This is a genomic window from Neorhizobium sp. LjRoot104, from assembly GCF_964253725.1.
Lineage (GTDB): Bacteria > Pseudomonadota > Alphaproteobacteria > Rhizobiales > Rhizobiaceae > Neorhizobium.
In genome coordinates this window covers 57,672-112,261 of the sequence record NZ_CAXURS020000002.1, presented here as the reverse complement: position 1 = coordinate 112,261, position 54,590 = coordinate 57,672, and the positions used below count along the sequence as shown (strand labels likewise).

60 protein-coding genes and 5 pseudogenes (2 of these 65 cut by a window edge) are annotated in these 54,590 nt (G+C 59.7%); 23 read left to right on the top strand and 42 right to left on the bottom strand.

What is annotated here, in order from left to right; genetic code table 11:
- From ACSQ8R_RS22600 to ACSQ8R_RS22585, 4 genes are all read left to right on the top strand, one after another.
- Nucleotides 1-1,267: the 3' portion of a chloride channel protein gene (locus ACSQ8R_RS22600; protein WP_436255638.1), read on the top strand. It extends 524 nt beyond the left edge of the window; the window shows 1,267 of its 1,791 coding nt (coding positions 525-1,791); the start codon falls outside the window, past its left edge; the stop codon is at nt 1,265-1,267.
- A 159-nt stretch (nt 1,268-1,426) separates the two neighbouring features.
- Nucleotides 1,427-2,299 carry an alpha/beta hydrolase family protein gene (locus ACSQ8R_RS22595; RefSeq protein ID WP_436257247.1) on the top strand — a complete coding sequence of 291 codons (873 nt, stop codon included), beginning with the start codon at nt 1,427-1,429 and terminating at the stop codon, nt 2,297-2,299.
- 85 nt (nt 2,300-2,384) lie between these two features.
- Complete coding sequence (locus ACSQ8R_RS22590) at nt 2,385-2,822, top strand: universal stress protein (RefSeq protein WP_436255637.1); 438 nt, start codon at nt 2,385-2,387, stop codon at nt 2,820-2,822.
- 115 nt (nt 2,823-2,937) lie between these two features.
- Nucleotides 2,938-3,189, top strand: a complete 252-nt coding sequence (locus ACSQ8R_RS22585) for a hypothetical protein (RefSeq protein WP_436255636.1) — start codon at nt 2,938-2,940, stop codon at nt 3,187-3,189.
- Nucleotides 3,190-3,239: 50 nt separating this feature from the next.
- Here the strand turns inward: ACSQ8R_RS22585 and pdeM are convergent, their stop codons facing one another.
- Nucleotides 3,240-3,968: a ligase-associated DNA damage response endonuclease PdeM gene (gene pdeM / locus ACSQ8R_RS22580; protein WP_436257246.1), complete on the bottom strand. Its 729-nt coding sequence runs from the start codon at nt 3,966-3,968 to the stop codon at nt 3,240-3,242.
- A 32-nt stretch (nt 3,969-4,000) separates the two neighbouring features.
- Nucleotides 4,001-6,535: a ligase-associated DNA damage response DEXH box helicase gene (locus ACSQ8R_RS22575; RefSeq protein ID WP_436255635.1), complete on the bottom strand. Its 2,535-nt coding sequence runs from the start codon at nt 6,533-6,535 to the stop codon at nt 4,001-4,003.
- Nucleotides 6,536-6,629: 94 nt separating this feature from the next.
- On the opposite strand from ACSQ8R_RS22575, the gene ACSQ8R_RS22570 reads away from it, so the two are divergent.
- Nucleotides 6,630-7,130, top strand: a complete 501-nt coding sequence (locus ACSQ8R_RS22570; protein WP_436255634.1) for an Rrf2 family transcriptional regulator — start codon at nt 6,630-6,632, stop codon at nt 7,128-7,130.
- Nucleotides 7,131-7,178: 48 nt separating this feature from the next.
- Nucleotides 7,179-7,643, top strand: coding sequence for a carboxymuconolactone decarboxylase family protein (locus ACSQ8R_RS22565; protein ID WP_436255633.1), 465 nt, complete (start codon nt 7,179-7,181; stop codon nt 7,641-7,643).
- 18 nt (nt 7,644-7,661) lie between these two features.
- Here the strand turns inward: ACSQ8R_RS22565 and ACSQ8R_RS22560 are convergent, their stop codons facing one another.
- From ACSQ8R_RS22560 to ACSQ8R_RS22535, 6 genes and pseudogenes are all read right to left on the bottom strand, one after another.
- On the bottom strand, nt 7,662-8,306 hold the full coding sequence (locus ACSQ8R_RS22560) for a YitT family protein (protein WP_436255632.1): 645 nt from the start codon (nt 8,304-8,306) through the stop codon (nt 7,662-7,664).
- Nucleotides 8,307-8,719: 413 nt separating this feature from the next.
- Nucleotides 8,720-9,295: pseudogene (locus tag ACSQ8R_RS22555) on the bottom strand (alpha-ketoglutarate-dependent dioxygenase AlkB).
- Between the two features lie 13 nt (nt 9,296-9,308).
- The gene (locus ACSQ8R_RS22550; protein ID WP_436255631.1) at nt 9,309-9,503 is read right to left on the bottom strand and encodes a hypothetical protein; all 195 of its coding nucleotides are present in this window, start codon (nt 9,501-9,503) and stop codon (nt 9,309-9,311) included.
- Between the two features lie 107 nt (nt 9,504-9,610).
- Entirely contained in the window at nt 9,611-9,754 is a 144-nt protein-coding gene (locus ACSQ8R_RS22545; RefSeq protein WP_436255630.1) for a hypothetical protein, read from the bottom strand.
- Nucleotides 9,755-10,043: 289 nt separating this feature from the next.
- A pseudogene (locus ACSQ8R_RS22540) lies at nt 10,044-10,337 on the bottom strand (type II toxin-antitoxin system RelE/ParE family toxin).
- Nucleotides 10,334-10,642, bottom strand: coding sequence for a type II toxin-antitoxin system RelB/DinJ family antitoxin (locus ACSQ8R_RS22535; RefSeq protein WP_436255629.1), 309 nt, complete (start codon nt 10,640-10,642; stop codon nt 10,334-10,336). Before ACSQ8R_RS22535 ends, ACSQ8R_RS22540 begins: the two are co-directional and overlap by 4 nt.
- A 408-nt stretch (nt 10,643-11,050) precedes the next feature.
- Here ACSQ8R_RS22535 and ACSQ8R_RS22530 point away from each other — a divergent pair, with 408 nt between their 5' ends.
- Complete coding sequence (locus ACSQ8R_RS22530) at nt 11,051-12,106, top strand: Fic family protein (RefSeq protein ID WP_436255628.1); 1,056 nt, start codon at nt 11,051-11,053, stop codon at nt 12,104-12,106.
- Nucleotides 12,107-12,236: 130 nt separating this feature from the next.
- Here the strand turns inward: ACSQ8R_RS22530 and ACSQ8R_RS22525 are convergent, their stop codons facing one another.
- From ACSQ8R_RS22525 to ACSQ8R_RS22515, 3 genes are all read right to left on the bottom strand, one after another.
- Nucleotides 12,237-12,548: a type II toxin-antitoxin system RelE/ParE family toxin gene (locus tag ACSQ8R_RS22525; protein WP_436255627.1), complete on the bottom strand. Its 312-nt coding sequence runs from the start codon at nt 12,546-12,548 to the stop codon at nt 12,237-12,239.
- A complete protein-coding gene (locus ACSQ8R_RS22520) occupies nt 12,545-12,796 on the bottom strand; it encodes an antitoxin (RefSeq protein WP_145167085.1) in 252 nt (83 codons plus the stop codon). The genes ACSQ8R_RS22525 and ACSQ8R_RS22520 overlap by 4 nt, the downstream gene beginning before the upstream one ends.
- A gap of 379 nt (nt 12,797-13,175) precedes the next feature.
- Nucleotides 13,176-15,356: a prolyl oligopeptidase family serine peptidase gene (locus ACSQ8R_RS22515; protein WP_436255626.1), complete on the bottom strand. Its 2,181-nt coding sequence runs from the start codon at nt 15,354-15,356 to the stop codon at nt 13,176-13,178.
- Nucleotides 15,357-15,373: 17 nt separating this feature from the next.
- Here ACSQ8R_RS22515 and ACSQ8R_RS22510 point away from each other — a divergent pair, with 17 nt between their 5' ends.
- Nucleotides 15,374-16,033 carry a hypothetical protein gene (locus ACSQ8R_RS22510; protein ID WP_436255625.1) on the top strand — a complete coding sequence of 220 codons (660 nt, stop codon included), beginning with the start codon at nt 15,374-15,376 and terminating at the stop codon, nt 16,031-16,033.
- On the opposite strand, the gene ACSQ8R_RS22505 is transcribed toward ACSQ8R_RS22510, so the two are convergent.
- The 5 genes from ACSQ8R_RS22505 to ACSQ8R_RS22485 form a co-directional block, all read right to left on the bottom strand.
- A complete protein-coding gene (locus tag ACSQ8R_RS22505) occupies nt 15,999-16,328 on the bottom strand; it encodes a hypothetical protein (RefSeq protein WP_436255624.1) in 330 nt (109 codons plus the stop codon). The two genes, ACSQ8R_RS22510 and ACSQ8R_RS22505, sit on opposite strands and share 35 nt — an antisense overlap.
- Before the next feature lie 39 nt (nt 16,329-16,367).
- Nucleotides 16,368-17,687 (bottom strand): sensor histidine kinase, encoded by a 1,320-nt coding sequence (locus tag ACSQ8R_RS22500; RefSeq protein ID WP_436255623.1) that lies wholly within the window; start codon nt 17,685-17,687, stop codon nt 16,368-16,370.
- Nucleotides 17,684-18,358 (bottom strand): response regulator, encoded by a 675-nt coding sequence (locus tag ACSQ8R_RS22495; protein ID WP_436255622.1) that lies wholly within the window; start codon nt 18,356-18,358, stop codon nt 17,684-17,686. The genes ACSQ8R_RS22500 and ACSQ8R_RS22495 overlap by 4 nt, the downstream gene beginning before the upstream one ends.
- A 233-nt stretch (nt 18,359-18,591) precedes the next feature.
- Nucleotides 18,592-19,554, bottom strand: a complete 963-nt coding sequence (locus tag ACSQ8R_RS22490; RefSeq protein WP_436255621.1) for a DMT family transporter — start codon at nt 19,552-19,554, stop codon at nt 18,592-18,594.
- 10 nt (nt 19,555-19,564) lie between these two features.
- Nucleotides 19,565-19,834, bottom strand: a complete 270-nt coding sequence (locus tag ACSQ8R_RS22485; protein WP_436255620.1) for an alpha/beta fold hydrolase — start codon at nt 19,832-19,834, stop codon at nt 19,565-19,567.
- A 231-nt stretch (nt 19,835-20,065) separates the two neighbouring features.
- Here ACSQ8R_RS22485 and istA point away from each other — a divergent pair, with 231 nt between their 5' ends.
- Both istA and istB read left to right on the top strand, forming a co-directional pair.
- Complete coding sequence (gene istA / locus ACSQ8R_RS22480; protein ID WP_436253892.1) at nt 20,066-21,571, top strand: IS21 family transposase; 1,506 nt, start codon at nt 20,066-20,068, stop codon at nt 21,569-21,571.
- On the top strand, nt 21,568-22,461 hold the full coding sequence (gene istB / locus ACSQ8R_RS22475; protein ID WP_436253891.1) for an IS21-like element ISRel5 family helper ATPase IstB: 894 nt from the start codon (nt 21,568-21,570) through the stop codon (nt 22,459-22,461). Before istA ends, istB begins: the two co-directional genes overlap by 4 nt.
- Before the next feature lie 28 nt (nt 22,462-22,489).
- Here istB and ACSQ8R_RS22470 read toward each other — a convergent pair whose 3' ends face one another.
- The gene (locus tag ACSQ8R_RS22470; protein WP_436255619.1) at nt 22,490-23,188 is read right to left on the bottom strand and encodes an alpha/beta hydrolase family protein; all 699 of its coding nucleotides are present in this window, start codon (nt 23,186-23,188) and stop codon (nt 22,490-22,492) included.
- Between ACSQ8R_RS22470 and ACSQ8R_RS22465 the strand changes: the two are divergent.
- Nucleotides 23,110-23,760: pseudogene (locus tag ACSQ8R_RS22465) on the top strand (LysR family transcriptional regulator); the annotation flags it as partial. The gene ACSQ8R_RS22470 and the pseudogene ACSQ8R_RS22465 sit on opposite strands and share 79 nt — an antisense overlap.
- Before the next feature lie 89 nt (nt 23,761-23,849).
- On the opposite strand, the gene ACSQ8R_RS22460 reads toward ACSQ8R_RS22465, so the two are convergent.
- The gene (locus ACSQ8R_RS22460) at nt 23,850-24,143 is read right to left on the bottom strand and encodes a chorismate mutase (RefSeq protein ID WP_436255618.1); all 294 of its coding nucleotides are present in this window, start codon (nt 24,141-24,143) and stop codon (nt 23,850-23,852) included.
- A gap of 44 nt (nt 24,144-24,187) precedes the next feature.
- Nucleotides 24,188-24,552 (bottom strand): annotated as a pseudogene (locus ACSQ8R_RS22455) (DUF308 domain-containing protein); the annotation flags it as partial.
- On the opposite strand from ACSQ8R_RS22455, the pseudogene ACSQ8R_RS22450 reads away from it, so the two are divergent.
- Nucleotides 24,553-24,920, top strand: a pseudogene (locus ACSQ8R_RS22450) (SDR family oxidoreductase); the annotation flags it as partial.
- Between the two features lie 147 nt (nt 24,921-25,067).
- On the opposite strand, the gene ACSQ8R_RS22445 reads toward ACSQ8R_RS22450, so the two are convergent.
- On the bottom strand, nt 25,068-25,805 hold the full coding sequence (locus ACSQ8R_RS22445; protein ID WP_436255617.1) for an SDR family oxidoreductase: 738 nt from the start codon (nt 25,803-25,805) through the stop codon (nt 25,068-25,070).
- A gap of 52 nt (nt 25,806-25,857) precedes the next feature.
- On the opposite strand from ACSQ8R_RS22445, the gene ACSQ8R_RS22440 reads away from it, so the two are divergent.
- Nucleotides 25,858-26,787, top strand: a complete 930-nt coding sequence (locus tag ACSQ8R_RS22440) for a cupin domain-containing protein (protein WP_436255616.1) — start codon at nt 25,858-25,860, stop codon at nt 26,785-26,787.
- Nucleotides 26,788-26,838: 51 nt separating this feature from the next.
- On the opposite strand, the gene ACSQ8R_RS22435 is transcribed toward ACSQ8R_RS22440, so the two are convergent.
- Nucleotides 26,839-27,657, bottom strand: coding sequence for a DUF429 domain-containing protein (locus ACSQ8R_RS22435; protein ID WP_436255615.1), 819 nt, complete (start codon nt 27,655-27,657; stop codon nt 26,839-26,841).
- An 11-nt stretch (nt 27,658-27,668) separates the two neighbouring features.
- The gene (locus ACSQ8R_RS22430; protein ID WP_436255614.1) at nt 27,669-28,532 is read right to left on the bottom strand and encodes a 3'-5' exonuclease; all 864 of its coding nucleotides are present in this window, start codon (nt 28,530-28,532) and stop codon (nt 27,669-27,671) included.
- Between the two features lie 448 nt (nt 28,533-28,980).
- Between ACSQ8R_RS22430 and ACSQ8R_RS22425 the strand changes: the two genes are divergently transcribed.
- The 4 genes from ACSQ8R_RS22425 (at nt 28,981) to ACSQ8R_RS22410 (ending at nt 31,251) form a co-directional block, all read left to right on the top strand.
- The gene (locus ACSQ8R_RS22425) at nt 28,981-29,493 is read left to right on the top strand and encodes an RrF2 family transcriptional regulator (protein WP_436255613.1); all 513 of its coding nucleotides are present in this window, start codon (nt 28,981-28,983) and stop codon (nt 29,491-29,493) included.
- 11 nt (nt 29,494-29,504) lie between these two features.
- Nucleotides 29,505-30,257, top strand: a complete 753-nt coding sequence (locus ACSQ8R_RS22420) for an SDR family oxidoreductase (protein ID WP_436255612.1) — start codon at nt 29,505-29,507, stop codon at nt 30,255-30,257.
- A 12-nt stretch (nt 30,258-30,269) separates the two neighbouring features.
- On the top strand, nt 30,270-30,710 hold the full coding sequence (locus ACSQ8R_RS22415; protein WP_436257245.1) for a cupin domain-containing protein: 441 nt from the start codon (nt 30,270-30,272) through the stop codon (nt 30,708-30,710).
- 94 nt (nt 30,711-30,804) lie between these two features.
- Entirely contained in the window at nt 30,805-31,251 is a 447-nt protein-coding gene (locus ACSQ8R_RS22410) for a carboxymuconolactone decarboxylase family protein (protein ID WP_436255611.1), read from the top strand.
- Between the two features lie 67 nt (nt 31,252-31,318).
- Here ACSQ8R_RS22410 and ACSQ8R_RS22405 read toward each other — a convergent pair whose 3' ends face one another.
- Nucleotides 31,319-32,242: an SDR family NAD(P)-dependent oxidoreductase gene (locus ACSQ8R_RS22405; RefSeq protein ID WP_436255610.1), complete on the bottom strand. Its 924-nt coding sequence runs from the start codon at nt 32,240-32,242 to the stop codon at nt 31,319-31,321.
- Between the two features lie 62 nt (nt 32,243-32,304).
- Between ACSQ8R_RS22405 and ACSQ8R_RS22400 the strand changes: the two genes are divergently transcribed.
- The gene (locus ACSQ8R_RS22400) at nt 32,305-33,249 is read left to right on the top strand and encodes a LysR family transcriptional regulator (protein ID WP_436255609.1); all 945 of its coding nucleotides are present in this window, start codon (nt 32,305-32,307) and stop codon (nt 33,247-33,249) included.
- Between the two features lie 58 nt (nt 33,250-33,307).
- Here the strand turns inward: ACSQ8R_RS22400 and ACSQ8R_RS22395 are convergent, their stop codons facing one another.
- Entirely contained in the window at nt 33,308-34,195 is an 888-nt protein-coding gene (locus ACSQ8R_RS22395) for a LysR substrate-binding domain-containing protein (protein ID WP_436255608.1), read from the bottom strand.
- A 107-nt stretch (nt 34,196-34,302) separates the two neighbouring features.
- Between ACSQ8R_RS22395 and ACSQ8R_RS22390 the strand changes: the two genes are divergently transcribed.
- The 4 genes from ACSQ8R_RS22390 (at nt 34,303) to ACSQ8R_RS22375 (ending at nt 37,281) form a co-directional block, all read left to right on the top strand.
- A complete protein-coding gene (locus tag ACSQ8R_RS22390; protein WP_436255607.1) occupies nt 34,303-34,935 on the top strand; it encodes a glutathione S-transferase family protein in 633 nt (210 codons plus the stop codon).
- 42 nt (nt 34,936-34,977) lie between these two features.
- Nucleotides 34,978-35,748 carry an enoyl-CoA hydratase/isomerase family protein gene (locus ACSQ8R_RS22385; protein ID WP_436255606.1) on the top strand — a complete coding sequence of 257 codons (771 nt, stop codon included), beginning with the start codon at nt 34,978-34,980 and terminating at the stop codon, nt 35,746-35,748.
- 87 nt (nt 35,749-35,835) lie between these two features.
- Nucleotides 35,836-36,513, top strand: coding sequence for a peroxiredoxin-like family protein (locus ACSQ8R_RS22380; RefSeq protein ID WP_436255605.1), 678 nt, complete (start codon nt 35,836-35,838; stop codon nt 36,511-36,513).
- 54 nt (nt 36,514-36,567) lie between these two features.
- The gene (locus ACSQ8R_RS22375; protein WP_436255604.1) at nt 36,568-37,281 is read left to right on the top strand and encodes an SDR family oxidoreductase; all 714 of its coding nucleotides are present in this window, start codon (nt 36,568-36,570) and stop codon (nt 37,279-37,281) included.
- Between the two features lie 218 nt (nt 37,282-37,499).
- On the opposite strand, the gene ACSQ8R_RS22370 is transcribed toward ACSQ8R_RS22375, so the two are convergent.
- The 9 genes from ACSQ8R_RS22370 to ACSQ8R_RS22330 form a co-directional block, all read right to left on the bottom strand.
- Nucleotides 37,500-37,823, bottom strand: a complete 324-nt coding sequence (locus tag ACSQ8R_RS22370) for a hypothetical protein (protein ID WP_436255603.1) — start codon at nt 37,821-37,823, stop codon at nt 37,500-37,502.
- 34 nt (nt 37,824-37,857) lie between these two features.
- Nucleotides 37,858-38,634, bottom strand: coding sequence for a molybdopterin-binding protein (locus tag ACSQ8R_RS22365; RefSeq protein ID WP_436255602.1), 777 nt, complete (start codon nt 38,632-38,634; stop codon nt 37,858-37,860).
- The gene (locus ACSQ8R_RS22360) at nt 38,631-39,482 is read right to left on the bottom strand and encodes a cytochrome b/b6 domain-containing protein (RefSeq protein ID WP_436255601.1); all 852 of its coding nucleotides are present in this window, start codon (nt 39,480-39,482) and stop codon (nt 38,631-38,633) included. The genes ACSQ8R_RS22365 and ACSQ8R_RS22360 overlap by 4 nt, the downstream gene beginning before the upstream one ends.
- Before the next feature lie 109 nt (nt 39,483-39,591).
- Complete coding sequence (locus ACSQ8R_RS22355; RefSeq protein WP_436255600.1) at nt 39,592-40,218, bottom strand: hypothetical protein; 627 nt, start codon at nt 40,216-40,218, stop codon at nt 39,592-39,594.
- A 67-nt stretch (nt 40,219-40,285) separates the two neighbouring features.
- On the bottom strand, nt 40,286-40,876 hold the full coding sequence (locus tag ACSQ8R_RS22350; protein ID WP_436255599.1) for a TetR/AcrR family transcriptional regulator: 591 nt from the start codon (nt 40,874-40,876) through the stop codon (nt 40,286-40,288).
- 169 nt (nt 40,877-41,045) lie between these two features.
- Nucleotides 41,046-42,029: an aldo/keto reductase gene (locus tag ACSQ8R_RS22345; protein WP_436255598.1), complete on the bottom strand. Its 984-nt coding sequence runs from the start codon at nt 42,027-42,029 to the stop codon at nt 41,046-41,048.
- A 64-nt stretch (nt 42,030-42,093) separates the two neighbouring features.
- The gene (locus ACSQ8R_RS22340) at nt 42,094-42,849 is read right to left on the bottom strand and encodes an SDR family oxidoreductase (protein ID WP_436255597.1); all 756 of its coding nucleotides are present in this window, start codon (nt 42,847-42,849) and stop codon (nt 42,094-42,096) included.
- A 132-nt stretch (nt 42,850-42,981) separates the two neighbouring features.
- On the bottom strand, nt 42,982-44,400 hold the full coding sequence (locus ACSQ8R_RS22335) for an MFS transporter (RefSeq protein WP_436255596.1): 1,419 nt from the start codon (nt 44,398-44,400) through the stop codon (nt 42,982-42,984).
- A gap of 84 nt (nt 44,401-44,484) precedes the next feature.
- Entirely contained in the window at nt 44,485-45,030 is a 546-nt protein-coding gene (locus ACSQ8R_RS22330; RefSeq protein WP_436255595.1) for a TetR/AcrR family transcriptional regulator, read from the bottom strand.
- Between the two features lie 197 nt (nt 45,031-45,227).
- Between ACSQ8R_RS22330 and ACSQ8R_RS22325 the strand changes: the two genes are divergently transcribed.
- On the top strand, nt 45,228-45,635 hold the full coding sequence (locus tag ACSQ8R_RS22325) for a RidA family protein (protein ID WP_310221644.1): 408 nt from the start codon (nt 45,228-45,230) through the stop codon (nt 45,633-45,635).
- A gap of 364 nt (nt 45,636-45,999) precedes the next feature.
- On the opposite strand, the gene tnpC (ACSQ8R_RS22320) is transcribed toward ACSQ8R_RS22325, so the two are convergent.
- The 9 genes from tnpC (ACSQ8R_RS22320) to tnpA (ACSQ8R_RS22280) form a co-directional block, all read right to left on the bottom strand.
- Entirely contained in the window at nt 46,000-47,532 is a 1,533-nt protein-coding gene (gene tnpC / locus ACSQ8R_RS22320; protein WP_436255594.1) for an IS66 family transposase, read from the bottom strand.
- 71 nt (nt 47,533-47,603) lie between these two features.
- Nucleotides 47,604-47,960 (bottom strand): IS66 family insertion sequence element accessory protein TnpB, encoded by a 357-nt coding sequence (tnpB, locus tag ACSQ8R_RS22315; protein ID WP_436255593.1) that lies wholly within the window; start codon nt 47,958-47,960, stop codon nt 47,604-47,606.
- The gene (gene tnpA, locus ACSQ8R_RS22310) at nt 47,957-48,403 is read right to left on the bottom strand and encodes an IS66-like element accessory protein TnpA (RefSeq protein ID WP_436255592.1); all 447 of its coding nucleotides are present in this window, start codon (nt 48,401-48,403) and stop codon (nt 47,957-47,959) included. The genes tnpB (ACSQ8R_RS22315) and tnpA (ACSQ8R_RS22310) overlap by 4 nt, the downstream gene beginning before the upstream one ends.
- Before the next feature lie 387 nt (nt 48,404-48,790).
- Nucleotides 48,791-49,954 (bottom strand): RNA-guided endonuclease InsQ/TnpB family protein, encoded by a 1,164-nt coding sequence (locus ACSQ8R_RS22305; RefSeq protein WP_436255591.1) that lies wholly within the window; start codon nt 49,952-49,954, stop codon nt 48,791-48,793.
- 533 nt (nt 49,955-50,487) lie between these two features.
- Nucleotides 50,488-51,927 carry a TolC family outer membrane protein gene (locus tag ACSQ8R_RS22300; protein ID WP_436255590.1) on the bottom strand — a complete coding sequence of 480 codons (1,440 nt, stop codon included), beginning with the start codon at nt 51,925-51,927 and terminating at the stop codon, nt 50,488-50,490.
- A gap of 65 nt (nt 51,928-51,992) precedes the next feature.
- Nucleotides 51,993-52,298, bottom strand: coding sequence for a hypothetical protein (locus ACSQ8R_RS22295; RefSeq protein ID WP_436252703.1), 306 nt, complete (start codon nt 52,296-52,298; stop codon nt 51,993-51,995).
- The gene (gene tnpC / locus ACSQ8R_RS22290) at nt 52,298-53,863 is read right to left on the bottom strand and encodes an IS66 family transposase (protein WP_436252704.1); all 1,566 of its coding nucleotides are present in this window, start codon (nt 53,861-53,863) and stop codon (nt 52,298-52,300) included. The genes ACSQ8R_RS22295 and tnpC (ACSQ8R_RS22290) overlap by 1 nt, the downstream gene beginning before the upstream one ends.
- A gap of 72 nt (nt 53,864-53,935) precedes the next feature.
- Nucleotides 53,936-54,283, bottom strand: a complete 348-nt coding sequence (gene tnpB, locus ACSQ8R_RS22285) for an IS66 family insertion sequence element accessory protein TnpB (protein WP_132442462.1) — start codon at nt 54,281-54,283, stop codon at nt 53,936-53,938.
- Nucleotides 54,280-54,590: the 3' portion of an IS66-like element accessory protein TnpA gene (gene tnpA / locus ACSQ8R_RS22280; protein ID WP_436252705.1), read on the bottom strand. It continues 76 nt past the right edge of the window; the window shows 311 of its 387 coding nt (coding positions 77-387); its start codon lies off the right edge, out of view; it ends in the stop codon at nt 54,280-54,282. The genes tnpB (ACSQ8R_RS22285) and tnpA (ACSQ8R_RS22280) overlap by 4 nt, the downstream gene beginning before the upstream one ends.

The following is a 54,590-nucleotide window of genomic DNA, read 5'->3' as shown; positions in this document are numbered from 1 at the left end:
CGGCTGCGGTGCGTCGGGCGCAATCGCGGCCGCGTTCAATGCGCCGTTGACCGGTGCTTTTTATGCGTTCGAGCTGATCATCGGCAGCTATACGATCATGAGCCTCACACCGGTCGTCGTCTCGGCGCTTGTCGCGACGATCGTCACCCGCCTGTTCTTCGGCGACGAGTTCCTGATCAATATCGGCGATTTCGGTGCCGTCGTGCCGGCCGACTACCTGCCGGCGATCCTACTCGGCGCCTTCTGTGCCGGCGGCGGCATCCTGCTGATGCAGGGGGTCACCTTCGTCGAGGAAACGGCGCGCAAAAGTTCGATCTCACCCGCACTACGACCGGCGATCGGCGGCGTCGCGATCGGCCTCCTGGCGCTGGTCGATCAACAGGTGATGGCGGCCGGCCATGGAGCACTGCACCTCAATCTCAACCAGGACCTGACGATCCCGGGGCTGCTTGCCATTCTGGCGTTGAAATCCCTGGCATCGGCCGTATCGATCGGTTCCGGTTTTCGTGGCGGCCTGTTCTTCGCATCGCTGTTCATGGGGGCGCTGCTCGGCAAGATCTTCGCCTATTCGGCGCCCTATATCTTCGTCCACGCGACCCTGACGCCGGTCATCTATGCGGTGGTCGGCATGAGCGCGATGGCCGTGGCGGTGATCGGCGGGCCGCTGACCATGACGTTCCTGGCGCTCGAAATCACCGGCGATTTTCCGATCACCGTACTGGCGCTTGCGGCGGTGATCACCTCGTCCGTTACAGTGCGAAACACGTTCGGTTACTCGTTCGCGACCTGGCGTTTCCACCTTCGCGGCGAAAGCATTCGCAGCGCCCATGACATCGGCTGGATCCGCAACCTGACCGTCGAGCGGATGATGCGCACCGACGTGCGCACCGCGCCGGTTTCCATGAGCATCGACGATTTCCGCCGAGATTTCCCGCTCGGTTCGACGCAGCGTGTGATCGTGGTCGACAAGGCGGAGAAATATGCGGGCATGGTGCTCCTGCCGGACGTCTATGCGGCTCCGACCGAGGATGCGGCGGAAAAACCGACACTCGCTTCCTTCGTGAAATACAAGAACGACGTGCTGTTGCGGTCGATGAACGCCAAGCAGGCTGCGGCGACCTTCGACAAGCTGGAGGCGGAAGCGCTGGCGGTCGTCAACAACCAGATCGAGCGGAAGGTCGTTGGCCAGCTCAGCGAGAGCCATACGTTGCGACGCTACAGCGAAGAACTCGACCGGCGGCGGCGCGAGGTTTCCGGCGAAATCTGAACCGTCTTCTCCCTTCGGCTAATTGCGCCGCACCGGGCGCGATATAAGGTCACCGCTCCAGGGAGAAGGACGATGGCCGATACGGAATGCGAAACGCCCGAGGGCCGGGAAAGCGAGGGCGGCGGCATATCTTCGCGCCCCGCCGGGGAGCCGGTCGGCATGGCCTGCCGGGACGGCGTGATTGTCCGCGGCCACCTCTGGCCGGCCCGGTCTGCAGCGATCGGGAGCGTCATCATCAATCCCGCGACCGGGGTTCTCGCACGCTATTATCACTACTACGCCGACTTCATGGCCGGCGAAGGTTTCGACGTCCTGACCTATGACTATCGCGGCATCGGCCTCTCGCGCCCCGCGAGCCTCAAGGGATGCGGCTATCGCTGGCGGGAATGGGGCGAGCAGGATTTCGACGCGGCGCTAAGGTTCATGGACGCGGCCCGACCGGGGCAACCGGCTTACGTTGTCGGCCACAGTATCGGCGGCTACCTGCCAGGCCTCTCGCCAATGGCCAGCCGCATCGACCGGATGCTGACCATGGGGGCGCAATATGCCTATTGGCCGGATTATGCGAGCGGCCATCGCTTGCGGCTATTCCTCAAGTGGCATGTGGTGATGCCGGCGCTGACGGCGATGTTCGGCTATTTCCCCGGAAAGCGTCTCGGATGGCTGGAGGACCTGCCGGCAGGAGTGGCGAACGAATGGAGCTTTCGTGGAGCAAGGATGGAGCATACCCACCCGCCCGCCGAACGTGGCGATGTGCTGCGGCGGTTCGAGGCGGTGACCGCCCCGATCCTGGCGGTGACGATGTCGGACGACGATATCGGCACGGTTGCGGCAATCCGGCGCACACTGTGTTATTATCGCAATGCCCAGGTGACGCAGGTTCTGCTGAAGCCGCAGGACTATGCCCTGGCCGCCATCGGACATTTCAGCCTGTTCCACGCCCGGCATCGGGAAGGCTTCTGGCAGGATACCGTTTGCTGGCTGCGGGACGGCATTAATCCCTGGCCCGGGCATGTGATCGCGTCGCCCTGAACCCACCGGGCCTGCGGCTTGCGCTGGATCAATGAGCGACCCTGCGCACCTGCGATGATGTCACCAAGCCAACAAGGAGGCACAGATGTTCAAACATGTTCTCATTCCAACGGACGGCTCTCCCCTCTCGACCAGCGCGCTCGAAAAAGCGCTCGATTTCGCGCGCGAAATCGGCGCGGAAGCCACCGTTCTGGTGGTGATGGAACCGCTGCAGGTCTTGACGCTCAATCCGACCGGGATGGAAGTCGCCTATGCGGAATATGACCGGCAGAACAACGAGGCGGCCGACGGTATTCTCGCCGACGCCATGGAAGCGGCGAAACAACGCCTGGTCGCCTGCGACGCGGTGAAGCTTGGCAGCCTGGATCCCGCGGGCACCATCATTCAAACCGCCGGCACCTATCACTGCGACGTCATCGCCATGGCCTCGCACGGCCGCTCCGGCTTCAAGGCGTTCATGCTCGGCAGCGTGACGATGAAGGTGCTGGCGCATTCCAAGACGCCGGTGCTGGTCTATCGGTAAGACCAGTCTTCGCCGGCGCCGGCTGCGGATGCTCATTCAATGCCGGCCGGTCATACGGTGCTTTACAGCTTCGATATTGCGGCGCACAATGCTCCCTTGGCCCGGGAGACAGTGAATGATGACCGTATTTGAAGGCCTAAAAGGAGAACTCGCCGTCGGCACGACAGTCCTGGCGCTGGTCGATTACAATATCACCGAATTTCGCGACGGCGACAGTTGCCGTTATGTCGGACATGTTCGAACGAAGCCGTCCGTTCTACAAACCGCACTGAACGCTCCTACCCTCCGGCTGGGCGGTCACCGCATAACCCTCAATGCGGTCGAGCATGAGGATTGGGTATCGTTTCATCTGGACAGTTTCCCCTAAGCGGAACGCCGGTCATCAGATCTGCTGAGATCGTAATCCTTGTCGGTCGGTCAACCGATCAGGTTGCCGTAGCGGACCGAATAGATGCGGTCGCGGCCGAGCAGGTGCGCGACCAGGGCCTCGCGGTCGAACAGTCCGTGCATGGCCCGGTGGCGCAGGTCGAGGCCGCCGGCGAGCACGCCGAAGGCCGGCATCAGAAGCCGGGCGCCATCGCTTGCAAAACATGGGCGGCGGACTGACTTTTCGCGGCGACGGACGGTGGCCGACGGATGCAGGTGGCCGGCGATCTCGCCTTTACCCGAGATCAGGCTGGGCTCGTGACGGAACACGAGATCGCCATAGAAGAGTTCGTCGGTGCAGGTGCCCGGAAGATCCACCGTGCCGTCGGGATCGTGGTTGCCGTTGATCCAGATCCAGTCGCGGCCGCGCGCCATCGCCGTGATCAGCGAGCGCAGTTCCGCCGGCAGATGTTCGGAGCCCTTGCGGTCATGGAAATTGTCACCGAGCGAGACGACGACCTTGGGATCGTAGCGGGTGATGACGGCCGACAGGATGTTGAGGGTGGCGATCGTGTCATAGGGCGGCAGCATCATGCCGCGGCGGGCAAAGGCGGCGCCCTTTTCCAGATGCAGGTCGGAGACGACGAGCATGCCGGTTTCCGGCAGGTAGAGGCCGCCCAGGGGATCACAGACGGCGAGGACGCCGTTCACGACGATCTCTTCCGTGCCGGTTGCGGCCGTTCCCCCTGAAATCGTTCGCGCCAAAGCGAGGCGGTGCATCAATTCAATGTCTTCCAGTCCAGCGTATCGCATCAGCCAAGCGCCTCCGCGATCAGTTCGTCGGCGGCTTCCTGCAGCACCGCGTCATGCGCCTCGCCCGGAACGCTCTCCTTGCCGATTTCCAGCATGATCGGAACGGCAAGCGGCGAGACGCGGTCGAGATCGCGGTGGGTGATGTGCCCCCTGATTCGCGCCAGCATATCGCCTAATCGGGCAAGATCCAAAAGACCGGATGCCGCATCCCGCCGGGTCGCCTCCAGCAGGATGTGATCCGGCTCGTGGCTGCGCAGCACGTCGTAGATGAGATCGGTCGAGACGGTGACCTGTCTTCCCGTCTTTTCCTTGCCCGGATGGCGGCGCTCGATCAGGCCGGAGATCACGGCACAATTGCGGAAGGTGCGCTTCAGCATATACGATTCATCGAGCCAGGCCTCGAGATCGTCGCCGAGCATGTCCTCGTCGAAAAGGTCGGAAAGGCTGAGACGGTCCGCGCGGATCATCGCGCCGATGTCGTTGAGGCCCCAGACGGCCAGTGAATAATCGGTCGCGACAAAACCGAGTGGCCGGGCGCCGGTCCGTTCCAGGCGGCGGGTGAGCAGCATGCCGAGCGTCTGGTGGGCGAGCCGTCCCTCGAAACAGTAGGCGATCATGAAGAACCGCTTGCCGCGCGGAAAGGTCTCGATCAGGAGCTCGTCCTTCTTCGGCAGCATGGAGCGCTCAAGCTGGATGTTCAGCCAGTCGCGAACCTGGTCCGGCAGCGCGCCCCGGCGATCGGGATCGGCGAGCATGCCGCGCACCTGGTCGGCGAGATAGGTGGAGAGCGGGAACTTTCCGCCGGCATAAGCGGGGATTTTCGGGTCGAGCGAGAGGGCGTTGGAGACGAGGCATTCGTTCTCGCGGATGCCCTCGAAGCGCAGCACCTTGCCGGCAAACAGGAAAGTATCGCCCTGGACGAGCTGTTCGAGGAAATATTCCTCGACCTTGCCGAGCGACATGCCGCCGCGGCCGACCGTGCCTTTGGCGTTACGCTTGACCAGCCTGACATTCAGCTCTGTCGCCTCGACGATCGTGCCGAGGTTGAGGCGGTATTGCTGAGCGACGGCGGGGTTCGAGACCCGCCAGCGGCCTTCGCTGGTCTTGCGGATCTTGGCGTAACGCTCGTAGGCACGCAGCGCATATCCGCCGGTCGCGACGAAATCGACGATGCGCTCGAACATCTCCCAGGAGAGGTCGGCATAGGGCGAGGCGGAGGTGATCTCGTCGTAGAGCTCCACCGGGTCGAATGGTTCGGCGCAGGCCATGCCGAGCACGTGCTGGGCGAGCACGTCGAGCGCGCCCTCGCCGACCGGCGGCGTATCCTGGGCGCCGAGATAATTGGCGTCGAGCGCCGCCTGGCATTCCATCACCTCGAAGCGGTTGGCGGGCACCAGGATGGCCTTCGACGGCTCGTCCATGCGGTGGTTGGAGCGGCCGATGCGCTGGGCCAGACGGCTGGCGCCTTTGGGTGCCCCGACATGCACGACGAGATCGACATCGCCCCAATCCATGCCGAGATCGAGCGTCGAGGTGGCGACGACGGCGCGCAGCCGGTTGGCCGCCATGGCGGCCTCGACCTTGCGACGCTGGCCGGCATCGAGCGAGCCGTGATGCAGCGCGATCGGCAGGTTGTCGTCGTTGATGGTCCACAGCGTCTGGAACAGCAGTTCCGCCTGAAAACGGGTGTTGACGAAGATCAGCGTCGTCTTGTGGCGCTTGATCTCCTCATAGACCTCGGGGATCGCATAGGTGGAGACATGGCCGGACCAGGGGATGCGGTCCTGCGTCTTCATGATGGTGATATCGGGCGCGGCACCGCCGGTCACATGCACGAGGCCGGCGGGCGGGGCCGGATCTCCGCCTTCCGGGGCGTTCTGCGCAACGAGCCAGCGTTGCAGGTCCATCGGGTCGGAGACGGTGGCCGACAGGCCGATGGTGCGCATGTGCGGGGCATGCCCGCGGATGCGCGCGAGGCCGAGCGACAGGAGGTGGCCGCGCTTGGAGGTGACCAGCGAATGCAGTTCGTCGAGGACCACGTATCTGAGGTCCTTGAAGAAACGTTCGGCCTCCTTGTTGGCCAGAAGCAGGGCCACCTGTTCCGGGGTGGTCAAGAGGATATCGGGCGGGTTGAGCTTCTGGCGCTGGCGTTTTGCCTGCGGCGTGTCGCCGGTGCGGTTCTCGATCGAGATGTCGAGGCCCATTTCGGAAACCGGCGTCATCAGGTTGCGTTCGATATCGACCGCCAGCGCCTTCAAGGGCGAGATGTAGAGCGTGTGGATGCCGGTGAAGGCGGAGCCGGGTGGGATTTTGCCGCGCCTTGTCAGGTCGGTCAGCGACGGCAGGAAGCCGGCGAGCGTCTTGCCGGCGCCGGTCGGCGCGATCAGCAGCATGTTTTCGCCGGATGTGGAGCGCGACAGCAGTTCCAGCTGATGGTCGCGCGGCTGCCAGCCCTTTTCCGCGAACCATTTCTGGAACGGCCGGGGCAGAAGCGCGGCGTCACGGCCGGAGGAATGGGTTTCGACGATATCCACGCCGTTAAGTTAAGAGAAACCGGACGAAAAAGAAGGGGCTTGACGCGAGCACGATAATCGTGGATAAATTTTATCCACGATATGGAGATGATCAATGAAACTTGGCGACGGCGTCGAACAGGCGATCCACAGCATCAGCATGATGTCGAGCCTTTCCGAAGGCGGCGTGCTGTCGGCGGCGGCGCTGGCGGAATTCCACGGCGTTTCGACGAGCTACCTCCTGAAGCATCTCCAGGCGCTCTCGGGCGCCAGGCTGGTGGAAACGGTGCCGGGACCGAAAGGCGGATACCGGCTGGCTAAAAAGCCGGCTGAGATCACGCTTCTCGATATCGTGCTGGCCGTTGAAGGGCCGGCCCCGGCCTTTCGTTGCGCCGAAATCCGCCAGCGCGGGCCGAACCCGCTGCCGGGCCGCTATTTCACAAAACCCTGCGGCATCAACGCCGCGATGCTGAAGGCTGAAAAGGCCTATCGCGCAGAACTCGCCAAGGTGACGATCGCCGACATCCTGGCGGACCTCGGCGCAACCGACGATGGCGGCATCGCCGCCCGCGGCTGCGCCTTCCTCGAACTCAACGAACGCAGAACCGCCCGCTAACCGGGCCACAGGCACGCCGAAGGCGGCCAAAACCCCAAGGAGAAGATCATGCAGCCTCGTCTGAATTTCGCCAAAGCCTCCGAGGAGGCCTACAAGGCCGTACTCGCCCTCGAAACCTATGTTCAAAAGTCAGGCCTCGAACGCCGCTTCATCCATCTGATCAAGCTCAGGGCCTCGATCATCAATCATTGCGCCTATTGCATCGACATGCACGTCAAGGAAAGCCGTCACGACGGCCTCTCCGAGCAATGGATCAACCTGATGAGCGCCTGGGAGGAATCGCCGATCTATGACGAAAAGGAACGCGCCCTTCTGACCTGGGTGGATTCGGTCACCAAGGTTGCCGAAACTCATGTCCCGGACCGCGCCTACGAGAAACTGCGGGCGCATTTCACCGAAGAGGAAATGACCAAGATCACGGTGGCGATCGGCGCCATCAACGTCTGGAACCGGCTCTGCGTCGGCTTCCGCGCCATGCACCCGGTCGACAGGCCGGCCAGCCAGGCCGCCTGATCGAAGCCCCTCCATCGATCACCGCGCGACGATATAACGGTCGGAGCGGTGATTGATGGCCAGTACGAGATTGAGCACGACAGCGCCCAGCACCGACCACGCGACGGTGATGGGCGAAACCACCGCGAAGGCGCAGAGCATGACGCAGAGGTCGAAGGCCAGCTGGATCAGGCCCGCCTGGATGCCGAAACGCTCCTGGATGTAGATCGCCAGGATGCCGACGCCGCCGAGCGAGGCGCGGTGGCGATAAAGCCCGAGCAGCCCGTAACCGAGCACCAGTCCGCCGAGAAGGGCCGCCCAGAACGGGTGCAGGTACTGGATCAGGAAGAAGTGGCCCTCGACCTCGGTGATCACCGAGACGAGCGCGATGGCGATAAAGGTCTTCAGCGAGAAGGCGAGGCCAAGCCGCTTGAACGACAGGTAATAGAACGGCAGGTTGACGATGAAGAATAAGAGGCCGAACGAAATCCCGAACGCATAGTGCAACAGGAAGGCGACGCCCGCGGTGCCGCCGGTCAGAAGGCCGACCTCGTTCAGGAAGTAAAAGCCGAGCGCCGACACCATAGCGCCGATGAACAGGCCCTGCGCATCTTCCAGCAACGTATGCTGCGCCGGATCGGCGCTGTAAAATCCCAGACCGCGCCTCTGCTGTTGCTCAGCCAATGTGAACCCCTCAAGTTTTCCAGTTATATTGCACTGCAATAAAACCGGCAGCAAGGGTCTTCAACCGATCATTCGGCACACGCAAAAACGGGAGCCTTGAAATAATTAACCTCTTGTGCTGTTACAGACCCCTACGGCACTTTCTTTATCGTCTCGTTTACGCTCGTTCGGGGCTGTTTTCGCGGTTTGGAAAGGGATTTGGTCCGGTGGACCAAATTAGTCGCCGTTCATGGGCACGATTAGCGCGCGTAAGCACAAGGATGGTACCGTCGCCTACCGGGCGTGTGCGGGATGGCGTGACATATCACGAGACCGAAACCTTTGACAGACGTCCTTCGACCGCAGCAGCAACGCGGAGCACGCTCATCATTAAACGGGCGGGCTAACAGCAGAGGCAATCAAGCACCTCTCGGTCAGGCAATTTCCCGGAAGGTGATCGAATAACGAAGCTGATCGACAGGTGGGATACAATGCTGCCATTCGCTGCGCGCAGGTCCCGAGAGCGCGTAGGCAGAGCCTGGTTCGGCAATGACCGAGATGCGTTCTCATCTGTCGCCGAAACGGTGCCGAAGCTGGAACGTGCAGGCCGACAACAGAGAAATTCCGACGATCCGACCGAATACGTTTTTGTCTCGGTGCCAGCCGATCGGCGCGCCGGGTATATATTCGGTCACCAGCGCCTGCTGCAGTTGATCCGGCGCGATGCCGGCGAAGGCTGCGGCAATGGATCGTACAGGCAGGAGAAACGGCGGGATGCCTTCGGTCCGCCTCACCTGCTTAGTGTCGAAGTCGTATTTCCAGCCATACGAGATTACCCGCCGCTTGCCGTCGAAGCCATGGAAGTCCAAGGGTTTCAGCGGCAGTTGCGGTATTTCATGCAAAAGGTCCGACTGAACGTCATTGGGAACGATATGGGGTTGGTACCGGAAACCTTGCGGCAAAGCCGGTTGTGGTTTCCCAAATAGATCTGCTTGCGCTGAGAAACCCATGGGCATTCTCGCCTCAATGAACGTTGGGGACTTTAACGACCGCGGCAAAATCCTCTGCCACGAGTTCGCTGATGGCGATCAGCACCTCCTCCGCCGAAAAGCCGGAGGCGATCGTCGCGCGGATCAGATCCTGCAGGTCCGGCTCGACGACATAGCGGCAATCTTCAAGCCGCTCGTCCGACACCATAATTCTGTACAGTTCTTCCATGATGTGCCTTTCAAAATCTGCCGGAAGCTATCGGGCCGATGCCCTGCGGCCGGTGACATTGTTGTCTCTGACGATGATCTGCATCTTGCTCTCCTTGTTGTTATGGCTCAGCCAAGTTGCTCGGCGATGATCGCTTGGAGTTCCGCACGGGTGAGCAGGCAGGAATATGATTTGTGGTTCTTGTCGGTAACCTTACCGCTATCGCCCGGCTTCGGCGCCTCCGGCGGGGCGACGGTATCTGCTTTGTTCAATCGAGATCCTCTGTAAGCACAACAGGGTGGTATGCGCGACCGCGCAAAACGATCGACGCTCGAGACGTCCGCCCGTGGCTGTGACTATGTGAGTGAATTCTGAAAGATAAGAAATGGGCGGATACATTACAAGGGAACATGCCCTGAAGGATCCCGATCAACCTGGAGAGGTCCGCCTTCCAGTGAGATAACGCTCGACATTCGGAACCTGCGTTGCCGATCCTCTCTGCATTTTTGCTCTTGAATGGAATCGAACTGGCGACCCGGTATCTCGGATGAAGTTCTAAGCCTAGCTGGTTGGAAAAGAGTCTGGCCATTCTTGCGCGCCATGAAGAACGCGGAGAATACGAACCGCCGATGGTGTCACGGCATAGGCCGCAACGTCTGGCGTGCCGGTGATGACCAATTCGCGTGTCCCGGCAATTCTCCCGACGCGACCACTTGCCGGAAAATCAATCAGACGACGAGCGGCATAGACAATCCTTTCGTCGACCATATGGCAGCTGAAGGACTATCCGCCTCGATAAAGGTGAAGATTGGCGTCTCGATCTGACAACGCAAACGCTGACCACGAAACCTTCACGACTTGCGTACCGCAGCGTTGATGCGCGCTGCCGCTCGACGTTTCTCATAATGAGCCTCGACTTCATCATCCGGAACGTCCGGTCGAGTGTCGTTCAGCGCTTCGAGAACCTTGCTGCGAAACCAGGCATCATGAGCTTCGCTGCCTGAAATAAGTTCGAGCGGCAGTGCTCCTTCGTTAGCGGTTCGGGTAAGCAAGATGCGAACCGCGTCCGACACCGTAAGGCCTATGCTTTCAAGCACCGCAGAGGCCCGGTCCCGAACGTCCGCATCAATGCGAGTTTGAACTAGTGCGTTCGAAGCCATAGCCACGCCTATCAGTAATGCAGATGAATTACAAAGTTCATATGAACTTTCTTCCTCACTGGGCGACGACGCTCTTCGCCTTGAGCGGGGTCGAACCTACGACTCCCCTATCATTCCGCATCGATTTCATCCGCACTCTTTGAGACGTCAGAGACTTAGAAATCCCAGCCCTCGTCATCGGTCGCCGGTGCTTTGCCAATGACATGGGAGAATTGTCTTGGGTTGGTGATAGCTGTCCCCATACATGGTCTCTCATCTCGTTGCAAAAGTCCGCTCGAGTGCGGAATCGCCAGTTAACCCGCTCACGACCGGCAGATTTGACGAATCCGCTCATGAAAATTGGATGGAAATGGATGGATAAATAGCGCATGACAGCGTCTGAGGAATTGGATGGGAATGGATGGTCAAATGGAACCTCTAAATACGGCGACCTTGCGCATCACGCCCGAAATCCTGTCACTGATCGCAGAAATCGACGAATTCAAAGGTGCGTGGCGTGCGATCGGTCGGATCGCGCCTGAGCGTCTGTCCGGCCTCCGGCGTGTCGCCACGATCGAAAGCGTCGGTTCCTCCACACGTATCGAAGGGGCACGCCTCACCGACCGAGAGGTCGAAAAGCTGCTGGCAAACATTCGCCTCGGGTCGTTTACCACACGTGACGAGCAAGAGGTTGCGGGCTACGCGGAGGTGATGGAAACCATCTTCAGTGCGTACGAAGCTATTTCGTTCACCGAGAACCATATCCGTCAGCTCCACCGCGACCTTCTTGCACATTCGACAAAGGACGAGCGGCATCGCGGCGCCTACAAAACCCTCTCCAACAACGTGGAAGCGTTTAACGAACAGGGCGAGAGCCTCGGCATCGTTTTCGAAACGGCATCGCCGTTCGACACGCCGCGTCGAATGGAAGAACTGATCGCCTGGCTGGATGAACAAGGGCGAGAAAAACAGCTCCATCCACTGATGGTTGTCGCGATCTTCGTTGTCGTTTTCCTCGAAATCCATCCATTCCAGGATGGCAATGGCCGCCTATCGCGTATCCTGACCACCTTGTTACTCCTGCGGGCCGGCTACGCTTACGTTCCCTACAGCTCGCTCGAAAGCATCATCGAGCAATGCAAGGAGAGCTATTACATCTCACTTCGGCGCACGCAGGGAACGATCCGCAGTGCTGAGCCCGACTGGAATCCATGGATCGAGTTCTTTTTGAGAGCCCTGCATCGGCAGAAAACGCGGCTTGAGAAAAAAATGGAGCGCGAGCGTATTATCCTCGCCGACATGCCGGAATTATCCGTTATATTGCTCGAGTTGGCGCGCGAGCACGGTCGGATCACGGTCGCGGAGGCTTCACGCATCACCGATGCAAGCCGTCATACTATCAAGGATCATCTCAAGGCACTCGTGGATCAAGGCCACCTCGTCCTGCACGGTGCAGGCCGCGGCGCCTGGTACGGTCTTTCCTAATGAGGGGGTATCAGGCCCCGTCTGAATGGGGCGCCTTGAACGGATCAGAACTGGCGACCCCGTTTTTCGACCGTGCGATAACAGCGATTCGTCGGTCTTGCGCTCGCATAATCTCGCCTCCGTCCAAACATCATTCGTTCAGACGATCTACCAGACGCTGCAACAGATCCATTCGTTCGTGAAGAATCGCTACGATGAGGGCTGGCGCATGCTCTCGAGGCAGACAAAAGACGTAGTGGTGCTGGCATCGCGCCATTCTTAACGCCGGATAAAGCGCACTCATATCCTTGAAAGAACCTCTGCCCTCGGCAAGGGTTGAGATACCTCGCTCCAAACCCGAGACGTAGCGGCGTACCTGTGCAGCACCCCATTGCGCACGCGTGTAGCGGATTACCGAACGTAGATCTGATTCAGCCTCCGCGGTAAGGATATAGGCGTTCAAGCACGACCCTCGGAAATCTCCTCATCGAGGATCTCACCTACGGTTTTAGTCGACAGTCTTCCGGCAAGCCCCTCATTGACGCGCGTGTTCATCAAAGTCTTCAACTCCTCCCAGGCTCGTTCTGCATCTGTGTCGCCGGGGAAGAGGCGCTCAAGTGCATACTGCTTGATTGTCTTGCCCTGCAAAGCTGCCAGCGCCTTCAGGCTTTGATGTTGTTGGTCCGTTATGTCGATCGTCAATCGGCTCATCTGACGCATCTCCTAAACTTAAAAACCCACATTAACACATATGTGGGGATATGGCCACCTCCGCTGATATTTAACCCGATGTCCCTTGGAGGGCTTTGCTATTTCGAAGAGGACGCCGATCCCCCTACCTTGCTCCGCTCGAGCACACCCCCAATCGCTGGACGTTTTCGTTTTGCTCATGAATATACATTCAAACCTTCAGCGCACATTTATCAGAGGTCTCGTTCCCCAAGGAAATGTCGAGGGACCGCACATCTTTGACCAGGTTGAACGCGAGACCAAAAAGAATGTCCACGTCGTGCCGACGAGCTTGGGTTGAATGCTCCGCCTCGGACCGCAGATGTGCGGACACATCGCTGCTGTATTTGAGCCATCTCCTCTATCCTCTTATTTTAAGACCCGTCCAATGGGCGGCAAACGCCAGCATGTCGGCTGCTTCCTCGATCACCTTGGCCGCCGGCTTGCCCGTGCCGTGGCCGGCGCGGGCACCGATCCGCAGAAGCCGTGGACGCGGACCGAGATCAGAAGCCTGCAGGGCGGCCGAATATTTAAAGCTATGTGCCGGCACGACGCGGTTGTCCGCTTCACCTGTCGTCACCAGGACCGCCGGATAGGGCTTGCCTGGCTTGACGTTATGATACGGCGAGTACGACAGCAGATTGCGGAACTCCTCCTCGCGCGCAGGATTGCCGTATTCGCCAAGCCATAATGCTCCGCCAGTGAATTTGTGAAAACGTAGCATATCCATGACGCCGACGCTCGGTAGCGCCGCTGCAAACAGGTCCGGACGCTGGTTCACGACCGCACCGACCATCAAGCCGCCGGCAGAGTCGCCGTAAATCGCAATGCCATTTGGCGGCGCCATCTTGCTCACGTGCAGATATTCAGCCGCTGCGATCATATCGTCAAAGCTGTTTTGTTTCTTCAGGCCGCGTCCTGCCTCGTGCCAGGCAGCGCCGTATTCCCCGCCGCCACGTATGTTGGCGAAAGCGACCGCGCCGCCCTGCAATATCCATGGCGTCAGCATCGCGGAATAAGCCGGTGGCATGCTGAGCCCAAATGCGCCGTAACCAGTCAGAAGGGTCGGGACCGGGCCGACCGTGTCCTTCCGGCGCGCAACGAACATCGGCACGCGCGTGCCATCCTTTGAACGGAAGAAGCGCTGTTCGACAGTGATCGACGCCAGGTCCGCGCCGATCGCGGGCTCTACCCAGGCAACCAGCTGTCCGGTCTCAACGTCGTATTTGTAGACCGTCTCGGCTTGGTTAAAGCTGCCATAGACGAAGAAGGCTTCTCGGTTGCCCGGTTCGCCAAAAACAGCGTGCACGCTACCCATGCCGGGCAGTTTCACAACACCGTCCGGGCTCCCATCGAGACGGAACCGGCGCATCTCAAATTTTACATCTACGAAATAGATTGCCAGGATCCGATCGTCAGCGATGTATGCGCCGGTCAAGTGCGCGTCCTGCTCAGGCACAACGTCGATGAAGACGGGCTTCGAAGCAGCAAGATCCACGCTGACGATCTTCGATCTTTCCGGCCCCTTGGTGGCCATCAGCAGAAGTTTTGTGCTGACATTTCCGATGGCAGACCACCGATCAATCGAGTTTTCAATCAAAGTTCGGGGTGATTGATCACCCTGCTCCAGGTCGACCACCGAGACGTCTGCATGAACCAGGTCGTCGGTCGAATAGATGATGGCGTAGCGGCCATCGGGGGTGAGCCCAGCGGAATTGACCCGCCCGGGTTTCGACGGGGTTGCGAAGAACAACGTATCGTCCGCTTGTGGCGTACCGATCCGATGGAAGTAGATCGCGTGGTTGATAAGGCCTGAGGCGTCGGAAAGGCCGGGCTTTGGTTCCGGGTACCGCGAGTAATAGAAACCCGATCCGTCATTCGCCCATGCGATCTGCGTGATGCGAGCCCACCGCACAACGTCGCTCGTCACCTTGTCGGTTGCAACATCGAGGACGCGGATGGTGCGCCAGTCGCTGCCGCCGTCCTGAACGGCATAGGCCACATACGCCCCATCTCGTGATACTCTCCATTCCGCGAACGTGATGGTGTCGTCCGCCGACCATGTCGCGGGATCAAGCAGAATGCGCTCTTGGCCGGCATCATCACGCATGACCAGCAGGGGCTGGTTCTGGCCTCCGACTTTCCGCGTAAAGAAATAACGGTCCCCGCTCCTCTGTGGGATGCCGACGCGCTCATAGTCAAAGGTGGAGACGAGCGATTTACGGAAGACGTCGCGCCCAGGAAGGTGGGAAAGATACTCTGTGGTGAAGCGCCGCTGGTTGTCGATCCAGGAAGCGACATCCGTGTCGGTGCGAGGATCGCCCTCGAGCCACCGATAAGGATCGGGCACCGACACACCGAACTGCGTCTCGACGACCGCGTCGCGCTTTGTCTGGGGATAAACGATCGGTTTGGCATCAGGATTCGGCGAAGGAACGTTCGCCGTGTTTTCTCCCGCCAAACCAGTTCTCTGCGTGCCCGCCACGACGGCGAACGCGCAGATTGCTTTGCCGAAGCGTCGCCGGGACATCAACGGCACCATTGTGGCCGCTCCCCACGTTGGCGCGCACGCTCTGCTTCACGGTTGCAGCGCATCCTGCGGACGGTCTCCACATTATTGCGCGCAGCTTCGGCATTGTTTCGCTGCTGCTCGGACGCGTTGAGCAACGCATCGTCGCGGCGGCGCTGCTGGTCCATCATGCATCTCGTATAATCCCTCCCGCGAACCGCGCCGAAACTTTCGCAGGTTCTGCTGTCCTCCCGGTGCGCTTCGCGGCCCCAATCGATAGCGGATGCGGTGTCCGTGATACCAGCACTCAGAAGCGCGGCGAGCGCGATCAAGATAGCTCTATGCCGACTGGTAGGGTTGTGTCTTATCATGTCCTTGGTCTCCTTTCAGCGCCGTCATTGGCGATGGCGCTAGAAAAACAGGGCAAGATTGCGAGAACATGGGATCGGGAAATAAAATGCCGGCAGGAAATGCTTTGCATCGTCCGATCCTGCAGCCATCAGTCGCACTGGTGGCCGAGCGCGGCTATCGCGCGCTCAACGATCCAACTCCGAAACCTCGAAATCCAGGATCGATTGGCTCGTCAGGAGGAACTCGACGCCCCAGAGAAGGTCATTTCGGCACACGGATATGCAAATCTGCCGGTATTCGAGCGTCCGCAACCGGCAGAGGACTCTAATCTTTGCCGCTTCGCCAGTAGTGGTCGATGATATGCTGGCCATTGTTGACGATCCGCTGACCCAGTTCCGGATCGCCGCCTTGCATTGTATGCGGATCGCCGCCGCAGAGGCGGATGAAGGCAACTTGCTGAACCGTGAACAGGAAATAGTCTTTGCTGGTTGGCTCGAACTGAAGACCCGCCTCTTGAAGTCTTCCCGCGACTTCGGCTGCCGCCTCATCAATCGCTTTGAAAACCGTCTCCAGCATCGCATGCTCTGCGGCTTCGCGGATTTCGAGATATTTCTGTTGCTCGGGCGTCGGCAAGGCGCAGGTCTTCTCGTTCATAGGTTCTCCATCACATCTGGCCGGCGGCTCTGAAATCTGTCACGGCGAGGCGAAATCGGCACGCACGATGGTTCCGCCGCCCGGTGCGGTTAAAATCGCAACCCTGCCATCGTGCCGCTCAATGATCTGCTGCACCAGATTAAGACCGAGGCCACTGCCCGTCGATCGTGGTCGCAGGCGCTGAAAGGGTTCGAAGACGCGATCACGCTCTTCAAGGGGTATGCCCGGACCATCGTCCTCAACCTCGAAGCCGGAACCTGTCACGCGTAGAATGACATGGCGCCCGCCATGCTCCATCGCGTTCTGGACGAGGTTCGTCATAACCCGCTCGATCGCACCCGCATCACCGCGGAGCACTGAAGCGTCTTCGGCCTGCACCTCGATCGTGCGCGCCGATGCAATCAATAGCGGTGCCAGATCCGCTGCGACGCGGCGGACAAGAGCTCCAAGATCGATCCTTTCGTTGGCCCGTTCGGCATCCAACCGCTGAATATCGAGCATCTGCTCGGCGAGATTGCTCAGGCGTGCCACGTCAGCACTCAGCTTGCGTGTCGCCGGTTCGGTTGCTGTATCAATTTTCAAGCGCAGGATGGCGATGGGCGTGCGAAGCTCGTGTGCGGCAGAGGCGATGAAACGCCGCTGTTGTTCATAGCCCTCATCAAGCCGGCGAAGGGCGTCGTTGACGGCGCGCACCAATGGCGCGATCTCGCTAGGTACGTGCTCCTCGCTCAGGCGTCGCCCACGCCGGTTTGCGTCGATCTGCTCAGCTTCCCTGGCGATCCTGGACACGCCGGCAAGCGCTTGCCGAACGATCCACGGCGTCACCAGCAGCGAGATCAGCGCCAGTGCGATGAAGATAGGAATGACGATGACATTGGACGCGAGCAGAACGACGAGACTGACTCCCGTCAGCTTGCCATGTCCAAGGATCGTCAGCGTTCCGGCCGGAGCGATCTCGCGCCGGATTACCGCCGACAACCGATAGGGGGGATTGCGATCGCGCAGATGCGCATAGGATAGAGCCTGCAATCGCCCCAGAAGCGATGTATACTGCGACGGGATGTCGCCCGACGTCACGTTTCGGCCGGCATCGTCCTCAGCGACGAACCAAAGGTCGGGAGATTGATCACGAAGCTCCGTTAGCTCGGGTGTTTCGCGGATCGAGAGCCCACCATCCTGATCACGGACGATCGCGCGTGCGATCACCGGGGTGATCGCCTCGTCGGTGTAAAGCCCGCCGCTGTCCATGCGAAGCGCCAGAGCCATAAAGAATGTGCAGGCGATGAGCAATGTCGCAAGCTGGAAGATCAGCGGCTTGACGATCAGGGGGCGCTTCAGCGACGGCTGACCTCGCTTCATGTCAGATCCTTCAACAGGTAGCCGACCCCCTTGATCGCATGGATTTCGACCGCTGCGTTGGCTTCAGCGAGCTTGCGGCGAAGACGCGAAATGTGGGAGTCCAGCGTATTCGACTGCACTTCATCGTCGAAACCGAAAACTGCCTGTTGCAAGGACTCTCTCAACACCGTTCTACCACGACGTTTTACGAGCGCCGATAAAACGCGCAGCTCCCGGCGGGTAAGATCGAGCCTAGCACCCCTGACGCTCGCCTCGTCATTCGTGACGTCGAAAACAAGCGCCCCGACATGGATTTCCTCACTCACAAGATCTGCGGGACGCCTTCGAATCGCGCGAATGCGGGCAAACATCTCGTCGACATCGAACGGCTTGATAAGATAATCATCAGCGCCGTTATCGAGGCCGGTAATGCGGTCTGCTACCTCGCCGCGTGCGCTTAACACGATGACCGGAAGACCGGGTTGGGTTTCCCGCAGTACTCGCAGGAGCGACAACCCGTCCCCATCCGGAAGAGTACGATCAAGCAATACAAGATCATAGGATCCGGACATGGCTGCCTCCTGCGCCATCGAGATGCGGTCCGCCTGATCGACAACGAAGCGCTCTCGCTCAAGCGCAACCCGCAGCGCATTTGCGAATTCTGCTTCGTCCTCAACGATCAATACTCTCAACGATTCCACCTCGCATCGCCATCGCACAGGGATTGAATTCTTTAAGTTCCGCCACAAACTGTTTGCCGCACTCTGTTCTTATCGGCGCAACATTGCAAAATCCTGGCGTGATGGCATTGGTGGTGGTGATTGACACCTCTGCACAGATTCATCGGTGTCCTGAGGTAGCCGCCGTTCAGCGGTCCGCCGAAAATTAAGTCCCACTTGGCGTGAGCGTCATTGCTCTGACGTGCTCACTTTCCCTGCGAGGCTCCCTCCTTCCGGGTAGGTGAGCCTCGGACCATGAGCGCCACGCCTGACAATGCGACCCCGGCGGCAAACAGGTTCGGCAATGTCAGTGGTTTCGCCAACAGGGCGGCTGACAGCAGAAGAGCAACCACTGGCGAGGCATAGTTGAAGGTATTGGCGATCAGTGGCGAGACGTCGGTGTTCACCGCCAAGAAGACCCCATAACCAACGAGCGTGCTGGCAATGACGAGAAAGGCGAGAGCCAACCAGGCAGTTGCAGGTAGATGGATCAGGTCAGTCTGGTCGGCAATGCCGCTCATCCACGTGGAGATCATAAGGGCGGTAGCGGCAGCGACCAGTTGCGTGGTCAGTGCTACGACCGGGTCGGCCGGCAGGTACAATCGCCGTGCCCAGAGCGAGCCGCCGGCCCAACATCCCGATGCAGCGAGCGTTAGCGCAGTACCGAGGGGAGAGAACCTACCGCTTTGCGACGTAAACCAGGCCATGAGCACAAGGCCCGTAAAGCCGAGCCCGACGCCACAGACTTGCCGCAAGCCAAGCGGCTCGCGGAGTGCGATCCAAGAAAATAGCGCAAGGAAGAGAGGCGCCGCCGACCCGAAGACAGACGCCACGCCTGCGGGCAGCAGGTGGGTGCCGATGATGGTTGCAGATTGGCTGCCGACCAGCATCACCACACCGAGCCCTGCCGCATTCGCCAGTTCCGACAGGCCGGGTGGCCGCCGATAGAAGCGCCATAGTCCAAATGGCAATATGATGAGTGCAGCGATGGCAAACCGCATGCTGGCAAGCAGAAGCGGATGAACGGCATCCGCACCGACCTTGAAGGCGACAAAGTTGGCGCCGTTGTAGAACCATTGATAACCGACCGCCAGCAAGACAAGAATGCGGCTTTGCGTCCACCCGACACGGTGGTTCGAACACGCGATCTGATGCTTTGGAAAACTCACGTGTCCAACCTCACGGTCCCGCTACAGACAGGTTCTTGTCCTGCAGCCACGCCCGGATTGCCTGGACAAGTTCCGGCTTGCGCTCGAGAGGCAGCCAATGCGCTCCCAGCAGATTGGCAGTCGTCAGGTCAGGGCAGGCCGCGCGCATCGGCTCGCCATAGCGATTGCCGTTAATGGTGTTGATCTGGTAGTACTCGCCGTTCACGAACAGAACAGGCCTCAAAATCTGGCCGCCGTTTGGCGCGCGGCGCGCGTAGGCAATGTTGGCCGCGTCGTTCAAGTACCACGCGCAAGGTGGGCGAAAGCCATGGGCATCGAAGGTATCGACTAGAGTGCGTAGCGGCAATCTCGGTGAGATTCAGCGTCAATCAGGATGAGACTCGCGCCGGGGTGTGACGGAGTGAGGGCGTAGCCCGATCGTAGTCATACCCCGGCGTGGCGCAGATTTCGGCGTCTCAAGATCGCGGTCGGTTCGGTACATTTGCGGTTTTCTGGATTGGAGAACCAGTTTGTGCCGGGTCGCCATGTAACCGATCATCAGATGAGACTCTTCATGAAGTACCGACAAACACATTCCGTAGAGGTCGCCGCGGCAAAAGCGTCGATCAGCCGGGCTACGGCCTACCGTCTCGACAAGGAGACGCAGCTCCCATCTCAGAGCAAGGCGCCCCGCGGTCGTCGCCGCCCCGATCCTCTGGAGCCGATATTCGAGACAGAAGTCATCCCGCTCCTGAAGACCGCACCCGGCATCCGTGCTGTCGCTGTCTACAACGAGATGCTGCGCCGACATCCAGAGCTTTCTGAAGGTATCCGCCGTACGCTTGAGCGACGCATTCGGTCGTGGCGTGCTGTCCATGGCGAAGCGCAGGAGGTCATCTTCCGCCAGATGCACGAGCCAGGCCGGCTGGGCCTTTCGGATTTTACCGATGCCAGCGGTCTTGGTGTGACGGTCGCCGGCCAGCCACTTGATCACCTGTTCTATCACTTCCGGCTTGTCTGGTCGGGCTTCGAACATGCCCATGTCATTCTCGGCGGGGAGAGCTTTGTCGCTTTAGCCGAAGGGCTTCAAAATGCCCTGTGGTCCGTGGGCGGTACGCCGCTCTATCATCGGAGCGACAGCCTGTCGGCGGCATTCCGCAACCTCGACGCCGATGCCAAGGTCGATCTCACCCACCGATACGATCAGCTTTGCTCCCATTATCGAATGACGCCGACGCGCAACAACAAAGGCGTCGCGCATGAGAATGGCTCGATCGAAAGCTCCCACGGCCATCTCAAGAACGCTGTTCATGATGCCCTGCTGATGCGGGGGACCAAGGAATTCGACGATCTCAGTTCTTACCGCGCCTTTGTCGACGAGATCGTCAGCCGTCGCAACGCTGCCCATGGCAAACGCATTGATGCAGAACGATCCCATCTGCAGGCGCTGCCCGAGCGCAGGACCACGGACTTCGAAGAGATTGTCGTCACGGTGTCTCGGACGGGCGGCTTCACCTTGCGCAAGGTCTTCTACACCGTGCCATCCCGCCTGATCGGCCACAGGCTACGAGTTCGCCTGTTCGACGATCGGCTGGATGTCTTTGTCGGCGGCACGCATCTGATGACGTTGCGCCGCGGACGCGGCCAGCCCGACGGGCGGCACGATCAGGTCGTCAACTACCACCACGTCATCCATTCCCTGCGCAAAAAGCCGATGGCGCTCCGCGGCCTCGTTTATCGCGACAAGCTCTTCCCGCGTCAGGAATACCGCAAGGCCTTCGAAGCCCTCATCGAACATCTTCCCGACAAGCAGGCTTGCAAGATCACCGTTGAGCTTCTGGCATTGGCGCATGACCGCGGTTGCGAGCGTGAGCTTGCCGAAGAATTGGCCAGGACACTCGATGCCGGCGATTTACCGGATCTGGTCGCCATGCGAACGCTCTTCGGCCCGGATCCAGCCAAGCTGCCGACAGTCCATGTGCAACTCGCATCGCTCAACGGTTATGAGGCCTTGATCGGGACGGGAGAAGCCGCATGAAGAACGCCCACATCATCGATGAAGCACGCCTCGGCATCATGCTCAACGAGCTCCGGCTGCCGACGATCAAAACGCTGTGGCCGCAATTTGCCGAGCAGGCGGACCGGGAAGGATGGCCAGCAGCTCGCTTCCTGTCGGCTATTGCTGAGCACGAGCTGGCAGAGCGTGCCAATCGCAGGATTGAACGGCATCTCGCCGAAGCGCACCTGCCGCCCGGAAAGACCTTGGACAGCTTCGCCTTCGACGCTGTACCCATGATCTCGAAGGCGCAGGTCATGGCAATTACCGCCGGCGACAGTTGGCTCGCCAAAGGAGCCAACATCCTCATGTTCGGTCCCCCCGGCGGAGGAAAGAGCCATCTCGCCGCCGCTATCGGCCTGGCCCTGATCGAGAACGGATGGCGGGTCCTGTTCACCCGGACCACCGATCTCGTCCAGAAGCTCCAGGTCGCTCGTCGGGAACTGCAGCTCGAATCCGCCATCGACAAACTCAACAAGTACGACCTGCTCATCCTCGATGATCTCGCCTACGTGACCAAGGATCAGGCGGAAACGAGCGTGCTGTTCGAGCTGATATCGGCACGATACGAGCATAGATCGATCCTGATCACCGCAAACCAGCCATTTGGGGAGTGGAACCGGGTCTTTCCCGATCCTGCCATGACGCTCGCAGCGGTTGATCGGCTCGTACACCATGCGACGATCTTCGAGATGAACGTCGAGAGTTACCGCCGCAGAACCGCACTGGAGGAAAAGCGCCAGCGAGGCCGACCGGCCTCGTTTGCGACAATCAGGACCTCAACGCTGTCTGTCGCGGAGCGGCAATCAGAAAACGACGAAGAACTTGTCAGCGGCAATCAGCATGATAACTTGACCCCGACCGCGACCTAAGAATCTCATCCAGATTGTCGCAAGCGTCTCATCCTGATCGCCGCGCTATAACTAGAGCGTTGAAATCCGCTGCAGGCCACAGAGCCGGATCGGGAGTGGTAGGCGGCGCACGATGCGCCTCGCCGAAGCGTCCGCCCTTATGGGTGACCAACGCATTTGCCGACGGCTTGCCGATGCTTGCGGGATCGCCGGAGCGGTAGATCAACGCCAACGATGCAGCCCTGTCCGCGTTGAGATCCGAGACCGCGGCTTCGAAGTGGGTCGTGTAGTAGCGGTAATAGTCCCACTGCCCGTCCGGATAGTCATCAGCCGGGTAGATCGTCCGGTCGATCAAAGGGACAAGGGTGGGCAAAGCGTTCGCATCAGGGAAATAGGGAACAGAGATCAGCACAAGACCACGACTGCGCGCGGGCTCGTGCGCGACCAGCGATGCAGCAACGACACTGCCCCAGTCATGGCCGACCCAAATGGCAGGCTCGCCGCCGAGATGGTCATGCAGTTCCACCATGTCCCTGTTGACCTGCTCGTTGGTGAAGGCGTCGACAGCGGCCGGGTCTGACGAGCCGCCATATCCGCGCATGTCGGGCGCAATGCACCGCCAACCATCGGAGGCCAGGGCCTCCATCTGCGCTCGCCAGATGAGGCTGAGTTCAGGCCAGCGCGCTGGCCATGGAGCGCCGGCTTGCGGGGCAGGAGCAAAATCTCCAAGGCAATCTGCGTATCTCATCAGCGGACTGGTTCGGGGCCTATGTTTTACCTCCCATAGTTGCAAATTTCTCGAAAGCCTACCCTAATGTAGATGTCGAGATCCTCACTGGCACTCGCCTGTTCAACCTCGCCCAAAGGGAGGCCGACGTGGCTTTTCGCATCGTTCCGTTCAATACTGCCGATGTCATTCAGCGGCGCCTCTTCCGGCTCGAATACGGCGTCTACGTCGCCGAGGAATCGTCTGACCCCAAATATGGCGACGGGGCTGGTTTCCGGCTGATCACCTACGATACCTCCACCGGGCAGTTCCCCGACATAGCCTGGCTCGCCGAGAGTTTTCCAAACGCGAGACCCGTGCTGCGATCAAACAACCGAAACGTTCAGGGGCGAATGTGCAAGCAGGGCGTAGGGATCGCCGTCCTGCCCCGCGTCGTGGGCAATCAAATCCCGGGTATCCGCAGACTGGAACTACCTAAGCCCCCGCCGTCGCGAGACATCTGGATGGGATATCACCGGGACCTGCGACGTCTTCAGCGTCTTCGTGCGTTCATCTCGACCGTTTCTGATCATCTCGCGAATGCGCCTGCATGATAAGCCGCCCGAAGAAGATCGATTTTCCGCGCCGATCCACGGCTGCGGTAGCACGCGCGCGACAGACAACTTACTTCTCGGCGGACACTCTACTTCCCAGCCGCAATCTCTCTGTGCCGCTCAACCACAGCGCCCACGATCATTCTCATCAGCGCTTCAACAAAGTGCTGATCTAGACCGACGTCATTGGCAATGCTGCTCAGTCGATCCAATTGGCGTCGCTCTCGCTCATGATCGATCGCCGGCATCGCCTGGTTGGCCTTCAAGTGGCCCACTTGCTCGGTACAGCGAAAGCGTTCAGCCAGGATGTAGAGAAGAGCTGAATCCAGATTGTCGATTGTCCTCCGATAGGACGCAAGACGCTCTGCCGTGTCATGTGTCATCTGTTGAATTCCTTCCAAGGGATTTTGGGGGCGCGAGGCAGAGCTTACGAGATGGTACGCGTACTGCGACGTGACAGGGCAATCGTCAGCCATATTGCCGAAACCAGGAAGTAGAATGCGCGACGCCAGCGTAGCCCGCGACCGTGGAGATAGAAGGCTCCTGCGGCATTTGCGCTTGAAAAATGAAGAGCGTGCCGGCCACAGCAGATTGGCCACCACTCAAAATCATTGCCCACTGACCCCCAGTCGTTTTCCACCGCCGCACAGCAGTCCCCAGCTGTAACAGGCCTGAAAAGATCGCCCATAAACCAAAAGCGCCCAAAACCCAGTTCATGTTCATAGTCAGCGCCAGGATCACGGCAATCGTCATTACAGAGCTCGCCGTGACATTAATCGCCTGGCTCCGGTTGCGCTCGACCTCATGCAATCCGGCGGCACGATCGTGCTGATTGGCTCGATCGCCGGCGACATCGGCACCAAGGGATACGGCGTCTATAGTGCGACGAAGGCGGCCGTCCGTTCGTTTACCCGCACATGGGCCAACGAACTGGCTCCCAAGGCATTCGCGTCAACGTTGTCAGCCCCAGACCAACCGACACGGCGATGATGGCAAGCGCCTCGCAGGAGGTTCGAGATGCATTGTCCAGCATGATCCCTCTGGGACGTATGGGTCGACCTGAAGAGGTGGCGGCAGCAACTCTCTTCCTTGCAAGCGACGAGAGCAGCTTTACGACAGGCGCAGAACTGGCTGTCGATGGCGGCATGGCACAGGTCTGACACGCACCGACAATAGGCTCGGGTAATACACTCATGCCAACCGACTTAAGCCGCGTGGGCACGGGAATGGCTACACTCTCACTGGTGGCATGGCGCCGTCCCGAGCAGGAAACCAGGACCAACATCCGACGGCGCGCGGACGCGACTTCAGTCCTGCGCTGTCGGACGGACAACGATGCTTCCGACCTCGACATCGCCAGGCTGTTCGATCGCGAAAGCGATGGCGCGTGCGATGGCGTCCGGCGAGATTGCCAGTTGCTGCTTCTTCTTGCTGATCGTAGCCCTGACGGTCTCGTCGGTAATCGATGAATCGGCAAAGGTCGTGTCGATGAACCCCGGAGACACTTCGGTCACCCTCAGGTTTCGACCTGCTTCCTGACGCAGGGCTTCGGTGGCGGTGCGAAGCGCGTTCTTGGTGGCGGCATAGACCCCCATCGTCGGAACGATCTTGATGCCGGCGGTCGACAGGACGTTGATCACGTGGCCTCCTCCCTGCCGTGCGAAAACCGGAAGAGCTGCAGCGATACCATAGAGCGTGCCGCGCAGGTTGACGTCGATCATGTCGTCCCAGTCATCGACACGCAGCGCATCGAAACGAGAAATCGGACCAATGCCTGCATTGTTGACGATCACGTCCAGCCGCCCGAAGGCCTCGCAGGCGCGACCAACCAGCATGTCGAGGTCGGACCTCTTCGTCACATCGGTCACGGAAAAGACGGCTTTGCCGCCTGCCCTAACGATCGCGTTCGCCACGTCAGCAAGCTCCACCTCGCTGCGTGCGCCGAGAACGACGCATGCGCCGCGCGCCGCCAGATGCAGCGCAGTCGAGCGCCCTATTCCCCGTCCAGCGCCGGTGATGGCGATGATCTTGTCCTTGATAGTCATGGGATGCTCCTTTGAAGTTCCCACAAGATATCGTGGCAAAACTGGACCATCCATGCTTGAATGGCTGGATCTTTGTCGAGATCGGCCAAACTTCATGAATGACACCTTTTCTGACGTGCTGACGGTACTTGGGACGAGCAGTGTCCGTGGAACCAGCCTTGAAGCAGGCGGCGCGTGGTCACTCAGCTTCGACGGCAGGGAACGCTTGAAATTCGTGGCAGTCCTGAAGGGCCAATGCTGGCTTGTCGTTGCCGATCGCGCTCCTGAAGCGCTGAACGAGGGAGACGTGATCCTTCTCAGCGATACCTCCTACACGGTGGCGAGTGATCCTGGCCTTGAGCCGTCAGATGGCATGGAGCTTTACGCGTCCCCGGGCCACAACACGGTGCGGATTGGAGAGCATTGCGACACTGTCATGATCGGCGGAGGCAGCGGGTTCGCGGCCGGTTGTGGTTCATTCGTTCTCGACGCACTCCCCAGGTTCCTGAAGATACCGCCTCGATCGTCCAGCGCCCGAAGCATTGCCTCGACGCTCGCCGCACTCAAGGATGAAGCAGACGCCGAGAGGCTCGGCGGCGGCCTTGTCGCTGCAAGGCTTGCCGACATACTCGTGGTGGAGGCCATCAGGGCTTATGTCGCAACCCACCCCGAAGACAAGGTGAGCTGGATCTCCGCGCTCGCCGATCCGCGTCTTGCCAAGGTTATCCGGCTCATTCACGAGGATGTGGCGCGTCGCTGGACGATCGAAGCCCTGGCGCGGGAAGTCGGAATGTCGCGCTCGGCACTCACGTTGCACTTCTCCCGGCGTGTTGGCCGGCCACCGCTCGACTACCTGACGCGGTGGCGCATGATCCTGGCACAGCGTGAACTGGCTCTGGGACGCGGTGTTGCGGAAGTCGCCGCAGCTGTTGGCTATGCCTCCCAAAGCGCATTTGCCCACGCATTCAAGCGAACCATGGGTCATACCCCCCGGCGACGGTGATCTCGTCTGCCATTCATGCTGGATGTTCGATATTTCACTGGAACGCTTCGATCATGGCCGGCCGGGCTGCCTTCCTAGGAGGTGCGACTGAGGAATCCAGATCGCGGAGGTCTCGTCGCCGAAGGGCACGGCGGTTCCCTCGAATGCGAATATCCCGACCCAGGCGCAGACCATGGCGTCGAGCATGTCCTCGAACGCCTTCATCTGCCATGTCGGTGCATCGATTGGAGGAAGCGGCAGGACGTCCGCGGCGCCCGACAACCGTCCGTCAAGGCTGGCAACGATTACTCGCCAGGTTTCAAAGAGCCTGGTCCGCCGGCCGACGGCTGTGTCGGTCGGCCAGTAATCTCGGATCTTCCCGACCTTGTAGGGCAGTCGCCTTGGAGCACCCGTCAACTCCACCAGGGCGGGATGGGGATAAACCTCCAGGAGACCCGGCATTGCAAGGTCTTGTGTCAACAATTTGTATCCGCACTGCGCAAAGCCGGACCTCAAATCGTCGCTGATCCTGCCGGGCCTGATCGAACTCGGCGTGTGAGTGCTGCAATGGCGCGCGCCATAGGTCTTCGAAACCACGTTGTCCGAGACCCGTCGTTCTGCAATGGTCTCAAGAGACAAGGGCATATCCACGGCGACAAGGTCGATCGGAGCTCCTGCAATCTGCTCCGCGGCCGCGAGGACAGCTGCGGCCTCTGCGACCGAGCCGGATGGCCGGAAGCTGGGGATCCGCCCTGCGGCGCTGTCCATCAGGTGGCCATAGGATGATCCCGCGAAGGTCACGCGCCACCGGCCCGCCTCGGACGAAACAAGCGCGATACCGCTCGGCTGTGTTGCAGTCCAGGCTGCGTCGATCCCGAGAATAGCCGTCATCGCCTCTCCTCTCACGCGCGCCGGAAGCGATCGAATGCCGTCAGATGCCTGACCAGCGGATCGGCATCCCACCGGTAGATCTCGGTCCGGAGGAAATGAAGTTCGTCGTCCAGTCTTTCTTCCGGAAGTTCGATCCACCAGGATTTGGGGAGCGCGTCGGAACCGTCGGACCAGCGATAGCCGCGCACCTTCAGGTGATCCTTCATCTCAAATGGCGCGTTCTCCGCATGGATGCGGACCCTTGATCGCTGGCTGGCTTCACGCAGCTCTGCAAACGGCGCCACACTCACGCCGGCTCGCGTCTGCCCGAGCACTTCGAGGAGGGCGAAACAATCATCGACCGCTCGATGTCCGTCGTGAAAATATCCCGACTGCCCGATCAGGTAACCGAGCTTGCTCCCTTCGAAGCCGCGTGCGGCCCAGTCGATCTCGAAGACCGAGCAGGCCCAGGCCTTGTGGGTAAACATCGGCGAGAAGGCCTCGCAGAAGGGCCGATCGAAACCCGCATTGTGGGCAACCACGAGGTCAGCCGGTTCGATGAGGGACCGGAGGCAAGTGACATCGATCATCTGCCCCACCACCATGTCGTCAGTAATCCCGGTCAGGCGGGTGATATCGGCCGGGATGGGAACACTCGGCTGTTGAAGCCCGCCGTAGACGCCGGTGACATCGCCGATCTCACCGGCATCGTTGAAGGTGAAGGCGATAGCGCCGATTTCGATGATTTCGTCGCGGCGATGATCAAGGCCGGTGGTTTCGGTATCGAGGATGACGCCCTTCCGAGAGAATCCAGGCCTCGCACGCTCGACAACCGGCCGGCGGGGAAGCCGTCGCAGTATGCGATAGTTGCCGGTCGCCTCCAGATCACGGGCCATCGACTCGTGGTCGCAACCGTCCCCGCTATGTGCCCTATCCGAGACAGCTCGAACTTTCGTGGCCTTGGTTTACCGGCAAGCCAGGAGCTGAAAAGAAGTCCAGTTGCGAAGTCATAGTATCCCGGTCTGATCACTTCACGGATCGCCCACAATACCCATCGGCTTAGGCGCGAGCAACGACCGGCGCGTCGGTGTGGATCGTAAATCTGAGATCATTGGCGGGTGTCTCGCCTGTTTCGGCTTGGAATGCGCGGCTGAACTGGCAGGGCGAGAGTGCCGCAACCATCGCCAGTTTTGCTTGGGCCTATTTGATCTCGCTTTTCGACCCCGCAGAGATCCGATTGCCCGCTCCAAATATTTCAGTTCTGTCAAACGCATCGTTTACGAATTGAGGATTGACTGGCAATCGTATCGCGGATATATTTTATCCACGATTAGGAGATGAAACATGAAACTGAGCGAAGGCGTCGAACAGGCAATTCATTGCGTGGCGTTCCTGGCCGGCTTGTCCGAGGACGGGGTGCTGTCGGCCGCAGCCCTGGCGGAATTGCATGGCGTGTCCACGAGCTACCTCCTGAAGCACCTGCAGGCGCTTTCCGGTGCCGGGATCGTCGCGACGACGCCGGGGCCGAAAGGTGGCTATCGTCTGGCGAAAGCGCCAAAGGACATCAGCCTGCTCGACATCGTCCTCGCAGTCGAGGGGCCGGCGCCCGCGTTCCGATGCGCAGAGATCCGCCAGCGTGGGCCGAACCCTCTTCCGCAGCGCTACTTCACCAAGCCCTGCCAGATCAACGCCGCAATGCTGAAGGCCGAGAAGGCCTATCGCGCAGAACTCGCCAAGGTGTCCGTTGCGGACCTTCTGGCGGACCTCGGCGCAGACGACGACGGCGGTATCGCCGCCCGCGGATGCGCCTTCCTCGAACTCCACGAACGCAAGACGGGCAATCGCGCCTCGTCATAGGAGAAAGCACCATGAGCAAGATGAAGAAGGTCGTCGTCATTGGCGGCACGGGCCTGATCGGCTCGAAGGCAGTGAAGCTTCTGCAGGACGCCGGCCACGAAGCCGTCGCCGCAAGCTCCCGCAACGGCATCAACGCCTACACGGGAGAAGGACTGGAAGCGGCGCTTACGGGCGCCGACGCCGTCATCGACGTCTCAAACATGATGTCGCTCGACAAGGACGTCATCACCGACTTTTTCGGGACGTCGAGCCGGAACTTGACGAGCGCCGAACAGGCCGCGGGCGTACGCCATCACGTCGCCCTCTCGATCGTCAATGCCGACAAGCTTGCGGCCAATCCTTACATGGCCGGCAAGCTGGCACAGGAAGAGGCCGTCGCATCCTCCGGTCAGGCCTATACCATCGTCCGGGCAACGCAGTTTCACGAATTCATCGAAACCCTGGCCGGCGCCTATGCAGCCGACGGCGTGGTCAAGGTGCCGGATATTGACTTTCAGCCGATCGCGGCCAGTGACGTCGCCGCCGCTCTGGTGGAAGCCGCGCTCGGGGAACCGAAGAACGGAACGGTCGATCTTGCCGGACCGGAACGGGCACCGTTCGAATCCTTTATCCGGGCGTATCTCGATGCGAAGGGCGACGGCAGTCCGGTGACCGCAGTCGCCACAGTAGACTACTTCGGCGCACCTGTCGCCAAAGGCTCGCTAGTTCCTGACGGAGAGTCCATCAAGGGCCGCGTCACAGTCGCCGAATGGCTGAAGGCTTGAGGGGAGTGCACGATCATGAAGACCATTCTCTATGCGGCCGCAACACTCGCGGCATCCCTTGCCACCGCGTCCGCTCATGACGTGACAAAGCCAGGACTCGCGTACGACACGAAGGATGCCAAGGTGACGCTCGTCTACGAGCATCCCCTGCCCGACGTTCCCGGCAAGAGCGTCAAGGGCGTCCTCGTCGAGTACTGCCCCGGCGGCTACAGCTCCGCCCACACGCATGCGAAGTCTGCGCTGATCTATGCCACGCTCCTAGAAGGCGCGATCCAGAGCGCCGTGAACGGTGGCGAGACGAAGACCTTTACCACCGGTCAGAACTTCACCGAGCTGCCCGGAGACCGGCACGACGTCAGCGCCAATGCCAGCAAGACTGAACCGGCGAAGCTGCTCGCCGTCTTCGTCGTCGACACCGTCGACACCGTCCTGACGACGCCGCGCAAGCCGTAGCGCGTCCTACGAAACCTATTCGCTAAACCACAGATCACCCGACGACGGCTACTCCGGCGAATGGAAAGCCGTGTCCTCAAGAAAGGAAAGCAACATGTCCCGCATGAACTGGTCCGAAGTCGCCCCCGAGGGTGCCAAGGCGCTCTTCGGTGTCCACCACTATGTCACGGCCAAGACGAACCTGCCGGCAGAGCTGATCCACCTCGTCTTTCTGCGCGTGTCTCAGATCAACGGCTGCGCCCACTGCATCGACATGCATAGCCGCGATCTGCGCAAGACGATGTCCATCGACAAGATCACGCTGGTTCCGGTGTGGGACGAGGTGCCCCACCTGTTCAGCGACCAGGAACGCGCCGCTCTCGCCTGGGCAGAGGAAGTGACCAATGTCAGCCAGACCCATGCCTCCGATGAGGCATATGCGGCCGCCGCTGCAGCGTTCGAACCGAAGGACCTCGTCGATCTGACAATCACGATCGCTGCAATGAACGCCTTCAACCGGCTTGGTGCGCCGTTCCGTCTTCCGGTGGCGGCAAAGGCTTGATTGGAGCTGCAACAATTGCGAAAGGCAGCCTGCCGAACCGCGCGAAAGGTCCGGCAGGCTGCGCCAACTACAGCGGCGATGAGACCATCCGCGTCGCCATCTCCCAGAGACGGAAAGCGTTCTCCGGATCGACCGCGTATCTTGCCACTCCCTTGAACGGCCCGGCTCCGCGCTCGTCGACCACAGGGGCTTCCTGGCAGTCGTCGAAATATCTGCCGGAAATTCCCTCCACGAGCGGCGAGCCCGCGAGCAGCACCGACGTGGATGCCCCCTGCTCTATCGTCTTGCGCAGATGCTCGGGCGTCCGAAGGCCGCCAGTGTGCTTCTGAAGGCCAGTTGCGATTGCTCCGGGGTTGAGAGCGTTCGACGTGATGCCGTCGCCGGCCCAATTTTTCGTTATCCCAACGGACATCAGAATGCAGGCCGTCTTCGACTGCCCATAGGCGAGTAGCGGATCGTATGGAATGAAGTGGAAGTCAGGATCGTCCCAGAACACCGGCGCAAACAGGTTGCCCGTCGAGGCGACTGAAACCACGCGGGCGCCGTTCGCGCTGGCCAGATGCTTCCGCAGGCCGAGCGCAAGCGCGAAATGCCCCAGATAGTTCGTGGCGAACTGCATCTCCCGCCCTTGCGCATTCCTCTTCAGTTCGGGAATGGCCATCACTCCTGCGTTGTTGAGGAGGACGTGCAGGGGCTCGTCCCAGCTCTCCGCGAATTCCTGCACGGAGGACAGGTCGGCGAGGTCGAGGCGACGGACGTACAGTCGAGCCGCCGGCATCGCCTGCCTCATCTCGGCGACAGCTCTCTCGGCCTCGTCCGGGCGGCGGGCCGCAATCGTCACGGCCGCGCCTGCGGCCGCGAGAGCACGGCTCGTCTCCAGACCGATCCCTGCTGCTCCTCCGGTCACAATGACATTTCGTCCGGCGAGTTCGACGCCTTCCAGGACATCGGAGGCGGTCGATGAAAAACCAAATGGGATGGATGAAGTCATGGTCGTACTCCTTCGAACATTCGACTTGCCCGGAAGATAAGCGCGTGGCATTCGTGAACTAGATGGCAGACGCTACACGCAATGATGAGATAATTCGAACAGTCGGCGCGCTCCCCCCAGGGGAGCTGGCGGCATTCCTTGCGGTCGCCGAGCACGGAGGTTTTCGAGCAGCGTCAAGAACGCTCGGCCAGACGCCGTCGGCGCTGAGCCACGCGGTCGCCGGACTGGAGAGACGACTGAAGGTGAAGCTCTTCCACCGTTCGACCCGGAACGTATCGCTGACGGAGCCTGGGCGAAGGCTCGCAGATCGCCTCATGCCCGCGATCGGGGAGATAGGGCTGGCCGTCGAGGAATTGCATGAGCGTGCCGCATCGCCCACGGGACTTGTACGGATAAACTGCGACGCAAATGCTGCGGAGCAGGTGCTTATGCCGCTGCTGACACGCTTCATGAAGCTTCAGCCCGCAATGCGGTTCGAAATCCGATCGGAGGGCAAACTGGTTGATATTGCCGAAGGAGGCTTCGACTGCGGCGTGCGGGCAGCCGAACTCGTTTCTGGAGAGATGATCGCGATCCCGATCGGTCCGGATCAGCAGCACATCGTCGTGGCGTCGCCCGGCTATCTTTTTGGCGCGCCCGCAATCAAGACGCCGTCGGACCTCTCGCTTCACCAGTGCGTCCAGCTCCGCATGGCGAGCGGGTCGATCTATCGCTGGGAGTTCCAGCGTCGCGGCGAGCATGTTGTCGTGACGACGAGTGGTAATCTCGTCGTTGACCAGTCTCGGCTACTTCTGGCTGCAGCTCTCGACGGGTGCGGACTTGCCTACATAACGCAATGGATGGCGGCGCACGCACTGGCCGACGGCAGGCTCTGTCAGGTGCTCGCAGACTGGACGCCGCCCTATCCGGGTCTATGCCTCTACTATCCGCGGCATCGCCACATTGGTACGGGGATGCGGGCTTTTCTGGACTTTCTGAGATCCCCGCCCTCAGATTCGAACTCTTGATGTAATTCGAACCCGGCGACCTGACTTAGCCGGATGACGAGACGTCGTTCATTCTCGATTACAGACTTCTCGTAGCAACGATTGATCCCGCGAAATCGGCGAATGCGCGGGCTTTTGCGCTTGCCAGCCTCCCAGTTGGAAACACCGCCCAAAGATCAATCGGCGGAAGTTCCCAGTCTTCCAGCACGCGTTGTACCGTGCCGTCCGCCAGTTCCGGCGCGAACATCCAGTCGGAGGCGACCGCCACGCCCAAATGCGACAAGACAGCGGTGCGTATGCCTTCCGCGGCACTGAACCGTGCGCGTCCGGAAACAGTTACTGAAGCCTGCGTTCCCTCGCGGGTGAAGGTCCAGGCATTGCCGAGCTGGGTGTAGACAACAGCCTGATGGGCTGCGAGATCAGCCGGTACAAGCGGCATGCCATGACGGCCGAGATAACCGGGCGTCGCCATCACGGACCGGCGGCCGGTGGCGAGCTTTCGCGCCACCGCCGACGTATCTGCCAGCTCCCCCATCCGCAGTGCGACATCTATCCCTTCCGAGACCAGATCGATAACCCGGTCGTCCAGGATGACATCGACCTCGAGATCCGGATGACTATCCATGAACTGCGACAGGTGTGGCAGGATCATGATCCTCGCAAAGGTCGTTGCGGCGCAGATCCGAAGCCGCCCCGATAGTCCGGCTCCGGCGCCCTTGGCCTCTAGCTCCGCCTCATCCGCTTCCTGGATCGCCGCCTTTGCGCGCTCGAAGAAACGAACCCCCGCGTCGGTCGGGGAAAGCCCGTGGGTCGACCGGATGAGCAGACGGACTTGCAGGCGGTCTTCGAGCTGCGCGATCGTCTTCGAAATCGCCGGCTGTCCAACGCCGATCTGTCGGGCAGCCCCCGAGAAGGACCCTGTCTCCACCACACGCACGAATGCTGTCATCGCCTGCAGTCGGTCCATCGCTTATTCTCCTTGGGAATAAACATTATCGCTTCAAGCCGCCTGCCGCAAGCTCTGAGGAATGGTCATAACTTCTCCGACGGAACACGATCCGATGGAGACGAACGATGATCGAAGTCCAAGCCTTTGCCACACCAAACAGCGTGAAGGTGCTGATTGCCCTCGAAGAGATGGGGCTGCCCTATGAGCTGAAGCCAGTGAACGTCCGCAAGGGTGAGCAGAAGACCGAAGCATTCCTTGCACTGAACCCGAACGGCAAGGTGCCAGTTGTGGTCGATGACGGCTTCGTCCTGACGGAAAGCGCCGCGATTCTTGTCCATCTCGCCGAGAAGACAGGCAAGCTCCTGCCAAAGGACAGCGCCGCCCGCGCTCGTGTCTTCGAACAGCTCTTTTTCCATGCTTCGGCCTTGAGCCCCGCCTTCGGCAACGCCGGCTTCTTCAAGCGCTCATCACCGGAGCCACAGCCGATCGCCGAGGCCCGCTTTACAACCGAGGCAGAACGGATTCTCGGCCTGCTCGATGCCAGGCTTGCCTCACAGCCTTTCATGGCTGGAGAGGAGTTCACCATCGCCGACATCGCCCATTTCGGCTGGATGTGGCGGATCCAATTTCCGGGGCTCACCCTCGACGGTCGCCCCAACCTTTCCCGCTGGTACGACGCCGTGGCTACACGCCCCGCCGTCCAGCAGGCCATCGCTCGCGCTGAAGCCGTGATTGAAACTCAGCGGCCCGCCGCCTGATCCTCCCAACGACATACCCGCTTAGACACAAAGGAGACAACCATGTCCAAATTCGAATCCTACAAGAACAGCTTCCCGAACGCCCGCCTGACCCGCACGCCGAGCGGCGTCCTTGAAGTCGCGCTGCATACCGATGGCGGCAAGCTCGTCTTCAACGGCCATACCCACGAGCAGTTCGTCGACCTTTTCCACCAGATCGGCTCTGATAGCGAGAACCGAGTTGTCATCCTCACCGGCTCGGGCGACGCCTTCATGGATGCGATCAGCCCCGACGGCTTCGATTTCTTCTCGCCCCGCGGTTACGACAAGATCTTTCGCGAGGGTCGCAAGGTTCTCATGAACATCCTCGACATCGAGGTGCCAATGATTACGGCGCTGAACGGTCCGGTTCTTCTGCACTCGGAATATGCGCTGCTCACCGACATCATCCTTGCGACGCCGGAGACCGTCTTCCAGGACAAGCCGCATTTTGACTTCGGCATCGTGCCCGGCGATGGCGTCAACCTGCTCTGGCCGGAAGTGATCGGCAGCATCCGCGGCCGCTACTTCATCCTCACCCGCCAGGTGCTCGATGCGGCAACAGCCAAGAACTGGGGCGTCGTTAATGAGGTCGTGCCGGCAGACAAGCTTCTCGCCCGAGCTTATGAGATTGCTGACGGCATTGCCGCCCTTCCGCCGCTGACCTCCAGCTATACCCGCATTGCTCTCACCCAGAAGCTGCGCCGGATCATCGACCAGGATACCGGCTACGGACTTGCCCTCGAAGGCATCAGCGCCGCCGAAGTCGCCCGCTCAATGGCCCCACAGGGCTGATCACCTTCCAAATTCATCAGTGGACTTCAGGGCGCATCCTGAAGCCAAAATGCCCGACAATCTAATTCCAATTCAAGTAAAACGACTATGACCCTCCAATCCAAGCTCGATGCTTTCAAAGCCGATTTTGAAGCCGGCAAGCCGCCGTACAATGTACCTTACTCGGTGATCGAGACGATGCACCGCGCCACCGCCGAACTGATTGCCTTTGGCGCTGCCCAGAAGGCCCTGAAGGCTGGTGACAAGCTGCCGGAGTTCACACTCTCGGACCCCGATGGCAATCCGGTCTCGTCTACCGATCTTCTGGCACATGGATCGCTGGTGATCAGCTTTTATCGCGGCGTCTGGTGCCCCTATTGCAACATGGAGCTTCAGGCCCTGCAGGAAGCTCTGCCGCAGTTCGAAGCCCTCGGTGCGAAACTCGTTGCCATCTCGCCGCAGAACCCGGTCAACAGCCGCAAGTCGGTGCGCCAGAATAACCTGACCTTCCCGATCCTGTCGGATCCGCACAATGATGTCGCAGCCGCCTTTGGCCTTCGCTTCCAGATGCAGGATTATCTGGTCGAGCTCTACAAGTCGCTGAAGAACGATCTTCCGGCTTTCAACGGCGACCCGAGCTGGACCCTGCCGATGCCTGCCCGTTACGTCGTCGGCAAGGATGGCGTTATCCTCTACGCCGAGGTCAATCCGGACTATACCCGCCGCCCGGAGCCGGAAGACATGTTAACCGCGCTTCGTGCGGCAGCCAACCGCGCCGCCGCCTGATCGATCCCCACCAGAGGACCCTGCCTCTTCGGAGGTAGGGTCGAGGATTTTCCCATGAAGAGAAGATTTCTGATCACGGGTGCCAGCAAGGGAATCGGACTTGCCCTGGCGAACCGTCTTGCTGGACAGGGCCATGAGGTCATCGGCATCGCCCGTAACGCGACCGAGGGCTTTCCTGGTCAACTCCACTTGCTCGATCTTTCAGGCCGGTCCGCCGGCGATCTGCTTGCGGCCATCTTCCGCGATGGCGGGATTGACGGGATCGTCAACAATGTCGGGCTGGTGCGGGCAGAGCCGCTGGGCGATATCGCGGTCGAGACGCTCGAAGAAGTGATGCGCGTCAATTTGCATCCGGCTCTCGTCGCCACGCAAGCAGCGCTGCCCGGCATGCGTTCGCGGGGCTGGGGGCGGATCGTCAACATCTCCAGCCTCACGGTCCTGGGCAGCGTGCAACGCACGAGTTATGCCGCCGCAAAGGCTGCACTTGTCAGCTTTACCCGGAGCTGGGCTCTGGAACTCGCCACCACGGGCATCACAGTCAACGCCGTGTCGCCTGGCCCCACGGAAACCGAACTCTTCCGGGTCAACAACCCGGTCGGCGGCGAGGGAGAAGCCCGATATCTCGCGGGCGTTCCAATGGGGCGGTTCGGCCGGCCGCACGAAATCGCTTCGGCGGTCGCATTCCTGATGTCGGAAGACGCAGGCTTCGTCACTGGGCAGACGATTAACGTCGACGGCGGCGCCTCAATCGGGAAGGCAGCATTGTGAGAACGTGAGCGTCCCCTGAAATCAAATCACCGGTCTCGCGAATAGGCGAGATCGGCCAAATGGGATCGTCTTCGCCTTGAGCAGAATCGAACCGTTGGCCGTGTCTTTAAGGCAGCGATATCGAGAGCGAAATCAGCGCCTTAAACGCCATGGGCTGTAAATGATTCAACATTGGTACCTGTCCCTATCTTCAATTGATGAAATTCCGGCGGTGCGCCTTACAGGAAGCCGACATGCTCGCCAGGCGGAGTGTTCTCGTCCCAGTTTATTTGTCCGATCCGTTCGCTTTCGCCGGAAAGCTTTCCGACTTCGGAAATACCAGAATCGCGTGGTTCGTCCTGAGAGTGAGCCTTTGCCTCGCCGGACTTCTCGCTCTCCAACCGCATGCGTCTTTCAAACGCCTCGTTGATCGCTCCTTGCCGCACTGCGACCCATCGGCCGTCAGGATCGGAGAAGATCGAACTGGTCTGGTTGATCTCGACCTGTCGTGACGGCGCGACCGCGGAAATCGGCATCACTTCCTGAATTCTGCGTCTAGTCATGAACTGTGATCCTTTGATTCAGCGTGCGAACGCCTCAGATGCCGGCGTACCATTCGTAGCCACGGTCTTCCCAATAACCGCCGTTCCCGCCCCACAGGCCGGCGAAGCTGTCGACCAGTTCGATGCGCATGATGTACTTTGCCTGTTTGTAACCCAGCTGCCGCTCGACCCTCAGGCGCAGGGGGGCACCGTGGCCGACGCTGAGATCCTGGCCGTTCATCTGGTAGGCAAGGATGGTCTGTGGATGAACCGCGTCGATGAGATCGATACTCTCGTAGTAGCGGCCGCTGCCATCGAGCGTCTTTTCGAGCTCGTCTGCACAATGCAGCACGACATAGCGCGCCGTGGGCTTGAGCCCGGTCAGATGCAGCAGGCTGCCGAGCGGAACTCCTGTCCATTTGCCGATCGCACTCCACCCCTCGACGCAGTCATGACGGGTTATCTGGGTGCGGGAGGGAAGCGCCCTCAGATCGGCCAGCGAAAGCGACTGAGGCCGATCGACAAGACCATCTATCTTCAGCCGCCAGTCTGCAAACTTGCCTTCCAGCAGTTCCGCATATTCCTCACTGTCAGGGGCAGTCGTTCCATTGACGCGGAAGGACGGGGAAATGTCCTTTTCATCAAACTCACGCGCCAGTGCATCGCGCCTTTGAAGCAGTCTCTGGGCCTTCATTGTCAGTTGCTCGGCTGAGCGAAGGACATTCGCGATGTCCGCGTTCTGGTCCAGCAGATCACATCCGGAAAGGGTCAAAGCACTGGCGCCAAGTGTGCCGCCGATCAGAAAGCGGCGTCTGGTGAGAAACGTGCTCATGCATTCGGTCCTTCCTCGTGGATGGCGTAACGTCCGGTGATCATCGAGCGGATATTGTTCCAGGTCCCGGACAACACGACCATCGCCACATGCACGATGACGAAGATGACCAGCGCCGACGCTGTGATGAAGTGGATGGTGCGCGCGGACTGGCGTCCGCCGAAGATATCGACCAGGGCGGGGAAAGCAGCGTCAACCCCGGGTGACATGGTCAGCCCCGTCAGCACCATCAGGGGCAGCAGAATGAGCATAACCGCAAGGTAGGTCAGCTTCTGCAAGGCATTGTAGTGCTTGGCCTCCTCCCCTTTCGGAAAGCGCAGCCGAGCATGGTCGAGGACTTCACGGCCGAGGTGGCTCGGCGAGAGCTCACGCGCCGTAGGAGCCAAGTCGCGCCTGAAATGTCCGCTCAGCGCGCTGAAGCCGAGATAGACGATGCCATTGATGACAAACAGCCAGGCGAAAAAGAAGTGCCAGCGCCGGCCAGCCGCAAGATCCTGAAACGACGGGATCGTTGCCCAGGACGGGAAAGCGCGTGCAGTCGGCTCCCCATCAACATTGGAAAGACCAAGCACACCCGTCGTCGGTATCTGTACCCCCGCAACACGCACGAAACCGCTTGGCTCGGCGGCATCATTGGCGCCAATCGTCAACACAGCGGGATCGCCATCCGCACCGTAATGACCCCAGTAGAGCTCGGGATGGGCATTGAAGATCTGCAGCCCGCTCAACAGGAGAAAACTAAGGCAGAGCACGTTCAGCCAGTGCGTGAGCCGTGTCACAACCGAGTGGCGGCGGATGAAGACCCTCCGCGGGTAGCGGATGTTATCGTTAGAAGCTTCTGCGCTCATCTTAGCGTCTTTCTTCAGTGACATCTCACGGCTGCAGACAGGCAGCATCAATATCTAGTCGCTGGCCGGAGCAGTGGGGCGGGTGCTCCGGCCAGTGACGGCGTGGTCTTCACATGGGGGGAACCACGCCATTCTTGCCGACGACCACCTGATGGGCGATGGGGCCAGTCGCAGCCTTTTCGGCGGTGATGAAGACAACGGCGCCGGGAACGAGGTCATCCTTGGCTGCCGCAGCAATGGTCACGACAGGGGTGCCATCCGGGATGGCGATTTTCTTCTCCTTGCCGTGATAGGTCACAGTCACAGTGCGTCCATCGACGCCCTTTACGGCATCAGCAACCGTCGCATTGGTCATGCTGCTGTCGGGTTTGAGATCCCAGCCATAGCTACCTTCGCCCGTGCCCTTCATGGCCGGCGGGAAAATCAGAACCTCGAGCGCGCCATCACCGCCATCGGCCTTCGGCAGAGATGCGATGCCGACAAAATCGCCCGGCTTGATGTCGGTGACCTTTGCGTCGGCCACGCCCGCGACTTTCCAGTCGTCGGCAAGCGCGACATCGATTGTCTCGCCTTCGCGCGTTTTCACTTTGAGCGTTGACCCCTGGTAGTCGACGATGCTGCCGCGAACATGGATCGGCGCGGCTTTCTTATCCTCGGCAGAAGCGAGTGTCGAAAGGACAGTTACAGAAAGGATGCTGGTCAGCCCGAGGGCTAGAGTTGGGAAAACATTTTTCACTCTTATCTTCCTACTAGTTGGTAGTTTTGTTGGACGCGATTTACCTGAGCAGCCTCGCCACGCAGGATTAGTGAGAGACGGTCGGCGTGAGCCGGTTGAGGACAGGTGCGAGGATCATCGGGAAAACATCCGCTTTCCCATAGGCTCTTGCCGACAGCATCGCCCCATAGACGGTCGCGAGAAATGCTTCTGCTTCGACGTGGGGCTCACTGGTGAGGATTAGTGCGCCTTCCCTCGAGCCACGCTCCATCACAGATGTCAGCCACGAAGAGATGAAGCGGAAGAACGCCGTAACCTCCTTGGCGACCTCCGGCGGCAGGGACGGAAGCTCACTGGCAAGCAAAGCGCACACGCAGTAGGGTCGGCTGGCATCCTCGATGCATTTTGCCCAGTGGTTGGCATACACTTTGAGCATGTCCAAGGCGTCAGGGACGTTTTGCTCAAGGATCGCCACAGTTGCCTGACCATCTTCGCGATAACGTTTGACCAGCTCACGCACTAGATCCACTTTGCTGGGAAAATGATGGTGGATGCTGGCCTTGCGGATTCCAACCTCTTCCGAGATGTCAGCATAGCTGAATCCATTATAGCCCCCGTTCATGAGGAGAGTTCCGGCAGAAGCCAAAATGTCGTCGGAAGTGGTTGAAAGATTGCTCATACGGTTCATCTACCTTTTAGTAGGTAGAAGGTCAAGAGCAAAATGCTTCTCTATTTCCGCCGTCGGTGGACATCGACGTTCCGTCGCTTGAGCGGCCATGTCGACCAGACAGAACACCCATGACCGGGCTGGCCATGGACGCACGCAAGCTCGAGGCCAACCCGTTGCGTCAGGAAAACCCAACAACCGCGTGTGGAATGTAGTTGATCTCGAGAGCTTGTATTTCAGCAGCGGTGAGCCTGACGTCTAGCGCAGCGGCAGCATCGTCCAGGTGATACAACTTGGTTGCGCCAATGATGGGTGCCGTGATCTCGGATTTAGATAGAACCCATGCCAACGCAATCTGTGCTCTGGGCACTTCCCTCTCCTGCGCAATCCTGGCAACCGCCTCCGCCACGCGTCTGTCGGCGTCCTCGGTGGTTCGGGTGTAAAGACCCTTTCCGATCTCATCGGTTTCGGAGCGCTCGCTCTGCGCGCTCCAATCGCGGGTCAGACGGCCACGTGCGAGTGGGCTCCACGGGATAACGCCGATACCGTCTGCTTTGCAAAGCGGGAGCATCTCTCTCTCCTCTTCACGATAGAGCAGGTTTAGGTGGTTCTGCATGGAGACGAACCTTGACCATCCGTTCGCCTGCGAGACGGAAAGCATTTTCGAGAACTGCCACGCGTACATCGACGACGCACCGATGTAGCGGGCTTTGCCCGCCTTTACGACGTCATGCAAAGCTTCCAGCGTTTCCTCGATCGGCGTGTGATGGTCGAAGCGGTGGATCTGGTAGAGATCGACATAGTCAGTCCCCAACCGCTTCAGGCTGGCATCGATCTCCGAAAGAATAACTTTGCGGGACAGACCGGCGCCATTTGGTCCCGGCTTCATCCGGCCGTTGACCTTCGTCGCGATGACGACGTCGTCTCTCGTCGAGAAGTCCCTTATAGCGCGGCCGAGAATTTCTTCGCTCGTTCCATCAGAGTAGACATTGGCGGTATCGAAGAAGTTGATCCCCAATTCGATCGCTTTGCGGATAAAGGCGCGACTTTGCTCTTCCGTCAGCGTCCATGGATGACTGCCACGATCGGGTTCCCCGTAGCTCATGCACCCAAGGCAGAGGCGAGATACCTCAAGGCCGGTATTTCCAAGGCGCGTATATTCCATATCATCTCCAATTTTGCAGCGAGAGCGTGGTTTGCCAATCGGCAGGTCTCGCCTTGCCTAATGATCAAGCGCTTATGCCGCCATCGACGAGAATGCCCGAGCCGGTGATGTAACCAGCGCCCGGCCCCGCAAGGAAGGCAACGGCCTCTGCAACCTCTCGAGTGCGACCGTAGCGGGCAATCGACAGGCTCGGCAGGATAGCAGGCGCCAAGGCGCCGTCGGCGGGGTTCATGTCGGTGTCGATTGGGCCCGGCCGTACCAAATTGACAGTAGTCTCCCGCGGACCCAGTTCGCGCGCGAGACCACGGGTGAAACTTTCCAGAGCGGACTTGGTCGCTGCATAGACCGCAATCCCTGCGAAGGGGACAGCTAGGCCTGCATTGCTGCCGGTACTGATGATGCGGCCTCCGTTGGGGATATGCTTTAGCGCCGCCTGCGTCATCAAGAAGACGCCGCGAGCATTGACGTCCAGCTGCAATTGAATTTCCTCCAAAGGCTGAGTGGCAAATTCACCAGCAAAAAGGACGCCGGCGTTGTTGACCAGTATGTCGAGGCCGCCAAGGTCACCGACAGTCTTATCGACAGTGGCCGTCGCGGTCTCGACTCTCGCGGCATCGGCCTGGATGGCGACAGCTTTGCGGCCCAGCGCGACGATCTGTGCGGCGAGAGCTTCGGCCTTTTCGGCCGACTTCTCATATGTGATTGCAACATCGGCACCATCCTGAGCCAGCTTCAGCGCGATGGCCGCGCCGATACCGCGTGCTGCACCGGTCACAAGCGCTCGTTTGCCTGCAAGAGGAAGGTTTGGGGTGATGTCCATGGGGCGGTTACCTCGAAATCTTGGGTTTCAATCCGTAGGGAAATGATTGGGTGGGCTGGTGGCCGATGAGACGTTGTCAGCGGTCCCGCCCTCAATGGACAAACCGATGATCAACCCTGCAGAGGCTCTTGCTTATCGGACGATCTCTTTCTTCGGTCCGAGGTCGGCAGAAAGCCAACCTGCAATGAGAAGACAAAGACCGATCGCGACTGCTGCTACGCTGTAGGCATGGCCAATCGATCCGACATCGTTCGATGAGCCCAGGATCGAAAAGAACAATCCGCCGATCAGAGCTGTCGCTAAAGCGCCGCCAATCTGAAGCATCGAATTGACCAGGCCGGACGCCAAACCAGACTGCGTCGGGTCAACCCGCTGGACGACTGTCCTCACGAGATTTGGAAGGGCAATTCCTTGTCCGGCACCTACGACGAACAATGCAACGAAAAGATACTCCGGCGTCCCGAACGAGATCAGGGCTGCCGTGCCGAACAATCCGGCAGCCTCCAGGGACATGCCTGCCGCGGTGGAATATCGACCGAAAAGGCGGAAAATGTGCCCACTCGCAAATGGCCCCAAGACGAAGCCGACCGCCGCGGGAAGGATTGCAAGCCCGGCCTCAAATGGTGTGCGACCAAGGCCGCTTTGTTGATAAACCGAAAATGTCAGCCAGAAGGCCGCAAAGGCATAGAAGAACAATGCGGCGAGCAGCCCGCGCTTCAATCCCGGAACCTGAAGCAGGCGCGGTGCGAGGATCGGATCTCTTCCAGCCGCCTCCACCTTCTGCTCGTAATGCCAAAACAGGACTAGAAGCGGCAGCGAAGCGGCAAGCATCAGAAGTGACCAGACCGGCCAGCCATGCTCACGGCCCTCGATGAGCGGCCAGATCAGCGCACAAAGCGCGAGTGCAATCAGCACAGCTCCGCCGAGGTCCAGTTTGCTTGCGTGCTCAGATCGCGTCTCACGCAATGCCATCACCGCGGACGGCGCCGCTATGGCGATCACGGGAAGGTTGATGAGGAAGATGGCCCTCCATCCCAGCTCAAAAATATCGAGCGCAATCAGAACCCCACCGAGAAACAACCCCGCCATAGATGCGATACCGAATGTCAGCGCGTAAAAGCTGAGCGCCTTTGATTTCTCGTGCTCGGGAAAGATTGCGTTGATGGAGGCCAAAGCCTGCGGCGCCATGATCGCTGCAGCGAACCCCTGAAGGATCCGGCCGAGAACCAGTACCGCTGGCGACCAAGCAAAGCCGCATAAGGCGGAGGCGCCTGCGAACGCGACCATCCCTGCCAGGAAGACATTCCGACGACCGTAGAGATCCCCAAATCTGCCGCCAGTGATCAGCATGACGGCGTAGGTGGTGGCGTAGCCCGAGATGATCAGTTGCATTGTCGATGCAGAGGCGTGGAAGTCCTCACGGATCGAGGGCAGCGCCACGTTGACGATGAAGAAATCCAGGGGCGGCAAGAACGCTCCGGTCAATAGAATGACCAATGCGGTCCATCTGCGCGGGTCATTGGCTTGCTCAATATTACGGACATGTTCCAAAAGTCTCTCCATGTCGATTGGCAGAGCCGATCAATCGGCTTGTACAGATGCGTCTTTTAGGAACCATTTAGTTCCAAATTAAAGTCAGTCGAAAGGTTTCAGCGCGAAGTCGACCATTGCCTTTGTCGCGTCTCGATCCGCTCCTGCTTTCCCTAAAACTCTCATTCCTTGAATCTGACACACGAGGAACCGCGCTAGCGTTCGATCGTCCAGTTCAGGATCAATCTCACCCAGGGCTTGAGCTCTTATGATCGCCGCCGCGTATAAATCTTGCAGTCGCCGAAACAATCGCGCAATTCGAGCAGAAACCTCTTCGTCTGCCGGAAGCATTTCCACAGCCGACAACACGACAAAGCATCCACGCAGTCCCTCCTTGCCGGAAGACTCTTCGACTTGCCGCGAGAATGCTTCTTTGATGGCAGCTTTCGGCGACGAGTTGGAATGCAGGATTTCCCCAGTCTTTCGAATGGCATCGTCGATGTAGACATCAAGCGCACGGAGATAGACGCCCCGCTTGTCTACAAACGCCTTGTAGAAACTGCCTCTCGATAATTCCATGCCTTCGAGCAAGTCAGGCAAGGAGGCATCGTGATATCCACGATCCCAGAATACGCCCATCGCCTTGCGCACGGCGTCATCAAGCTCGAATTCGCGAGGGCGTCCGGCGGACGGGGATGTCTGACTGTGTTTAACCATGAGGCCAATATGGAACCATTCAGTTCCTATTGCAAGTGATGTTTTCTGTGATTATGGAGAAAGGCCGTTACGTTGAGGCGCCGCCTTTCTCTGACTGGGCCGCCTCTCTCTAAGAGGAAAAGGGCAGGACGATGGATCGAGAAGTCATCATTCCGGAGGAAATGCGCGAAATCGTGGCACGCGCAGGATATGCTCCGGCGGTTAAGGTCGGCCACACGATCTACGTCGTCGGGCAAGTCGGCCGCACGAGGGACCTTGAGGTGATTGAGGACGCGCAAGAGCAGTTTCGCGCCATGTGGGAAAACCTGCGCATTGTCCTTGAGGCAGCGAACTGCACCTTCGACGACGTGGTGGAGATGACTAGCTATCATGTTGAGATGTCGAAGCACATGGATATCTTCCGGACGGTGAAGAACGAAGTCTTCCCAAAAGGAACCTACGCATGGACGCGCATCGGCGTATCCGAGCTTGCACATGCGGGCTTGCTTGCCGAGGTGAAATGCGTCGCGGTAAAGCAATCGCAGACAACCTCAAGCTGATTGGCCAAACAGGTTCAGCCAGCCACTCCGCCTTAAAAGGGTACGAACCGGCGACCCGACCTCTTCGGGACACGTGGAATCGTTAAGTTGTTGAAACGAAAGCGACATGATTGAGCAGTCGCTTTCTTACGGTCTTGTACCAAAGAACAAACGCAGGCCCGCGTCGCGATCGTGACCGCCATATCCTACGCCCCTGAGCTAAAAAGATTGAGTTAGACACAGCCTTTTAAGCGCCGCCTATAGGCGGCCATCCACCGCCGGCTGCGAACGTAGTGGTATTTGTTTCGCCCCCTAGACAGTTCCGATTGCGGTAGAAAATGCCCTTTCACCCAATCGTTGATGTAATCCTTGGTAAGCGCTGTTTTCAGGCCACGGCTTTGAGATCGTGCTTTGCGGCATAGGCCCAAGGCAGCAGGTCGTCGATCTGGCTATTTGGATGATTGTTGACGATCTTGGTGAGGACGTCTGAGAGATAGGCCAGTGGCTCGACATTGTTGAGCTTGGCAGTCTCGATGAGCGAGGCAATGGTCGCCCAGTGTTCGGCCCCGGCGTCAGAACCGGCAAATAGCGCATTCTTGCGATTGAGGGCAATTGGCCTGATTGACCGTTCGACGACGTTGGAATCGATCTCGATCCGGCCATCGTCGATGAAGCGGGTCAAGCCGTCCCAGCGTGACAAGGCATAGCGGATTGCTTCGGCGAGTTTTGTCTTCTGACTGATGTAGCCGAGTTGTTCACGCAGCCAGGGAGCGAGGCTGTCGGTGATCGGACGACTTTTTTCCTGACGGGCGACACGACGCTCCTCGTGGGTCCGGCCACGTATCTCTTCTTCGATCCTGTAAAGTTCGGCGATGCGTCGCAGCGCCTCGCTGGCGATGGGTGCCGGACCGGCCGCAGCCAGTTCATAGAAGCGGCGTCGAACGTGGGACCAGCAGAAGGCCAGCGACACGGTGTTCTTTGCCGCGAGCGGGCGATATCCACTGTAGCCGTCTACCTGCAGGATGTCGACGAAGCCGTCGAGATGGGCCATCGGTCGTTCGCCTTTGCGATCTGGCGCATAGACATAGGCGACACCGGGCGGGTCTTCGCCCTGCCACGGCCGGTCATCTCGTGCATAAGCCCAAAGCTGGCCGGTCTTGGTTTTGCCACGTCCCGGATCGAGCACCGGGGCTGTCGTCTCGTCGGCGAAGAGCTTCGACGATGACTTCAGATGATCAAGCAGCCGCTGATGGACCGGGCGTAGATGCCAGGCGGCGCGACCGACCCAGTCGGCGAGCGTCGAACGGTCGAGGTCGATGCCCTGACGCTTGTAGATTTGCGCCTGGCGAAACAGCGGCAGGTGGTCAGCATATTTAGAGACCAGCACCTGGGCGACGGTTGCCTCTGTCGGGATGCCGCCTTCGATCAGCCTTGCCGTGGCCGGAGCCTGGACAACGACTTCTTCACAGGCCCGGCAGGCATACTTCGGGCGGCGCAGCACAAGCACCCGGAATTGGGCGGGCACAAGATCGAGCTTCTCGCTGACATCCTCGCCGATCCGATGCAGGTCGTTGCGGCAGCAGGGGCAGGCTCGGTCATCGATATCGACCACGATCTCGACGCGCGGCAGATGCGCTGGCAGTGAACCTCGGTTGGTGCGCCGTTTGGCGACCTGCGCCTGGCGCAGAGCAGTTGAGCCCTGTTCCTTCTCTTCCAGCCCGGCAGCCTCGATCTGTTCGGCTTCTTCAAGCCCAAGCAGAAGCTGGTCCTCGGGAAGCGTCTCTGCCCGTCGACCAAAGCGGTGACGCTGTAATTCCTTGATGATCTGCCGCAGGCGGGCTTTCTTCGCCTCACGCGAAAGCACCATCGCTTTCAGCGCGTTCAGGTCATCCGGAAGCTCGTCTGCCGTCATCGTCATGGAGCGAGAACAGCATATTTTGCCGCTCGGAACGAGAGGCTGAATGGCTCTGGTTCAATTGGTCGCGCCCGTTATCCGGCCTTTATCGGCGTGCGCGTTTCACTCGGCGCATGCACGCGTTTCCAGTCCAATCCTTCGAACAGAGCCGAGAACTGGGCGGCCGTCAGATGCATCGCACCGTCATGCATTCGAGGCCAATGGAACTCGCCATCCTCAAGCCGCTTGGCAACCAGGCACACGCCGCTGCCGTCCCAGAAGATCAGCTTGATCCGGTCCGTTCGCTTGGCCCGGAACACGTAAATCGTGCCCGAGAACGGATCGGCACCCATCTGAGCCTTTACCAGTGCCGCCAATCCTTCAGCACCTTTGCGGAAGTCGACAGGCTTGGTGGCGATCATCACTTTTACCGCACCGGACGGGCCAATCACGATTGAGCCTTCAACGCCTGGATGACGGCGGCAATGGTTGCAGCATCGGTGCCAGAGGCAATGCGCAGCATTGCTCCATCAATCCGCAATTCAATAGCCGCCTCCGGAGAAGTTCTTCTTGGCAACCCTGCTTGCCGCGCCTTCTTCGGTTCCGACTTCTCGGGCGACACGACGACTGCTGGTGCAAACATTGGTGCTTCCTCCGGCACGGAAAGAACATCAAACGGCTTTCGGGCAAGCCGTCGCCATGTGAACAACTGCTGCGGCGTCAACCCATGCCGCCGCGCCACAGAGCACACCGTGACCCCGGGCTCGCAACTCTCCGCAATAATCTGCGCCTTCTGATCGTCGCTCCATTCGCGACGACGGCCATTGCCTGTGAACACCTCAAACCGGCGTATCGGCTCATCCTTGGATTTAAGCGTAAGTTCTGAAATCGACATATGTCCAAGCCCTCTTTCGAGGTTGAACATCAATGATCAAGCGATGATCCGTAAGGTGGGATCAGGACAGCGCTTACGATTGATCGGGGCGCAAATCAGAATGTTGGCCCTGCTTGTTCCCCGCATTTCCAAGCCTCGCAGGCGATTTCGGCCGCATTCGACGGACCATGGCGTCGACCGGGACGAGGCAGCGGGAGATCGCATCGACGCCCAATTTGAGCCGGTGAGGGGTTATCCGACAACACGACCTCACGTGGAGCCTTACATTCTAGCATTTCCGCCACGGCATACCGCAAACGTATTTTCTCTAACCGCTCTCCAGAACCTACACAACGCTACGAATAGATTGTCAAAGCTATGCGCTGACGTTGTCGTCTGGTTCCTGCTTCATCGAGGTCGTTTCACACGAGGCTTATGCTTCGCGTTAGAACGTTTCTCTCCACAGGCGGGAACCGCGAAGCTCGCGGCCATTTGTTCCAGGTTGCAAGCGGCATTGAAATCGCGCCTGGCCTCATATCCACAATCGCCGCAATGATATACTCGCGGCGACAGCGCCAGCTCAGGTTTCACTGAGCCGCAGCAAGAACACGTCTCGCTTGAAGGAAAAAACTCGTCGGCAACAACTATGATTGCGCCGTAAAATCGCGCTTTGTAATCCAGCTGGCGCCGGAATTCGACGATAGAGAAATTCCTTATGGAACCCGTAAGGCGAGTGCGCGCGATCACATCGACAGTCGAATGGCTAATCCCGATACGGCGATAAGTCTTCGTCAGCTTCGAAGTCGTCTTGTGTAGTACATCCTGGCGTACGTTGCTGATTCGGGTCTGCAGCCGGGCCAAGCGACGCTTCGCCTTCTGGCCGTTCTTCGAGCCCCGCAGTTTTCGCGATAACGCTCGACTGTTGCGCTTCAGCCGCGTCATTAAGGCGACATGAGCTTTTGGCTCGGCCACATCGGTACCGTCGCTCAGAGTCGCAAATGGCGTCGTTTCGAGATCGACGCCCACGGCGTCAAGAGGCTGCTGAATAGATTTCTCGTCCTCAATATCGACCATGATTGAGGCAAACCACCGATCGGCTTCGCGACTCACGGTAACGCGCTTCAGTTTACCCTTGAAACGGACCTCCTCACGCATTCGGACCCAACCAACGACGGGAAGCTTAATCCGCCTACCATCGCAGCGAAATTTATTCGCCTCGTTTGCGGCACAGAAACTATCGCGCTTTCCCCTGGTTTTAAATCGCGGATATTTTCCGCGTTTTTCAAAGAAGGCGCGGAAGGCCAAGCCGAGATTGATGATTGCTTCCTGAGTGGCGCATTTTGTTACATCGAACATCCATGGGAAAGTCTCGCGCTTCATCCCATTCAACTGCCGACGCAACGAAATTTCCGTTGGAAGAGGTGAAGACGGATCGTCCCTACCGATCAGATACTGCCGCTTCCATTCAGCTAACGCCCAATTGTAAACGAACCGCGCCGTTCCCGCAGCGCGCGCAAAATAGGTTTGCTGCATATTTGTCGGATCAAGAGCAATCTTATGTGCAATGAGCATGGCTGGTTTCACCGCTTTGCGGGCGCCCGGTGGTGGTTTTCACTTCCTCGCGCAAGTAGCTACTATAGGAATGGCGGCCAGAAAAGAGGGGAATGATCCTGCGCACATATTTGGCGAGGCCTGTCTTCAGACACATTGCTTCGCACGAAGGCTGGAGAATGCTGCGCTGATTTTGAAGGCACCGCCAGGCTCGGGCGGCTCTATGAAACTGCTCCCCTAAGTCGCCGATTTCCAGCCCAACTGAGACTCGACAAGAATCCTACGTGGCAGCTGCTGCGTAAAACCTATCCACTGCCCAACATGCCTTTCCTCAATGGTTTGCAAGACGACCTGAGTATTGATGACGAATGGTCGAAGCCGCGGTATATCCGTCTTCGCGCCCGAGGTGGTTCGCCTACGCTGGTCTCCCGAGGTGTTCGAACAGGCCGCGCCGATCCTCACCACAGGGGCAGGAGCCATGGCAGATCGAGAAGCTTTTGTCGCAACCGGTCTTGGTCGAGCTTTACGTTGAGCATTTGGTCCTTGCCAATCCGTTACTGTCGGATCGGCGCCAGGAGATCCATGGGCATGCCAGCCTTTTGACGGGAGTCAACTTCGACATAGCCAGGATTCGTGACGCCACCCGGGACAGCAAACTCATTCCGGGCATACGCCTCAGCCTGACCGACGGGCTTGAGCTTCATCGACTGAAGCAGGCTGCCCGATGCGGCCAGGATCTTGTATTCGGCGAAAAGCGAAGCAAATCGTGCGGTCTCCGCAAGAATGCTGGTATTGAAACGGGTGTTCTGGGCATCCAGAACGTCGAGAAGCGAACGCTGGTTGACCTTGAACTGCTCGCGATAGGAGGAGACGAGGCTGCCGTTCGTCGAGGACTGGCGCGCCAGGATCGTCGACAGTTCGCCGCGGCCGCTGCGCTCGTTCCATGCGGAACGAATGGATTCTTCAACCTCGCGATGCGCCTGCGCCAGACCGTAGCGCTGTTCGCTTGCGCGACGGATCTGCTCCTGCTCGCGAGCCTGGTCGATACCGCCGCGATAGAGGTTCCAACGGGCTGTCACACCAACCTGAACGTCGTTGGTATTGCCCTGGTTGCCGTCGATGTCGTTACCGACACGTGCGCTACCCTGAAGATCGACCTTCGGCAGGTAGCTGGAACGCGAGCCACGCACACCGGCATCAGCCGCATCGACGTCCGCATCGGCGGCGTGAATCTGCGGGCTGTTCTTCTTGGCGATGAAGATCGCGTCGTTGAGCGTCTTCGGGATGAACTTGGCGAGCGATACCGGCACCTTGACCGGACCGATCGGTTCCCCGACCGTCTTCAGGAAGCGGATCTTGGTGAGCTCCAGCTCTTCCTGGGCTTCGCGCAACCGGGCCCGGGCCGCCTCGAGGCGCTCGCGGCCCTGCAGGCGGTCGGCGTCGGTCAGCGCACCACCCTGGATGCTGGCGCCGATATCGCCGAGGATCTGGTTGTGGGAAGCGACGTTTTGCTGGGCGATACCGACGATCTTGGACTGCAGGATATACTCAAGATAATCTTGAGTGACTTGAAGAGCCAGCGACTCGGACCGCTCAACAACGCGGAACGAAGCGCCATCAACGCGCGATGCCTGCTGCTCGACCTGAGAGCGTCGGCTGCCGCCGTCAAACAATGTTTGAGTAATCGTCAGGCTCGCATCGGAGCCCTTGAAGTTCTCGTAGTCACGAGTCAGCGTGCCCGTACCGCTGTTTGACAGTCTACGTCGGCTTACACCCGCCTGCAGATCTATGGAAGGAAGATAAAGACCTCGCGCCTGTCGGAGTTCGAACTCCACAGCCTCGCGATTTTCTACCGCCTGCATGATCTGCGGATTGGTTTTCAGGGTCTTTGCTACTGCTTCATCGAGCGTCATTGCGTTGGCAGGTGCGCTAAACACAACCCCCAAGGCTACGGTCGCCCACAGTGTCGCCCAAATTCTTCTGCTCTTAAACAATCGGAAGCCCCTCGCCGATCTAAAGTGAGCGTCCGGCGAACGAATTATGGCGTGGTTGAAGGAATCTATGGGACGCGCTTCACCTCATCTGCCATGACTCGCTCGATGAGCTCGGGATCGCATTTTTCGTCGACGAGGAACTGGCGGATACCACCATCCCAGGTCCTGATGTCGGCGAGTAGATTTTGAAGGTCGTCGATTCCATTTTCGGTCAGACCCTTCGTGCCATCTTCACTGCCATCGCGCACATAAACCAATTCACCCCCGGCGATATTGTCCGAGTTGGCGGTCACCTCCTCGATGAGTTCGAGGTTCTCGCCGATCATACTGGCGACCTCTTTCAGCGTATAGATGAACCTCGATCGTGCCATCACGCCGCCTCGTATCGGTCTTTCGCCTGTGTCCAGTTCCAGGGCAACAGGTCCTCAAGTCGGTTCTTGGGGTGATCCTGGATCCGGGTCAGCACGTCTGTGAGATAGACCTCCGGATTGTGGCCATGGAGTTTGGCAGTCTCGATGATGGTCAGTATGTTGGCGATGCGCTCGCCGCCCTTGTCGGAGCCGGCGAACAGCCAGTTTTTTCTTCCGATTCCAAGCGGACGCATGGCCCGTTCAGCGATGTTGTTATCGATTTCGACCCGGCCATCGTCGATGTAAACGCTCAAGGCTGTCCATCGCGAGAGGGCGTATCGCATTGCTTCGGCCAGCTTCTGCTTCTGTGGCAGCGTCGGAAGCGTATCCTCGATCCAGGCCTTCAACTCTCCCAGTATGGGTCTGGCATGTTGTTGGCGCAGGGTACGCCGCTCGTCAGCCGGCATGCCGCGGATACGATCCTCGATATCGTAGAGCGCTCCGATCCGCGACAACGCTTCCTCAGCGATCGGAGACGGCTTCAGCTTGATCACATCATGGAACTTGCGGCGCACATGCGCCATGCACGCGGCTTCGATGATCTGGTTGCCGTAGAGTTTCTTGTAGCCCCCATAGCCGTCGGCATGCATCACACCGCTGAAGGTGGCGAGGTGGTCAGCCGGATGCTCGCCCTTGCGGTCAGGGCTATAGTAGTAGGCGATCGCGCCGGGAGTGGGGTCCTGGTAACCGCTTCCATCGAAGACATAGACCCAGACCCTGCCGGTCTTCGTCTTTCCTCGCCCGGGGTCGAGAACATCGACCGGGGTATCGTCCGTATGTATTCGGTCGACCGCGGCAATATGGGCTCTGATCAGCAAGATGAGAGGAGCCAGTAGAACGGAGACGCGACCGACCCAGTCCGCCATCACGGATCGGGAGATGTCTATCCCCAACCGGTCGTACATCTCGGACAGGCGGTAGAGGGGAATGTGATCGTCGAATTTGGCGACCATGATATGGGCCAGCAATCCCGGCCCGGGTTTGCCGCGCTCGATCGGCAGGGTCAGCATCTCACCCGCTACCGTCGTGTCGCACTCCCTGCAGATCATGCGCTTTTCGACATGACGGACAATCTTGACCGACGCCGGCACATGCTCCAACACCTGGACCACCCTGTCGGCCGCCTTCAGGAACGAAGTGCCACCACAGGTCGGGCAATTGCAGGGCGCCGCATAGACCAGCTCTTCGGTTGGAAGACCATCGGGCAATGGCTTGCGCTTCGGCTTCTCGGATGCGTGGTCCAACTCCGGCAGAGGAGTTTTCCCGGAGCGCAGTTCAGCCTCGGCACGGGAGGCCTCGATCTCCTCCAGCATCAGCTCAAATTGTTCGATCTTCCGGTCGACCTTTTCCGAAGAAGCGCCGTGCTGCCGATGGCGGAGCAGTTCCAACTGCGCGCGTAAAAGCCCGATGATGGAGTCGCGCTTGATGACCTCGGCTTCCTGGCTCTCAAGTTTCGCCGCCTGCTCGGCGACGAGCGCGCGCAAAGCAGATAGCTCGTCCTGACTGTCCAGCGGCGTTGTTTCCATACCCGCAAAGGTAGCCGATTTGCGCCAAAAACGCCAGTTTTTTGCCCCGGATCTCCCTGCAAAATATAGCTTTTACCCCGTTCGACCAGGAGCGGACGTCCACGCCGGGCGGCGCCAGTCGATCCCCTCAACGAGCATGGAAAGCTGCGCCTGCGTCAGGTGCGCTACGCCCTCTTTCGCCGTCGGCCACGGAAAGTATCCGCGCTCCAGAACCTTGTAGAACAGGCAGAACCCCTGACCGTCCCACCAGAGAAGCTTGATCCGGTCAGCGCGCTTGCCGCGGAAGCCGAAGATCGCACCGGAACTCGGTGCCTCCTTCACGACCGTTTCGACCAGCGCCGATAGACCATCAATGCCACGCCGCATATCGGTTACCCCGCAGGCCAGATAGACCCGTACATTCCCGGAAGGCCCGATCATGCCGCCTCCACGCAAGCGACCAGTGAGGACAGCACCTCAAGATCCATGTCAGCCGCAATTCTCAGCAAGCGGCCATTCCTCAGGACAATTTCAACGCCTTTCCATCGAGACCGAGCGCCGCTCCTCTTGAAGCCGTCACTCAAGCTCTCAGCTCCCCCGACAAGCGACACCGGGACGAACGATACGGTCTCTGAAGGTTTCAATTCGGGTGGCGAGAGCTTCCTTCGCCAGGCGTAAATCTGCTGTGGAAGAACGTCGTGCCGACGTGCCACATCCGACACGCTGCCATCCGCGCTGAACGCTTCGC

What these genes read in the sequence shown, in the direction of transcription:
- istB (WP_436253891.1), top strand. Translation starts at nt 21,568, where the DNA reads ATGAAGAACGCCCACATCATCGATGAAGCACGCCTCGGCATCATGCTC.
- ACSQ8R_RS22340 (WP_436255597.1), bottom strand. Translation starts at nt 42,849, where the DNA reads ATGGACATCACCCCAAACCTTCCTCTTGCAGGCAAACGAGCGCTTGTG.
- ACSQ8R_RS22570 (WP_436255634.1), top strand. Translation starts at nt 6,630, where the DNA reads ATGAAACTTGGCGACGGCGTCGAACAGGCGATCCACAGCATCAGCATG.
- ACSQ8R_RS22460 (WP_436255618.1), bottom strand. Translation starts at nt 24,143, where the DNA reads ATGACACATGACACGGCAGAGCGTCTTGCGTCCTATCGGAGGACAATC.
- ACSQ8R_RS22505 (WP_436255624.1), bottom strand. Translation starts at nt 16,328, where the DNA reads ATGAACGAGAAGACCTGCGCCTTGCCGACGCCCGAGCAACAGAAATAT.
- ACSQ8R_RS22590 (WP_436255637.1), top strand. Translation starts at nt 2,385, where the DNA reads ATGTTCAAACATGTTCTCATTCCAACGGACGGCTCTCCCCTCTCGACC.
- ACSQ8R_RS22365 (WP_436255602.1), bottom strand. Translation starts at nt 38,634, where the DNA reads ATGAGCACGTTTCTCACCAGACGCCGCTTTCTGATCGGCGGCACACTT.
- ACSQ8R_RS22435 (WP_436255615.1), bottom strand. Translation starts at nt 27,657, where the DNA reads ATGACGGCTATTCTCGGGATCGACGCAGCCTGGACTGCAACACAGCCG.
- ACSQ8R_RS22530 (WP_436255628.1), top strand. Translation starts at nt 11,051, where the DNA reads ATGGAACCTCTAAATACGGCGACCTTGCGCATCACGCCCGAAATCCTG.
- ACSQ8R_RS22515 (WP_436255626.1), bottom strand. Translation starts at nt 15,356, where the DNA reads ATGGTGCCGTTGATGTCCCGGCGACGCTTCGGCAAAGCAATCTGCGCG.
- ACSQ8R_RS22410 (WP_436255611.1), top strand. Translation starts at nt 30,805, where the DNA reads ATGTCCCGCATGAACTGGTCCGAAGTCGCCCCCGAGGGTGCCAAGGCG.
- ACSQ8R_RS22470 (WP_436255619.1), bottom strand. Translation starts at nt 23,188, where the DNA reads ATGAGATACGCAGATTGCCTTGGAGATTTTGCTCCTGCCCCGCAAGCC.
- ACSQ8R_RS22520 (WP_145167085.1), bottom strand. Translation starts at nt 12,796, where the DNA reads ATGAGCCGATTGACGATCGACATAACGGACCAACAACATCAAAGCCTG.
- ACSQ8R_RS22595 (WP_436257247.1), top strand. Translation starts at nt 1,427, where the DNA reads ATGGCCTGCCGGGACGGCGTGATTGTCCGCGGCCACCTCTGGCCGGCC.
- tnpB (WP_132442462.1), bottom strand. Translation starts at nt 54,283, where the DNA reads ATGATCGGGCCTTCCGGGAATGTACGGGTCTATCTGGCCTGCGGGGTA.
- ACSQ8R_RS22325 (WP_310221644.1), top strand. Translation starts at nt 45,228, where the DNA reads ATGGATCGAGAAGTCATCATTCCGGAGGAAATGCGCGAAATCGTGGCA.
- ACSQ8R_RS22350 (WP_436255599.1), bottom strand. Translation starts at nt 40,876, where the DNA reads ATGAGCAATCTTTCAACCACTTCCGACGACATTTTGGCTTCTGCCGGA.
- ACSQ8R_RS22585 (WP_436255636.1), top strand. Translation starts at nt 2,938, where the DNA reads ATGATGACCGTATTTGAAGGCCTAAAAGGAGAACTCGCCGTCGGCACG.
- ACSQ8R_RS22400 (WP_436255609.1), top strand. Translation starts at nt 32,305, where the DNA reads ATGGCAGACGCTACACGCAATGATGAGATAATTCGAACAGTCGGCGCG.
- ACSQ8R_RS22305 (WP_436255591.1), bottom strand. Translation starts at nt 49,954, where the DNA reads ATGCTCATTGCACATAAGATTGCTCTTGATCCGACAAATATGCAGCAA.
- ACSQ8R_RS22380 (WP_436255605.1), top strand. Translation starts at nt 35,836, where the DNA reads ATGACCCTCCAATCCAAGCTCGATGCTTTCAAAGCCGATTTTGAAGCC.
- tnpC (WP_436252704.1), bottom strand. Translation starts at nt 53,863, where the DNA reads ATGGAAACAACGCCGCTGGACAGTCAGGACGAGCTATCTGCTTTGCGC.
- ACSQ8R_RS22345 (WP_436255598.1), bottom strand. Translation starts at nt 42,029, where the DNA reads ATGGAATATACGCGCCTTGGAAATACCGGCCTTGAGGTATCTCGCCTC.
- tnpA (WP_436255592.1), bottom strand. Translation starts at nt 48,403, where the DNA reads ATGTCGATTTCAGAACTTACGCTTAAATCCAAGGATGAGCCGATACGC.
- pdeM (WP_436257246.1), bottom strand. Translation starts at nt 3,968, where the DNA reads ATGCACCGCCTCGCTTTGGCGCGAACGATTTCAGGGGGAACGGCCGCA.
- ACSQ8R_RS22535 (WP_436255629.1), bottom strand. Translation starts at nt 10,642, where the DNA reads ATGGCTTCGAACGCACTAGTTCAAACTCGCATTGATGCGGACGTTCGG.
- ACSQ8R_RS22405 (WP_436255610.1), bottom strand. Translation starts at nt 32,242, where the DNA reads ATGACTTCATCCATCCCATTTGGTTTTTCATCGACCGCCTCCGATGTC.
- tnpC (WP_436255594.1), bottom strand. Translation starts at nt 47,532, where the DNA reads ATGACGATGACGGCAGACGAGCTTCCGGATGACCTGAACGCGCTGAAA.
- ACSQ8R_RS22370 (WP_436255603.1), bottom strand. Translation starts at nt 37,823, where the DNA reads ATGACTAGACGCAGAATTCAGGAAGTGATGCCGATTTCCGCGGTCGCG.
- ACSQ8R_RS22550 (WP_436255631.1), bottom strand. Translation starts at nt 9,503, where the DNA reads ATGGAAGAACTGTACAGAATTATGGTGTCGGACGAGCGGCTTGAAGAT.
- ACSQ8R_RS22385 (WP_436255606.1), top strand. Translation starts at nt 34,978, where the DNA reads ATGTCCAAATTCGAATCCTACAAGAACAGCTTCCCGAACGCCCGCCTG.
- ACSQ8R_RS22360 (WP_436255601.1), bottom strand. Translation starts at nt 39,482, where the DNA reads ATGAGCGCAGAAGCTTCTAACGATAACATCCGCTACCCGCGGAGGGTC.
- ACSQ8R_RS22420 (WP_436255612.1), top strand. Translation starts at nt 29,505, where the DNA reads ATGAGCAAGATGAAGAAGGTCGTCGTCATTGGCGGCACGGGCCTGATC.
- ACSQ8R_RS22445 (WP_436255617.1), bottom strand. Translation starts at nt 25,805, where the DNA reads ATGACTATCAAGGACAAGATCATCGCCATCACCGGCGCTGGACGGGGA.
- ACSQ8R_RS22395 (WP_436255608.1), bottom strand. Translation starts at nt 34,195, where the DNA reads ATGGACCGACTGCAGGCGATGACAGCATTCGTGCGTGTGGTGGAGACA.
- ACSQ8R_RS22390 (WP_436255607.1), top strand. Translation starts at nt 34,303, where the DNA reads ATGATCGAAGTCCAAGCCTTTGCCACACCAAACAGCGTGAAGGTGCTG.
- ACSQ8R_RS22295 (WP_436252703.1), bottom strand. Translation starts at nt 52,298, where the DNA reads ATGGCACGATCGAGGTTCATCTATACGCTGAAAGAGGTCGCCAGTATG.
- ACSQ8R_RS22500 (WP_436255623.1), bottom strand. Translation starts at nt 17,687, where the DNA reads ATGAAGCGAGGTCAGCCGTCGCTGAAGCGCCCCCTGATCGTCAAGCCG.
- ACSQ8R_RS22565 (WP_436255633.1), top strand. Translation starts at nt 7,179, where the DNA reads ATGCAGCCTCGTCTGAATTTCGCCAAAGCCTCCGAGGAGGCCTACAAG.
- ACSQ8R_RS22425 (WP_436255613.1), top strand. Translation starts at nt 28,981, where the DNA reads ATGAAACTGAGCGAAGGCGTCGAACAGGCAATTCATTGCGTGGCGTTC.
- ACSQ8R_RS22375 (WP_436255604.1), top strand. Translation starts at nt 36,568, where the DNA reads ATGAAGAGAAGATTTCTGATCACGGGTGCCAGCAAGGGAATCGGACTT.
- ACSQ8R_RS22430 (WP_436255614.1), bottom strand. Translation starts at nt 28,532, where the DNA reads ATGGCCCGTGATCTGGAGGCGACCGGCAACTATCGCATACTGCGACGG.
- ACSQ8R_RS22440 (WP_436255616.1), top strand. Translation starts at nt 25,858, where the DNA reads ATGCTTGAATGGCTGGATCTTTGTCGAGATCGGCCAAACTTCATGAAT.